This is a genomic window from Polyangium spumosum, from assembly GCF_009649845.1.
GTDB lineage: Bacteria > Myxococcota_A > Polyangia > Polyangiales > Polyangiaceae > Polyangium > Polyangium spumosum.
In genome coordinates this window covers 57,496-114,476 of record NZ_WJIE01000015.1, presented here as the reverse complement: position 1 = coordinate 114,476, position 56,981 = coordinate 57,496, and the positions used below count along the sequence as shown (strand labels likewise).

General features: G+C 71.0%; 48 protein-coding genes (2 of these 48 only partly in view). 23 read left to right on the top strand and 25 right to left on the bottom strand.

Translation table 11 applies throughout. From position 1 onward, the window contains the following. The 3 genes from GF068_RS35150 to GF068_RS35140 form a co-directional block, all read left to right on the top strand. On the top strand, nt 1-1,617 hold the 3' portion of the coding sequence (locus tag GF068_RS35150; RefSeq protein ID WP_153823904.1) for an ArnT family glycosyltransferase. 627 nt of this gene lie to the left of the window's left edge; the window shows 1,617 of its 2,244 coding nt (coding positions 628-2,244); its start codon lies off the left edge, out of view; it ends in the stop codon at nt 1,615-1,617. 60 nt (nt 1,618-1,677) lie between these two features. Continuing rightward, nucleotides 1,678-2,541, top strand: a complete 864-nt coding sequence (locus tag GF068_RS35145; RefSeq protein WP_153823903.1) for a LysR family transcriptional regulator — start codon at nt 1,678-1,680, stop codon at nt 2,539-2,541. Nucleotides 2,542-2,616: 75 nt separating this feature from the next. Further along, nucleotides 2,617-2,910: a hypothetical protein gene (locus tag GF068_RS35140; RefSeq protein ID WP_153823902.1), complete on the top strand. Its 294-nt coding sequence runs from the start codon at nt 2,617-2,619 to the stop codon at nt 2,908-2,910. 5 nt (nt 2,911-2,915) lie between these two features. Here the strand turns inward: GF068_RS35140 and GF068_RS35135 are convergent, their stop codons facing one another. Beyond that, entirely contained in the window at nt 2,916-3,770 is an 855-nt protein-coding gene (locus tag GF068_RS35135) for a class I SAM-dependent methyltransferase (protein WP_153823901.1), read from the bottom strand. Between the two features lie 71 nt (nt 3,771-3,841). Between GF068_RS35135 and GF068_RS35130 the strand changes: the two genes are divergently transcribed. The 3 genes from GF068_RS35130 (at nt 3,842) to GF068_RS35120 (ending at nt 10,393) form a co-directional block, all read left to right on the top strand. Then, on the top strand, nt 3,842-4,279 hold the full coding sequence (locus tag GF068_RS35130; protein WP_420814141.1) for a helix-turn-helix domain-containing protein: 438 nt from the start codon (nt 3,842-3,844) through the stop codon (nt 4,277-4,279). Nucleotides 4,280-4,362: 83 nt separating this feature from the next. Beyond that, nucleotides 4,363-5,667: a sigma 54-interacting transcriptional regulator gene (locus GF068_RS35125; RefSeq protein WP_240807902.1), complete on the top strand. Its 1,305-nt coding sequence runs from the start codon at nt 4,363-4,365 to the stop codon at nt 5,665-5,667. Between the two features lie 16 nt (nt 5,668-5,683). After that, on the top strand, nt 5,684-10,393 hold the full coding sequence (locus GF068_RS35120) for an nSTAND1 domain-containing NTPase (RefSeq protein WP_153823898.1): 4,710 nt from the start codon (nt 5,684-5,686) through the stop codon (nt 10,391-10,393). 31 nt (nt 10,394-10,424) lie between these two features. Here the strand turns inward: GF068_RS35120 and GF068_RS35115 are convergent, their stop codons facing one another. Continuing rightward, nucleotides 10,425-10,883, bottom strand: a complete 459-nt coding sequence (locus tag GF068_RS35115; protein WP_153823897.1) for a universal stress protein — start codon at nt 10,881-10,883, stop codon at nt 10,425-10,427. A gap of 208 nt (nt 10,884-11,091) precedes the next feature. On the opposite strand from GF068_RS35115, the gene GF068_RS35110 reads away from it, so the two are divergent. Together GF068_RS35110 and GF068_RS35105 are read left to right on the top strand one after the other, a co-directional pair. Continuing rightward, a complete protein-coding gene (locus GF068_RS35110; protein WP_170319861.1) occupies nt 11,092-13,215 on the top strand; it encodes an OmpA family protein in 2,124 nt (707 codons plus the stop codon). A gap of 91 nt (nt 13,216-13,306) precedes the next feature. Further along, nucleotides 13,307-13,657, top strand: a complete 351-nt coding sequence (locus GF068_RS35105) for a YidH family protein (RefSeq protein ID WP_170319860.1) — start codon at nt 13,307-13,309, stop codon at nt 13,655-13,657. Between the two features lie 54 nt (nt 13,658-13,711). Here the strand turns inward: GF068_RS35105 and GF068_RS35100 are convergent, their stop codons facing one another. The 4 genes from GF068_RS35100 to GF068_RS35085 form a co-directional block, all read right to left on the bottom strand. Then, a complete protein-coding gene (locus tag GF068_RS35100; protein ID WP_153823894.1) occupies nt 13,712-14,200 on the bottom strand; it encodes an AgmX/PglI C-terminal domain-containing protein in 489 nt (162 codons plus the stop codon). Between the two features lie 53 nt (nt 14,201-14,253). Beyond that, nucleotides 14,254-15,303, bottom strand: coding sequence for a glycosyltransferase family 4 protein (locus GF068_RS35095; protein ID WP_153823893.1), 1,050 nt, complete (start codon nt 15,301-15,303; stop codon nt 14,254-14,256). A gap of 81 nt (nt 15,304-15,384) precedes the next feature. Further along, nucleotides 15,385-16,218, bottom strand: coding sequence for an SDR family NAD(P)-dependent oxidoreductase (locus tag GF068_RS35090; RefSeq protein ID WP_153823892.1), 834 nt, complete (start codon nt 16,216-16,218; stop codon nt 15,385-15,387). A gap of 37 nt (nt 16,219-16,255) precedes the next feature. Further along, nucleotides 16,256-17,455, bottom strand: coding sequence for a tetratricopeptide repeat protein (locus tag GF068_RS35085; RefSeq protein WP_153823891.1), 1,200 nt, complete (start codon nt 17,453-17,455; stop codon nt 16,256-16,258). 121 nt (nt 17,456-17,576) lie between these two features. Between GF068_RS35085 and GF068_RS35080 the strand changes: the two genes are divergently transcribed. Then, nucleotides 17,577-19,130, top strand: coding sequence for a tetratricopeptide repeat protein (locus tag GF068_RS35080; protein ID WP_153823890.1), 1,554 nt, complete (start codon nt 17,577-17,579; stop codon nt 19,128-19,130). Here GF068_RS35080 and GF068_RS35075 read toward each other — a convergent pair. From GF068_RS35075 to prs, 5 genes are all read right to left on the bottom strand, one after another. Further along, complete coding sequence (locus tag GF068_RS35075) at nt 19,127-19,414, bottom strand: antibiotic biosynthesis monooxygenase family protein (protein ID WP_153823889.1); 288 nt, start codon at nt 19,412-19,414, stop codon at nt 19,127-19,129. The genes GF068_RS35080 and GF068_RS35075 overlap by 4 nt on opposite strands. Before the next feature lie 63 nt (nt 19,415-19,477). Beyond that, nucleotides 19,478-20,254 (bottom strand): ABC transporter permease, encoded by a 777-nt coding sequence (locus GF068_RS35070; protein WP_338046699.1) that lies wholly within the window; start codon nt 20,252-20,254, stop codon nt 19,478-19,480. Further along, on the bottom strand, nt 20,251-21,066 hold the full coding sequence (locus tag GF068_RS35065) for an ABC transporter ATP-binding protein (protein ID WP_153823888.1): 816 nt from the start codon (nt 21,064-21,066) through the stop codon (nt 20,251-20,253). The genes GF068_RS35070 and GF068_RS35065 overlap by 4 nt, the downstream gene beginning before the upstream one ends. After that, nucleotides 21,063-22,739 (bottom strand): ArnT family glycosyltransferase, encoded by a 1,677-nt coding sequence (locus tag GF068_RS35060; protein ID WP_338046698.1) that lies wholly within the window; start codon nt 22,737-22,739, stop codon nt 21,063-21,065. Before GF068_RS35060 ends, GF068_RS35065 begins: the two co-directional genes overlap by 4 nt. A gap of 49 nt (nt 22,740-22,788) precedes the next feature. Next, nucleotides 22,789-23,760 carry a ribose-phosphate diphosphokinase gene (gene prs / locus GF068_RS35055; protein WP_240807871.1) on the bottom strand — a complete coding sequence of 324 codons (972 nt, stop codon included), beginning with the start codon at nt 23,758-23,760 and terminating at the stop codon, nt 22,789-22,791. A gap of 97 nt (nt 23,761-23,857) precedes the next feature. Between prs and GF068_RS35050 the strand changes: the two genes are divergently transcribed. Then, nucleotides 23,858-24,853: a tetratricopeptide repeat protein gene (locus tag GF068_RS35050; RefSeq protein ID WP_153823887.1), complete on the top strand. Its 996-nt coding sequence runs from the start codon at nt 23,858-23,860 to the stop codon at nt 24,851-24,853. An 8-nt stretch (nt 24,854-24,861) separates the two neighbouring features. Further along, nucleotides 24,862-25,386 (top strand): hypothetical protein, encoded by a 525-nt coding sequence (locus GF068_RS35045; RefSeq protein WP_153823886.1) that lies wholly within the window; start codon nt 24,862-24,864, stop codon nt 25,384-25,386. Nucleotides 25,387-25,390: 4 nt separating this feature from the next. Here GF068_RS35045 and GF068_RS35040 read toward each other — a convergent pair whose 3' ends face one another. Next, nucleotides 25,391-25,762: a hypothetical protein gene (locus tag GF068_RS35040; protein ID WP_153823885.1), complete on the bottom strand. Its 372-nt coding sequence runs from the start codon at nt 25,760-25,762 to the stop codon at nt 25,391-25,393. 570 nt (nt 25,763-26,332) lie between these two features. After that, the gene (locus GF068_RS35035) at nt 26,333-26,995 is read right to left on the bottom strand and encodes a hypothetical protein (protein WP_153823884.1); all 663 of its coding nucleotides are present in this window, start codon (nt 26,993-26,995) and stop codon (nt 26,333-26,335) included. Nucleotides 26,996-27,107: 112 nt separating this feature from the next. Here GF068_RS35035 and GF068_RS35030 point away from each other — a divergent pair, with 112 nt between their 5' ends. Next, nucleotides 27,108-30,953 (top strand): NACHT domain-containing protein, encoded by a 3,846-nt coding sequence (locus GF068_RS35030; protein WP_153823883.1) that lies wholly within the window; start codon nt 27,108-27,110, stop codon nt 30,951-30,953. On the opposite strand, the gene GF068_RS35025 is transcribed toward GF068_RS35030, so the two are convergent. Further along, nucleotides 30,954-32,642: a class I SAM-dependent methyltransferase gene (locus GF068_RS35025; RefSeq protein WP_153823882.1), complete on the bottom strand. Its 1,689-nt coding sequence runs from the start codon at nt 32,640-32,642 to the stop codon at nt 30,954-30,956. A gap of 4 nt (nt 32,643-32,646) precedes the next feature. After that, nucleotides 32,647-33,594, bottom strand: coding sequence for a LolA family protein (locus GF068_RS44550; RefSeq protein ID WP_153823881.1), 948 nt, complete (start codon nt 33,592-33,594; stop codon nt 32,647-32,649). A gap of 240 nt (nt 33,595-33,834) precedes the next feature. Here GF068_RS44550 and GF068_RS35015 point away from each other — a divergent pair, with 240 nt between their 5' ends. Further along, complete coding sequence (locus tag GF068_RS35015) at nt 33,835-34,257, top strand: STAS/SEC14 domain-containing protein (RefSeq protein WP_153823880.1); 423 nt, start codon at nt 33,835-33,837, stop codon at nt 34,255-34,257. Between the two features lie 10 nt (nt 34,258-34,267). On the opposite strand, the gene GF068_RS35010 is transcribed toward GF068_RS35015, so the two are convergent. Beyond that, nucleotides 34,268-34,849 carry a PDZ domain-containing protein gene (locus GF068_RS35010; RefSeq protein ID WP_153823879.1) on the bottom strand — a complete coding sequence of 194 codons (582 nt, stop codon included), beginning with the start codon at nt 34,847-34,849 and terminating at the stop codon, nt 34,268-34,270. Between the two features lie 187 nt (nt 34,850-35,036). Between GF068_RS35010 and modB the strand changes: the two genes are divergently transcribed. The 5 genes from modB to GF068_RS34985 all read left to right on the top strand — a co-directional run bounded on the left by modB (nt 35,037) and on the right by GF068_RS34985 (nt 40,492). Next, nucleotides 35,037-35,720: a molybdate ABC transporter permease subunit gene (gene modB / locus GF068_RS35005; protein ID WP_206079618.1), complete on the top strand. Its 684-nt coding sequence runs from the start codon at nt 35,037-35,039 to the stop codon at nt 35,718-35,720. After that, nucleotides 35,717-36,439 (top strand): ATP-binding cassette domain-containing protein, encoded by a 723-nt coding sequence (locus GF068_RS35000; RefSeq protein ID WP_206079617.1) that lies wholly within the window; start codon nt 35,717-35,719, stop codon nt 36,437-36,439. Before modB ends, GF068_RS35000 begins: the two co-directional genes overlap by 4 nt. Then, nucleotides 36,415-36,825, top strand: coding sequence for an STAS/SEC14 domain-containing protein (locus GF068_RS34995; protein WP_153823877.1), 411 nt, complete (start codon nt 36,415-36,417; stop codon nt 36,823-36,825). The genes GF068_RS35000 and GF068_RS34995 overlap by 25 nt, the downstream gene beginning before the upstream one ends. A 124-nt stretch (nt 36,826-36,949) precedes the next feature. After that, a complete protein-coding gene (locus tag GF068_RS34990) occupies nt 36,950-39,319 on the top strand; it encodes a 3-hydroxyacyl-CoA dehydrogenase/enoyl-CoA hydratase family protein (RefSeq protein ID WP_153823876.1) in 2,370 nt (789 codons plus the stop codon). A 9-nt stretch (nt 39,320-39,328) separates the two neighbouring features. After that, nucleotides 39,329-40,492 (top strand): thiolase family protein, encoded by a 1,164-nt coding sequence (locus GF068_RS34985; protein ID WP_153823875.1) that lies wholly within the window; start codon nt 39,329-39,331, stop codon nt 40,490-40,492. Between the two features lie 256 nt (nt 40,493-40,748). Here the strand turns inward: GF068_RS34985 and GF068_RS34980 are convergent, their stop codons facing one another. Next, the gene (locus GF068_RS34980) at nt 40,749-41,399 is read right to left on the bottom strand and encodes a DUF4276 family protein (protein WP_153823874.1); all 651 of its coding nucleotides are present in this window, start codon (nt 41,397-41,399) and stop codon (nt 40,749-40,751) included. Then, nucleotides 41,396-42,631, bottom strand: a complete 1,236-nt coding sequence (locus tag GF068_RS34975; RefSeq protein WP_170319858.1) for an AAA family ATPase — start codon at nt 42,629-42,631, stop codon at nt 41,396-41,398. Before GF068_RS34975 ends, GF068_RS34980 begins: the two co-directional genes overlap by 4 nt. Nucleotides 42,632-42,781: 150 nt before the next feature. On the opposite strand from GF068_RS34975, the gene GF068_RS34970 reads away from it, so the two are divergent. Then, nucleotides 42,782-43,738, top strand: coding sequence for a patatin-like phospholipase family protein (locus tag GF068_RS34970; RefSeq protein WP_153823872.1), 957 nt, complete (start codon nt 42,782-42,784; stop codon nt 43,736-43,738). Nucleotides 43,739-43,745: 7 nt separating this feature from the next. On the opposite strand, the gene GF068_RS34965 is transcribed toward GF068_RS34970, so the two are convergent. Genes GF068_RS34965 through GF068_RS34955 form a run of 3 tightly spaced genes read right to left on the bottom strand, consistent with a single transcriptional unit; the run spans nt 43,746 to nt 47,167 of the window. Beyond that, entirely contained in the window at nt 43,746-45,539 is a 1,794-nt protein-coding gene (locus GF068_RS34965) for a hypothetical protein (protein ID WP_153823871.1), read from the bottom strand. Further along, entirely contained in the window at nt 45,536-46,327 is a 792-nt protein-coding gene (gene hisF, locus GF068_RS34960; protein WP_338046697.1) for an imidazole glycerol phosphate synthase subunit HisF, read from the bottom strand. The genes GF068_RS34965 and hisF overlap by 4 nt, the downstream gene beginning before the upstream one ends. A gap of 42 nt (nt 46,328-46,369) precedes the next feature. Continuing rightward, nucleotides 46,370-47,167, bottom strand: coding sequence for a hypothetical protein (locus tag GF068_RS34955; protein ID WP_153823870.1), 798 nt, complete (start codon nt 47,165-47,167; stop codon nt 46,370-46,372). 381 nt (nt 47,168-47,548) lie between these two features. Here GF068_RS34955 and GF068_RS34950 point away from each other — a divergent pair, with 381 nt between their 5' ends. Continuing rightward, nucleotides 47,549-49,315, top strand: coding sequence for a zinc ribbon domain-containing protein (locus tag GF068_RS34950; protein ID WP_153823869.1), 1,767 nt, complete (start codon nt 47,549-47,551; stop codon nt 49,313-49,315). Nucleotides 49,316-49,320: 5 nt separating this feature from the next. Next, nucleotides 49,321-50,586 carry a PQQ-binding-like beta-propeller repeat protein gene (locus GF068_RS34945; RefSeq protein WP_153823868.1) on the top strand — a complete coding sequence of 422 codons (1,266 nt, stop codon included), beginning with the start codon at nt 49,321-49,323 and terminating at the stop codon, nt 50,584-50,586. A gap of 23 nt (nt 50,587-50,609) precedes the next feature. Here the strand turns inward: GF068_RS34945 and GF068_RS34940 are convergent, their stop codons facing one another. Together GF068_RS34940 and GF068_RS34935 are read right to left on the bottom strand one after the other, a co-directional pair. Further along, a complete protein-coding gene (locus GF068_RS34940; protein ID WP_338046696.1) occupies nt 50,610-51,374 on the bottom strand; it encodes a prohibitin family protein in 765 nt (254 codons plus the stop codon). 135 nt (nt 51,375-51,509) lie between these two features. Next, nucleotides 51,510-53,714 carry a sensor histidine kinase gene (locus tag GF068_RS34935; RefSeq protein WP_153823867.1) on the bottom strand — a complete coding sequence of 735 codons (2,205 nt, stop codon included), beginning with the start codon at nt 53,712-53,714 and terminating at the stop codon, nt 51,510-51,512. A 133-nt stretch (nt 53,715-53,847) separates the two neighbouring features. Here GF068_RS34935 and GF068_RS34930 point away from each other — a divergent pair, with 133 nt between their 5' ends. Together GF068_RS34930 and GF068_RS34925 are read left to right on the top strand one after the other, a co-directional pair. Next, complete coding sequence (locus GF068_RS34930) at nt 53,848-55,422, top strand: L,D-transpeptidase (protein WP_153823866.1); 1,575 nt, start codon at nt 53,848-53,850, stop codon at nt 55,420-55,422. Between the two features lie 54 nt (nt 55,423-55,476). After that, a complete protein-coding gene (locus tag GF068_RS34925) occupies nt 55,477-55,866 on the top strand; it encodes a PH domain-containing protein (RefSeq protein ID WP_153823865.1) in 390 nt (129 codons plus the stop codon). Here the strand turns inward: GF068_RS34925 and GF068_RS34920 are convergent, their stop codons facing one another. Both GF068_RS34920 and GF068_RS34915 read right to left on the bottom strand, forming a co-directional pair. Further along, the gene (locus tag GF068_RS34920; RefSeq protein ID WP_240807869.1) at nt 55,867-56,625 is read right to left on the bottom strand and encodes a 4'-phosphopantetheinyl transferase family protein; all 759 of its coding nucleotides are present in this window, start codon (nt 56,623-56,625) and stop codon (nt 55,867-55,869) included. It abuts the gene before it with no gap. After that, nucleotides 56,622-56,981 carry the end of a metallophosphoesterase family protein gene (locus GF068_RS34915; RefSeq protein ID WP_153823864.1) on the bottom strand. 474 nt of this gene lie beyond the right edge of the window, so the window shows 360 of its 834 coding nt (coding positions 475-834); its start codon lies beyond the right edge, outside the window; it ends in the stop codon at nt 56,622-56,624. The genes GF068_RS34920 and GF068_RS34915 overlap by 4 nt, the downstream gene beginning before the upstream one ends.

The window sequence follows — 56,981 nt, the reverse complement described above, 5'->3', positions numbered from 1 at the left end:
GCGTTCGTGCTCGCGGGGCAGTGGCTCGGCTTCGGGCTCTTGCGCGGCTACCTCGGCGGGCGCCGCTTCTTCGGGCCGCTCGACGAGCGCAGGTACGCCGAGACGTGGATCACGTGGGCCGTGCTCTCGGTGCTCACGGCCGTCGTGTACCTCGTGATCTTCCAGAAGGCCGGCAAGCTCGGGGATCTGCTCGCGGTGTACGGATCACGCTCGTCGGGCAACGCGGTGCCGCTCTCGGCGGTGCTCGCGAGCCGGCGGTACTGGATCGAGCTCTCGTTCACGCCGATCGCGATCCTGCTCGGGAAGGTCGCGGCCGTCGTGTGCGTGGCGCGGCTCTTCGTGACGCGCGCCGAGGTCGAGATCGCGCCGCTCTTCGTGCTGGGGATGGCGACGTTCCAGTACGTCGTGTTCAAGCAAGGCGCCGACATCCACGTCTTCTGGCCGCAGCCGTTCGGCGCGTTTTTCGCGCTCGGGATGGGCGCGCTCGTGGCGACGCTCGCGCCGGGGATCGAGCTCGCCTGGGCGCGACGGCGCCACGCGAGGGGTCAGCCCGCGGGGGGCGTGGTCGCGCTGGGGATCCTGCTCGTGCCGCTGCTGTTCGTGCTGCGCGACGGCGCGCCCGCGGCCTTGTACGCGCGTCAGACGGGCGGGCGGTTCAACGAGAAGGGCGTGCTCATCGACTCGGACGGCGACAAGACGGCGTTTTTGCGCTGGCTCTCGGGGCGCATCCCGCCGGACGCCGAGGTGCACCTGCACGAGAGCATGCACGCGACGTGGGCGCAGGTCTGGTCGCTCGGCGGGCGCGTGGTGAAGCCGAACCAAGCCGCGCCGACCGGGCCACTCGCGGGGCGTCACAGCGTGTACGTGCTCGACGTCCGGTTCGCGCCGGAGGCGCAGCTCGCGGCCGTGGCGAGGCGGTTCCACGTGACGGCGGTGGGCCCGTTCTGGGTCTTCGCGCCGCGCGAGGCGCACGCGCCGATCGACGCGTACGTGTTCGAGGAGCGCGAGCCTTCCGCGCTCGAATGGATGTTCGTGAGCGCGACGGAGCCCGCGCGCACGATCGTGCCCGACGCGTACGCGACGTGGGAGCAGCGGGCGCACTGGGATCAGCCGGCGACGCCACCCACGGAGCCGCCGCGCACGCCGGAGCAGCGGCGGATCGCGCACAACGTGGCCGTGCATCAGGGGGACCTGGGCCGGGCGGAGGTGCTCTTTTCGGAGATCACGCGCGAGCTCCGGCCTATCGGCGCGACGTACGAGGACGGGCCGGAGATCGTGGGTTCGTGGCTTCAGCCGGGCGTGCGCCCGCGGCTGCACCTGTTCGTGCGGGCCTCGGGGCCACTCGCGGCGGGGACGTCGCTCAGCGTGCGATCGAAGGTCCTCGCGCGCGCGACGCTCTCCACGACGATGCCGGATCCGACGACGCGGGAGGTGGCGATGCCGCTCGACGTGCCGGCGACGCGGATGCGGAAGGGGTTTCTTTACGTGGATCCGGTGACGATCGTGAAGCGGCCGGGCGTGGAGGTCTTCCACGCGGCGCTCGTGGCGCGGGGGAAGGTGATGAAGCTCGCGCAGCCGGTCGGGTCGAATGGGATCGAGGTGCTCCGGCTTCCGTAGGTGTTCGACGCAGCCCCAGGCATTGCCGCGGCGGCATCCTCGTGTTTCCGTCGTGAGGTCATGATCTCGTCGTGGGACGACCTCCGTCACCTCGAAGCCCTGGAGCGGCTCGGCTCCGCGGGCGCGGCGGGGCGCGAGCTCGGCGTGGCGGCGTCGACGGTCTACAGGCGCATCGCGGCGCTCGAGCAGTCCGTCGGCTTCACCTGCCTCGTGCGAGGCAAGGGCGTCACGCCCGCCGGACGTGAGCTGGCCGAGCTCGCCCGATGCACGGGCACGTCGCTGCGGGGCATCGCGCAACGAGCCAAGGAGCAACGCGAGGAGGCGCGTGGCTCCGTCACGCTCACGACCGTCGACGGCTTCGCGCCGCTCTTGATGGCCCCCCTCGCGGAGCTCTCGGCCTCGTACCCGTCGCTCCGCGTGCACGTGCACATCTCGGACGCGGGGCTCAGCCTGCGAAAGAACCAGGCCGAGCTCGGGCTCTCGCTCGTGCAGACGCCGCCTTCGACGCTGATCGGCCGCAAGCTCTTCCCCATCCGGTTCGGCGTGTACGGGACGGCCACGCACGTGGACGCGCCCGAGCGCGCGCGGTGGGTGGTGCTCGGGCCGCCGCTCGAGGGCTCGTGGCTCGGCCGCTGGGAGAACCAGCACGTGCCGAGCGGCAAGATCGCGGCGGCGACGGCGTCGCGGCGGCTCTTCGTGGACCTGGTCGCGGCGGGCGTCGGCATCGGCCTCGTGCCCGCGCCGCTCGCCGAGCTGCGCTCGGAGCTCGTCGAGCTGACCTCGTACAGGCCCCTCACGGCGGGGCTCGAGCGGCCCGCCTGGCTCCTGTTCCCGCCCGAGTTACGCCAGGACGTGCGCGTCTCGACCGTGGCGAAGGTCGTGGCCAAGCACCTCACGCGCTCGACGGCGGCGACGTCGCGTTAGCGCTCGCAGCGCCGCGATCGAGGTTCGCAATTCTGCGAGCGTGGTCCGGTCGAGGCGAGCCGTAGAGATCCGGGCATGAACCATCGAGCTTCCCCTTCGAAAGGCCTCGCCACGACGCTCGATCCGAAGCGCCTCGTGGTCGCGCTCCTCTTCACGTTCGCCGTCGCCGGGTGCAACCGCGAGGGCGTGTGCATCGAGGATGACGCCTGCAAGCCCAAGACGAAGCAGTCGGACTGCAAAGGGACGTGGCACGCCTACAACCCCGGCGATGGGGACCTCGGAATGGCGAACGGGACCAATACATGCGTCTCCAAGGGGTATTCGGAGAGCTTCGGCAGCGGCTTCCGCAAGAGGCGTGACCGCCGCTGAGCCGATCAGCGCGGGAGCAGGACGCGCGCGCCGATGCTCCAGCAGGCCGCGGTATAGCGCACTTCGTCTCCGTGCACGTAAGGGTCGAAAGCGGCGCGGACCGTCTCGACGACCTGCGCGCGCGTCCGCTCGTCCACCTTTTGAAGGATGAGCCCGAGGGGGCCGAGCCGGGTCATGTAACGATCGAGCTCCCTCTCGGGCAGGGTGCAGGTGATATCGATCGGCCGGATATCGATCTCGGCCCAGCCGCTCTCCTCCAGGATGGCCTGGACCCGGCTCCGATCCGCGAAGGCGAACTGTCCGGGCGCATCCGGCCGGCGGACGGGCATGTTCGGAAGGAGCGGCGCCGCGGCGCGCTCGGCCGTCGTCATGAACGGGTTCTCCGCGGCGCTGCGCCAGGCGACGAACCGGAGCGCGGCGCCGTCCCTCGCGGCGCGCCGCAGGTTCGTGAAGGCCTCGACGGGGTCGGCGAAGAACATGACGCCGAAGCGCGAGAGGATCACGTCGAAGCTCGCAGGCTCGAACGTGTGGGTCTGCGCGTCGGCGCGGAGGAAGGTGACCGGCGAGCCTTCACGTTCGGCGCGAGCGCGGGCGGCTTCGAGCATCGGCTCCGAGAGGTCGACGCCGACTCCGCGGCCCTTCGCGCCGAGCCGCCGCGCGACGGCCAGCGTCGTGCTGCCCGTGCCGCAACCGACGTCGAGCACGTGGCCTCCGGGGCCGGCGGCGGCCGCTTCGACGAGCAGGTCTTCGAACGGCCTGAACATCTCGTCGAGCAGCGCCTGCGCCTCGACCCAGGCGTGCCCGGCGGGGCCATTCCAGAGCGTCGTTTGTTCATCGTTGGTAGGTCGTGCCATGTTCATGTGTATCTCCTCCCTTGTCTTCGAGAAGCGGAGGCTGCACCATGCCCGTTCAAGTCGACTCGAGGTCAAGGGTGAAAGCGCTGGACATAGCCGAGGTGGCGAAGCGGTCCGGCGTCCCTGCCTCGACGCTGCGGTTCTACGAGGAAAAGGGGCTGATCCGCTCCATTGGCAGGCGGGGGCTGCGCCGCCTGTTCGATCCCGGCGTGCTCGAGCGGCTGGCGCTGATCGCCCTGGGGCGCGCCGCCGGCTTTTCGCTCGACGAGATCACGCGCATGTTCTCGCCGGACGGGCGCCCGCGTATCGACCGGCAGATGCTCGTGGCCAAGGCGGATGAGCTCGACGGGACGATCCGCAAGCTCCGCGCCATACGCGACGGCCTGCGGCACGCCGCGGCCTGCTCCGCGCCGAGCCACATGGAATGCCCCACCTTCCGCCGCCTCGTGCGGGCCGCCGCGTCCGGAGCCGTGGGAGCACGAAGGAAGAAGGCTCCGCAGCCACCGAGGCGCTAGTTGTGGTAGATCCGGGAGCCGTGTCGAGCCGGGGCCGCGCCGCAGGGCAAGGAGAGAGCGATCGGAGCACGCCCTCCGCGACCCTGACCCACGGCGACGGCCTCGGCGCCACGAGAGGCGCCGTCCGCCGCTTCCGCCTCACCGTCGTCGAGGGCCCCGCGCGCGGCGTCACCTGGCAGTCCACGGGCGATCGTTGCTCGATCGGGTCCCACCACCGCAACGACCTCATCCTCGACGACCCCACCGTCTCGCGTTTCCACTGCGAGATCCTCGTCGACGAGAGCAACGTCCGGGTCCGCGATCTCAAGAGCCGTAACGGCACCCTGCTCGACGGCGTCGCCATCCTCGAGGCCTTCCTTCGTGTCGGCAGCCTCCTCCGGCTCGGCAAGACCGTGATCCGCTTCGATCTCGCCGCCGAGACGAACCACCTCCCGCTCGCCGAGGAGACACGCTTCGGCTCGCTCACGGGCGTCTCGCCCGTCATGCGCGCCACCTTCGTGATGCTCGCCCGCGCGGCCGAGAGCGACGTGACGGTCCTGCTCGAGGGGGAGACGGGCACCGGCAAGAGCCAGGCGGCGCACTCGATTCACAAGAAGAGCACGCGCGGCGAGGGGCCGTTCGTGATCGTCGACTGCGGCGCGATCCACGGCAACCTGCTCGAGAGTGAGCTCTTCGGCCACGAAAGAGGCGCGTTCACCGGCGCGACCGAGCGGCGCGTCGGCGCGTTCGAGGAGGCCTCGGGCGGGACTTTGTTCCTCGACGAGGTCGGCGAGCTGCCCGTCGACCTTCAGCCGAAGCTGCTCCGCGCGCTCGAGGCGCGTGAGGTCCGCCGCGTCGGATCGAATGGCTACAAGCCCGTCGACGTGCGCGTGATCGCCGCGACGAACCGGGATCTCCGGACGGACGTCAACTCCGGGCGTTTTCGCGCCGATCTTTATTTTCGCCTCGCGGTCGTCACGATTGGAATGCCGCCGCTGCGGAGGCGCCCCGAGGACATCCCCGCGCTCGCCGAGGAGATCCTCGCGTCGCTGCGCGCGCCACGCGAGGCGGCCGAGCAGCTCCGCACGCCGGAGTTTTTCGCGCAGCTCCGCCATGGCGCCTGGCCCGGCAACGTGCGCGAGCTCCGGAATTACGTCGAGCGGTGCCTGATCCTGCGCACGATCGAGCCGACGTTCGAGGCCTCGGGGGCGGCGGAGGAGGGGTTCTCCGTGGATCCGACGGCGCCGTACGCGTCGGAGCGGGAGCGCGCGATCGCCGATTTCGAGCGCCGGTATTTCAAGGCGCTCCTGCGCCTGCACGACGGCAAGGTGGCGCGGGCCGCGGGCGCGGCGGGGATGGATCGCGCGTATCTTTATCGGCTCCTGCGTCGCCACGGTATCGAGCCCTAGGGGCGGAGTCGCGTCCATGGAGCGCCATCCGGAGAGCCAGCGAGACCCTTCGGGGGAGGCTTCGGTCAGGGAGATCGAGCCCGATCCCGCGTTCGCTCGGACCACGCGGGTCGTGGCCACGCCAAACCCGGAGTCGCCGGCGCGCTCCACGGTGTCGGTGTCCGCGTCGGCGTCGCCGCTCGCGTTCGGCGCGCCCGCGCGGCCGGCGGAGTCGCTCCCCCTCGAGCCCGGCCGCGTGATCAAGCATTACGAGATCATCCGCGAGCTCGGTCAGGGAGGAATGGGGCGCGTCTTTCTGGCGCGTGACACGAGGCTCGCGCGGCTCTGCGCGATCAAGCTGCTCGTCGGGTACACGGGCAAACGCGCCGGGCGCTTCCTGGCCGAGGCGCGGGCCACGGCGCGCTGCAAGCACGAGAGCATCGTGGTCGTCTACGAGGTCGACGAGCTCGAGGGGTACCCCTACATGGTGCTCGAATACCTCGAGGGGCGCACGCTCCGGGCCTGGATGACCGAGCGCGAGCGGCCCGCGGGCGTCTCGCCGAGCGTGGCGGCGGAGATCATGATCCCCGTCGCGCGGGCGCTCGTCTGCGCGCATGAAATGGGCATCGTGCACCGCGATCTCAAGCCGGAGAACATCCTCCTGACCGAGAGCGGGCAAGTGAAGGTGCTCGATTTCGGCATCGCCAAGCGATTCACGCTCGATGACACGGGCACGATGACGCTCGCGGCGCCACGAAAGGACGACGACGTCACGACGACCGAGGACGGGACGGTGGTCGGCACGCCGCCATACATGTCGCCCGAGCAATGGCTGGGGCTCGACGTCGATCCACAATGCGACCTCTGGGCCGCCGGGATCATCCTGCACGAGCTCGTCACGGGGGCGCACCCGCTCGCGCCCGTGAGCATGGCGCGGCTCGTCGGCGTCCAGGTGCTCGAGATCCCCATGCCGAGCGCGCTGGAGACGCGGCCGGATCTCGGGGCGATGGGCGCCCTCGTCGATCGATGCCTCAAGAAACACAAGGCCGAGCGGATCGGCTCGGCGCGGGAGCTCTGCGCCGCGCTCGAGTCGCTCTCGACCGGCCCGCGCGCGGCGGCGATCTCCGAGGACGATAACCCCTTCGCCGGCCTCTCGGCATTTCAGGAGTCGGACGCGGCGCGGTTCTTCGGGCGGGATCGGGACATCGCCGGCGTGCTCGGGCGGCTGCGCAACCAGCAGCTCGTGGTCGTGACCGGGCCCTCGGGCGCGGGCAAATCGTCGTTCGTCCGCGCGGGGATCTTGCCGGCCTTGAAGCGCTCGGGGGGGCACTGGGAGGCCTTCATCCTGCGGCCGGGGCGCAAGCCGCTCGCCGCGCTCGCCGACCTGCTCGCCCAGGTCTCCGAGTCACCCGAGGGCGCCGGGTCCGGGGCGAGTGTTCCCCCCGCCTCCGAGACCGACGATCTCGCGGCGACGCTGCGCAGCCGGCCCGGATACCTCGGCGCGCGCCTCCGCGCGTGGTGCCGTCGCGCGGGGCCGGACCACCACATCCTCCTGTTCGTCGATCAATTCGAGGAGCTTTATACCCTCGGCGCGAGCCCGGACGAGTGGAAGTCCTTCCTCGCCTGCCTCGAGGGCGTGGCCGACGACGCGTCCTCGCCGCTGCGCGTGGTGCTCGCCATGCGCTCGGATTTCCTGGATCGGCTCGTCGACAATCGCCATTTCATCACCGAGGTGACGCGCGGGCTCGTCTTCTTGCCGCCCCTCGGCCGCGAGGGGCTACGCGCCGCCTTGACGAAGCCCATCGAGGCGGCGGGATATCGATTCGAGGGGGACGAGCTCGTCGAGCAGATGCTCGATACCCTGGAGAACACGCGCAGCGCCTTGCCGCTCCTGCAATTCACGGCGACCAAGCTGTGGGAGGCGCGGGATCGCGAGCACAAGCTCCTCTCCCGGGAGAGTTATCGCGCGCTCGGCGGCGTCGCGGGGGCGCTCTCCACGCACGCGGACGCCGTGCTCGCGACGCTCTCGGGGCCGGAGCAGGCGCTCGCCCGGTCGATTCTGCTGAGGCTCGTGACGCCGGAGCGCACGCGCGCCCTCGTGAGCCTCTCGGAGCTGCGCGAGCTCGCCGAGGGCGGCGACGCGACGGAGCAGGTGGTGCAGCACCTCGCCGCCGCGCGGCTGCTCGTCATCGAGACGGACGGCGACAAGGAGGGCAAGGTGGTGGAGATCGTCCACGAGTCGCTCGTCGAGCGGTGGGCGAAGCTCCGGCACTGGCTCGACGAGAACGAAAAGGACGCGCAGTTCCTCGCCCGGCTGCGCGCCGCGGCCCAGCAATGGGACACGAGCGGGGAGTCCGAGGGGCTCGTATGGCGGGATCGCGCCGCCGAGGAGGCGCGGCAATGGCTCTCGCGCCGGAGAGCCGCGCAGGCGGCGGGCGCGCCTTTCCGGCTCGGGCGGCGCGAGGAGCGGTATCTGCTCGCCGTCGTGGCGCTGTCCGACCGCGAGCGGAGCCTGCGCCGCCGCGTGGCCATGGGGGTCATCGTGATGCTCGGCGCCATCACGGTGGTCGTGTCGTACCTGGCTTTGCGCGCCGGGGAGCACGCGCGGCGCGCCGATCAGCAGGCCTCCCACGCGGACGAGGAGGCGGCGCGCGCCCAGGCCGAGGCGAGGCAGGCGCGGAACGCGACGCGGATGGCCGCGGCGCGCGAGCTCTCGGGGGATCCGACGACCGTGCTCTCGCTCCTGCGCGAGGTGGAGGCGCCCGAGGTCCCGCGTGGTTTTGCGGAGCTCGCGCGCTGGGCATTCCAGAGCGGACCGGCCCTCGTGGTGCTCACGCATCCGGCCCTGGTGACGTCGGCGGCCTACAGCCCCGATGGTAGACGAATCGCCACTGCATCGGAGGACGGGATCGTCCGGGTATGGAACGCCGACGGCCGGGGCGAGCCTCTGCTCTTGCCCGGACAGGAGACCGTGCAATCGGTGGCGTGGAGCCCCGACGGCCGCCGGATCGCCGGCGCGTTGTGGGACAGGACGGTGCGTATCTGGAATGCCGACGGGGAGGGAGGCGCGCTCGTCCTCACGGGCCACGAGGACGCGGTCCGGGCCGTCGCGTGGAGCCCCGACGGCGCGCGAATCGTCTCCGCCTCGCGGGACGGGACGGCGCGTATCTGGCGGAGCGACGGCGCGGGCGAAAGCGTGATCCTCCGCGGGCACGAGCAGGGGCTCCGATCCGCGGCCTTCAGCCCCGACGGCGCCCGCGTCGTGACGGCCTCCGAGGACAAGACGGCGCGGGTATGGAATGCCGACGGCACGGGCGCGCCCTTGGTCTTTCGTGGTCACCTCGCGCCCGTCAATTCGGCGATGTTCCGGCCCGACGGAGAGCACATCGTCACGGCCTCGTGGGACAAGACGGTGCGCCTGTGGAGGGCGGACGGCTCGGGGGAGAGCGAGATCCTCACGGGTTACAAGGACGGGGTGTATTCGCTCGCGTTCATCTCCGAGGGCGGGCGGATCCTCACGACGAACCAGGGGGACGGGACGCGCCTCTTCACCGCGGAGAGCTCGGGAGATCCGCTGGTGTTTCGTGGCCACGAGGACGCCATTCAGAGGGCGTCGTACAGCCCGGATGGGAAGTTCGTCGTCACCGTCTCCTCGGACAAGACGGCGCGGGTCTGGAGCACGGGCGGCACGGGCAGGCCCTTGCTGCTCAAAGGGCACCAGCGAATGGTCTACCGGGCGTCCTTCAGCCCCGATGGCCGGCAGGTCGTCACGGCCGCATGGGACAACACGGCCCGGGTCTGGGACGTGGAGGGCGGGGGCAAACCCGTGGTGCTGCGCGGCCACGAGAATGTCGTCAACTGGGCGGAGTGGAGCCCCGACGGCCGGTCCATCGTCACGGCCTCCGAGGACAGGACGGCGCGGGTATGGAATGCCGACGGGCGCGGCGAGCCGCTCGTCCTTCGTGGCCACCTCGCCACCGTCAAATCGGCCTCGTGGAGCCCCGACGGAAAGCAGATCGTCACGGCCTCCGAGGACAAGACGGCGCGGGTATGGAATGCCGACGGGAGCGGCGAGCCGCTCGTCCTCGAGGGCCATCAAGCCGCGGTCAATGCGGCCTCGTGGAGCCCCGACGGGAGGCGGATCGTCACGGCGTCCCGCGACAAGGTGGTCCGGATCTGGAATGCCGACGGGAGCGGCGAGCCCCGGCTCTTGCTCGATCACCAGGGCAACGTCCGGAGCGCGGTCTTCAGCCCCGACGGCAAGCAAATCGTCACGGCGTCGCACGACCGGACGGCGCGGGTCTGGAGCGCCGACGGGAGCGGCGATCCGGTCGTGCTCGTGGGGCACCAGCATTGGGTCAATTCGGCGGAGTGGAGCCCGGACGGCAAGCGAATCGTCACGGCGTCCCAGGACAAGACCGTGCGGATATGGAACGCGGACGGGAGCGGCGAGCCCCTCGTGCTGCGCGGCTCCGATTTCGTGCTCAATTCGGCGGTCTACAGCCCCGACGGCGAGCGGATCGTGACGGCGTCGGACGACAAGGCCGCGTGGGTCTGGACCGACCTCGAGCCGCTCACCGGCGCGGAGGATCCGAAGTTGTGGTCGGCGACGACCTATTGTATGCCCGTCGAGCGCCGGATCGCCCTCCTGAACGTCCCCGAAGCCGCCGCGCGGGCGGCGCACGAGGCCTGCGTGCGCCGCGTCGAGGCGACGACCGCGGCCCGGGTCGACGCCGCCCAGCGATGACGACGCTTCCGCGCATCGCGCGCGCATGACCTCACTCGTCGGCGTCGCTCGGGTCACGCACGGCGACGACGGAGGTGCGCGCCGCCTCGAGCAGCCGCGCGGCGGTCGTGCCGAGCACGCGGCGCCAGGCGCTGTGTCCGTGCGCGCCGATGACGACGAAGCGCGCGCGCGTCTCGGTCGCGAGGTCGCAGAGCACGTCGACCGGCTCGCCCGCGCGCACCTCGCGACGCGCGCCGAGCCCGGCAGGGAGCCGCGCGAGCTCTGCGTCGAGCTCGCGACGCGCGGCGGCGAGCAGGGCCTCGGCGCGCCCGTCCTCGGTCGCGAGTGGCTCCTGCGTGGGCACGTCGCGGGGCATTTCCACGGCGCGGACCGCCACGAGCGTCGCGCCATAACGCTGCGCGAGGTCCGCTGCGGCCGCCAGCACGGCAGGGGCCCGCGGCGAGCTGTCCAGCCCAACGAGGATGGTCGGCGGCGGCGTCGTCATCGTCATGCCCTGCGGTCCTCCCTCGACGGGGGCCGGTAGCAAGCTCGGTGCCGCGGCGCGACCTCCGGCCTGTCGCCTGGCAGTCCACGGCTTTGTCGCCTGGCAGTCGACAGCGGCGAGCTCGGCGCGGCGGACGGCCCGTTTTCACGAGCAAAAACGACGTGGCACGATCGCTGCTGAGGGAGCTCGTGAAGGTCTTTTACGAGGTGCCCCGATGCGCAAGGTTCTCGCCCCCCTCTCGCTCTTCTTCCTCCTCGGCTGTAGCAATGCCACGAGCTTCGTCCGCAGCGACACCACGCTCGGGCGCGTCGTCGTGTATCGGAATGGCGTGGCGTATTTCGAGCGATACGCCGAGATCGACGGGGACTCGCTCCGCCTGAGCGTGCCCGACGACAAGGTCGATGATTTCCTGAAATCGCTCACCGTGATCGACACGACGACGGGCAAACCCGCGCCCATCGCGTATCCGACCGTGGGATCGGCGCTCGCGGGGGAGGAGCCGCCGGCGGGGAACCTCGTCAACATGGACATCCAGCTCAAGGGGCCGCGGCCGCACAAGCTCCTGGTCTCGTACGTGACCGAGGCGCCCTCGTGGAAGCCGAGTTATCGCGTGTCCATCGGCAAGAGCGGGAAAACGAAGGTCGACGCCTGGGCCGTCGTGGACAACACCTCGGGGGAGGACTGGAACCAGGTCAAGCTCGGCGTCGGGTCGAGCTCGGCGCTCTCGTTCCGCTTCGATCTGCGGTCGATTCGCGTGGTCGAGCGAGAGACGTTGCAATCGGACGGCCTCTTCGCGCAGGCGCCGCCGATGGGCGGGGCGACACACGGGGGGACGCCGGGGCAGGGGGAGAAGCGGATCCTCGCGAACCTCGACGATACGAAGCTCGCGTATGTCGTGTCGCGTTCGGCGGCGGAGAGTATGGTCCGCGAAAAGGCGCCGGTGATCGACGTGGGCTCGTCCGAAGTTCTGATCAGCACCGCATCCAGGGCGCGCGGCGACGCGCCTTGGCAGCCGCCGCCGCCGCCGCCGCCCCCTCCGCCGCCGCCGAAGAGCCAGGAGCAGATCCAGATCGAGCAGCTCGCGAACAAGTATCGGAAGAGCCGCAAGCAGATCGTCGTGGAGGGGTATGCCGACGTGAAGGACGGGGACAAACAAGCCGCCTCGCTCGACCGGGCGAACCGCGCGCGGACGCAGCTCATCCGCGCCGGGCTGCCGGCCTCGCAGATCGTCGCCGTGGGCAATGGCATGCAGGAGGGGCGCAAGGGCGGGGTGAGCATCGTGGAGGCGCCGGAGACCGAGGCACGAATGCAGAACACGGCGAGCCTCGCGCCCGCGGAGGCGGCGAGCGCCGAGCCGATCGGCACGTCCCATTTCGAGTCGACGATCCCGATGACGGTGCCCCGCACGACGAGCGCGATGGTCTCGATCCTGAGCACGGAGACCGAGGGCGGCTTCGTGTATTTCTACGACCCGGAGAGCACGCGCGGCAACGCGACGTTCCCGTTCAAGGCGGTGCGCCTCAAGAACCCGACGGAATCGGTGCTGGAGAGCGGGCCGGTCACGGTGTTCGGGGACGGCCAATTCGTCGGCGAGGGGATGAGTGACCCGATCCCGGCGCGCTCGTTCGCGTTCATTCCATTCGCGCTCGACCGGCAGATCGTGGTGGAGCGCAAGGACGACGAGGCGGACGCCATCACGCGGATCCTGTCGGTGCAGCGGGGCGTCTTCCAGACGGAGGTGAAGCACACGCGCCGGAAGACGCTCGTCATGACGAATCGGTCGCAGGGCGAGGCGACGGTGTACGTGCGGCACACGGTGGCGAAGGGGTACACGCTGGCGAAGGCCCCGACGTCGAGGGAGCGGATGGGCGAGGCGTATCTGTTCCGCGTGGAGATCGGGGCCGGGGAGAAGGTGGAGGTCGAGATCGCCGAGGAGACGCCGGTCTTCCAGACGACGGATCTGCGCAATGACGTGGGGATGGAGATGGTGCGCGTGTACGTGTCGGGGAAGGGGGTGAGCGAGAGGCTGAAGGAGGCGGTGGGGGGGCTCCTCGACCTGCAAAAAGAAATGGGGAACCTGGAGCAGCGGATCTCGACGACCCGCGAGGAGCTCGCCGAGTATCGGCAGCGGATGGACGAGCTGCACGCGCAGATCGTGACGCTGAAAGTGGTGAAGAGCGCAGGGCCGCTGATGCAGAGCCTGGAGAAAAAAATGCAGGAGGTGAGCGACCGGACCTCGAAGGCGACGATCGCGCTGGTGGCGTTGCAGGAGAAGCTGATGCTCGCGCGGATCCGGTTCCAGGACGGGGTGTCGGAGCTGTCGCTCGAGAAAACGTGAGCGAGTAGCCGCGCCGCCGGGAGGGTGATACGCAGGGAGAGGTATGCCCGAGCCTCGACCCACCCGATCGGATTACGATCTGCGTATTCCCATGGCCGCCGAGCGGACGCTGCTCGCGTGGCTGCGCACGGGCCTGGCATTGATGGGTTTCGGGTTCGTCGTGGCCAAGTTCGGGATCTTCCTGCGCGAGCTCGCGGCGTCGCGTGGCCTCCTGCCGTCGCCGTCGCCGTCGGTGGTGACGTCGCAGTGGCTCGGCACCACGCTCGTGCTCCTCGGGGTCCTCGTCAACGTGATCGCTGCATTGCAGCACGCGCGCTTCATCGAGCGTTACAACAGCGGCGAGACGCCGCGCGCGCATCCCGCCTCGATGGGCGTGGTGCTGTCGGTTGGCCTCGCCTTGCTCGGGGTGGGGGTGGCGGTTTATCTGCTGCGGCTGCAATGACGCGGCGGCCCTGGCGCCTGCCCGCCTCGCCCGCGCTGCGCGGCGCGGACGTGCTCACTTCTTGAGCACGACCTCGCCGCCGAACGTCATCGGGTAGGTGATCATCACCGTGCCCCCGCCCGCCGGCCTGGGGAACTTGATCGTCTTGAACGCGTCACGCACGCAGTCGTCGACCTTGCTGTTCTTCACGGTCGACTTCTTCACGCTCGCCTCGTTCACCGCGCCGAGCGGGCCGACGGTCGCCTGGATCGTCACCGTCCCGGCGAGCTTGCCCTCCTTGTCCGCGCCGATCGAGTAACAGGCGTCGAACGCCTTCACGTTCTCGTTCACCGCCGCCTGGATCTGCTCGTCCGAGAGCGTACCCGAGAGCGGCACCGTCTCCGGGTTCGTGGGTTTGTCCGCGGCCTCTGCCCCCGCCTGGGCGCCTTGTTCTGCCGCGCCTGCCGGACCGGAGGGCTCCGTCGCGCCCGAGCCGCCCGCAGGTTGCGTCGCCCCGCAGCCCGCGACGACGACGAAGAAGATTGGAGTGACGAACCAGCGCATGGCGTGCGAGTTCAGTCGAGATGCGGCGCGTTGTCCACCGGGAACGGCAGGCCTCACGCGACACGCGCGCGCGCCACTTTTCCGCCCGTGACGGCACGGCGGTAGACGGCCTCGTACGCGGTCGTCATGACCGAGGTGCTGAAGCGGTCCCGGGCGCGGCGCGCGCACGCGGCCCGGTCGAAGTGCGCGAGCGCCGGGGAGGTCGCGAGGCGGACGAGGGCATCGACGTCGTCGGGCGGCACGAGGAAGCCGGTCACGCCCTCGTCGACGATCTCCGGGAAGGAGCCGCGCGCGAAGCCGATCACCGGCGTGCCGCAGAGCATGGCCTCGACGGCGACGAGGCCGAAGGGCTCCTCCCAGAGGAGAGGACACACGATCGCCCGCGCGCCCGAGAGGAGCCGGACCTTCTGCTCGTGGTCGACCTCGCCGTGATCGATGACGCCCGGGAGATCGAGCCGCGGCGCGATGTGCTCGTCGAAGAACACGCGATCCTGCGGATGGACACGGCCGCCGAGGTGGATGGGTTTCTCCGCGAGCCGGGCGATGTCGAGCGCGAGGTGCGTGCCCTTCTCCTCGCAATAGCGTCCGATGTGCGCGAGGTAGCCCTCGTCGCGCTGGCTCGGCGGATACCGCCGCGGCGACAGCCCGTGGTGGATGACACGCGCGCGGGCGAGCGGGACCTCGAGCTCGAGCTGACGCCGGCTGATCGCCACGTGGTAGATCCCCTGGTGCGAGGCGAAGATCCGCGAGTACGACTCTTCGCGATGGTGGTGCATCGTGTGAACGATCGGCACACGCAAGAACCCCGCGAGCGCGACGCCGAGCGGGCTGTTCAAGTGGACGACGTCGAAGTCGCCCCGCGCGACCTCGGCGAGCGCCCAGGCGGCGTGGTTGAGCTCGTCGGCCGCGGCGGGTGGCCAGACGGGGCGGTGATAGAGCGCGCGTTTGCGGCAGCTCGTGACGGAGTCACCCGTCGTGAACACGGTGACGTCGTGGCCACGCGTGTCGAGCTCTTCCGCGAGCTCGTAGCAGAAGAGCTCGGTTCCCCCGTAGCCGATGGGCGGCATCCGGATGAACGGAGTCGCGATCATCGCGATACGCATGGGTGTCGCATCCCTCCTGCGCGCATCCGTCCCCCTGCGCGCGGAGGGCAAACGCTACATGGACCGTGCCATCGAAGCCGATCAGAGCTCGGGCGCTTGCCAGGCCTCGAGGCGGCGCCAGATCGCGCCGAGCAGGTTCGGCGACACCCGCTTGAGCGCGTAGGCGAGGTGCGCCTCTTTCGTCACGGGCACGAGGCCGAGGTTCTGCTCCACGGCGTCCATGATCCTGCCGGCCACGAGCTCCGGCGACGCGCCGCGCTCCATCAGCCGACGCGAGCGCTCGATCGCCGCGGGCTCGGCGAAGCGGCCGCGGCGGCGTCCGGCCTCGTTGATGTTCGTCCGGATGAACCCGGGGCAGATCGCGGAGACGCCGATGCGGTGGCGGCGCAGGTCCTCGCGCAGCGCCTCGGAGAAGCCCACGACGGCGAACTTGGTCGTTGCGTACGCGAGGAGCAAGCGGCTGCCCGCGAGGCCCGCCGCCGAGGCGATGTTGACCACGTGTCCGCCGCGCCCGCGCTCGATCATGCGCGGCACGAAGAAGTGACAGCCGTGGACCACGCCCATCACGTTGATGCCCATCACCCAGTTCCAGTCGTCGAGCGTCGTGTCTCGCAGGCCGCCCGCGACGGCGACGCCCGCGTTGTTGACGATCACGTCGACGCCGGAGAGCGCCGCGTGCACCTCGTCGGCGAAGCTCTGCATGGCCGCGGCGCTCGAGACGTCGACCTTGCGCGCGAGCGCGCGGCGCCCCTGCGCGCGCGTGGCGGCGGAGACCTCCTCGAGCGACGCCTCGTTGACGTCGCAGAGCACGAGGTCCGCGCCCTCCCTGGCGAACGCGAGCGCCGTGGCTCGCCCGATCCCGCTGCCCGCCCCCGTCACGAGGACGACCTTGTCCGCAAAACGACCGCTGCTCATGGCCACGACGGAAGCGCCCCGGCGCGCGGGCGTCAAGTCATGTGCCGAGCGTCGTGAGCATCGCCTCGACGGCCGGCGGCCAGATCGCCTGCGCCTCCGTCAAGAGGCTCCGCTCCTCGAGGACGCGGTAGATCGCGAGCGCTCGTCGCAAGAGCGATCGCGCCTCCAGCCGCTCGGCCGACGTGCCCTCCGCGAGCACCGTGGCCGCGCGGAAGCAAAAGAGCGCGTGATCCCCCTGGACCGTGGCCATGTCCGGCTGCTCCGCCGCGAGCGCCGCGGCGAGCCCGAGCCCCGTACGGAACGCTTCGAGCGCGCCGCGATGATCCCCCATCGCGCGGAGGACGTGGCCGATGCGGCCGTACGTGGCGTAGAGATCGCGCCGCGCGTCGTCGTCGAACGTGGCGTCGGCGAGCTCCTGGCGCAGGACGAGGCAAGCGCGGTACGCCGCGAGCGCGTCGGGTTTTTCACCCATCGCGCGCAGCACCTCGCCGATGCTCTCGTGACAACGCGCGAGCGCGCGGCGACGCGTGATGTTCTCCGGCGCGTCGTTCGCGAGCCGCTCACGTACGACGAGCGCCTCCTTGTACGCCACGAGCGCGCCCTGCCCGTCGCCGGCGGCGAGCAACGCGTCGGCGTAACGATCCCGCGTGAGCGCGACGAGCGAGTGATGATCCTGATCGTCGGGTGTGTCCCCAGCGAGGCGCTCGGCGATCGCCAGCCCGCGCTGGAACGAAGCCGCGGCGGCGGCCTCGCGCTCGTCCTCGAGCAAGTAGTCGCCCACCATCACGTGGCAGAGCGTGACGCCCGTGAGCACGCCGGCGATGGCCTCGCGGAAGATCCCCTCGTGGTCCTCGGCGGCGTCGAGGGCGCGGCCGTCGCGCGGGTAGATCGTGCGATCCGAGAGCAGTCCGGCTTGCTCTTCGGCGCCGCTGCGGGCCCGCAGGGGGATCACCACCGCCCGCTTGTCGCGCTCCATGACGAGCCCCTCGCGCAGCGTCGACTCCACGATCGCGCCGGGCTTGAGGCCCTCGGGGCTCACGAGCACGACGATCACGTCGGCCGTGCGCAGCCGCGATCGCATGTCCGGCGGAGGGGCCGCCGGCACGGCTTCCCGGACGATCCCGGCGTCGACGAAGGCCGCGAGGCGCGCGCAGAGCTCCTCGCGGATCGCCTGATCCCCGGGGGCGGAGGACACGAAGAGCTCGACGGCGTGGTGCATGACCAAACTCCATCCCATCTTACCAGCCTCCCGCCGCCGGCGGCCGACGTTCCCGTGCTCTCTTTGAATTCGAGAGATCCGGGTCGATCCCTGGTAAATTCGCCCCCCCAAAGCGACCAACCCCGAGGACACGGGCCCGATGCGACTCTCGATCACCGCGATTTCTGCGCAGGAAGGCGCCACGAGCGCGTCCCTTGCGACGCCGGGGCAACTGAAGGGCCGCCTCGGTCGCGAGGACGCCGCGTTCGAGGTCGTGGACGCCGATCCGGGCCGCGACCTGGCCGAGCAGATCGAGTCTCTGCTCGCCGGGCGCGGGCCGACCTCCCGCGACCCCGTGATGCTCTACGTGGCGTGCCCCGCGCTCCTCTCCATCGACGGCGAGCTCTTCCTGTCCCTCGATCCGTCGAGCCCCACCGTTGGCGACGCCCTCGCGGACGTCGCGGCCGTGTTACGTGATGGCGCGCCGGGGCCGAAGCTCATCGTGCTCGAGCTCGTGGACACGAAGCTCGGCCTCGACCCCACGCGCGCCGAGGTGCTCGTGCGCGCGGCCGAGGCCGCGACGGAGCCGGCCACGAACGACATCGAGCTCTTGCTCGGCGTGCGACCGCGCTCGGCGGAGGCCTCGAGCTTGCCGCTCGCGCAGGCGATCATCGCCGAGCTCGACGCCCTGCCGAGCGGCCGGACCTTGACCACGCGTGGCCTCTACGATCGGCTCGCGAGCAAGCTGCGCGAGTCCGTGCCTTGCCTCCATCACGCGCGGGCGAAGGTGAGCTTCGAGCTCGTCCCTGGCAGACCGGGGCGGCGCGACTCGACCTCGACCATGCCGGCGCCGCGCCTCGACGTGCTCCCGCGGAGCGCGCCTCCGCCTGCGCCGTCGCCTGCGCCGCCGCGGGTCGAAGAGTCGCCGCGACCGGTGGCGACCTTCCGCGAGGTCGAGCCTCTGCTCGCGCCGCCGAAGGCCCCGCGCACGTTTCATCCGCCGCCGCCGCAGGACGAAGTCGATCTCACCTGGACCGACACGGGCGAGGACTGGGGCAGCATGCCGCGCGTCATCCCTCTCGCGCGCCCGCTCGCCGCGCCGCCCGGCGCCTCGCTCCCGCCGCCGCCGATGAGCACCGGCGCGACGAGCTCGCACCGCGGGACGGACGGGCCCATCTCGAGCCCCATCTCGGGCCGCGAGATCTCCCCGGTCGCGCGGTACACCATCGAGGGCGAGCTGCTCGCGTCGCAAGGCGACACCGACGGCGCGATCGCGTCGTTCCGCAAGGCGCTCTCGGTCCTCGGACCGGGCGGTGATCCTCACTCTCGCGCCGATCTCTACGCGCGTATCGGCGAGCTGCGCGCGCGGTATGGCCTGGCCGAGGACGCGATCTCGGACTTCGAGAAGGCCCTCGCGCTCCGGCCCGGTCACATCCCGGCGCTCGAGTCGCTCCTCTTGCTCTGCGCGTCCGAGCGGGACTGGCGGGGCGTGATGAGCGCCGAGGAGCGGCTGCTCGCGGCGCTGCCGAGCGACACGCTCCGGTTCGAGCGGCTCATCGAGTTCGCCTCGCGCTGGGAGGGCGAGGCGGACAAACCTGCGCGCGCGCGCCTGCTCTTCGAGCGCGCGCGCGAGATGCGCCCGCATGATCCGATCGTGCTCGAGCAGATCCGGCGGCTCACCTTGAAGTCGCTGCCGCCGGCGCCGCGCGGCTAGACCAGCGACTCTGCCTCGTACATCTTGATCTGCGCCCGGCCCATCGCCTCGTCGCCGTGCAGCCCTTTGTGGTGCTTGCGGAACACCTCGGAGCGCGGGTAGGCGAGGAACGACTCGCGGCTCGTCCAGCGGGAGACCGCGAGCAACGCGCCCTGGTCCTGCCAGAGCTCGAAGCCGAGGAAACCTTCGAACGGGTCGAGGTCGTGGATCGCGTCGCGGAAGGCCTGCCTGATCCGCTCGAGCTCGTGCTCGGGTGCCCGGATGGTGTTGACCACGACGAACATGCGGTGACTCCTTCGAGGCAGGGCGCGCGGCCCGAGCCACGGTCGATGGCAAGCCGTGTTCCTTCAGCCCTTCTCCGACGGATGCCACCGCCGCAGCAGGAACCACCCGCCCAGGTTCGTCAGCCCGAACAGGCCGAGCCCGAGGGCCGAGGCGCAGAGCACGGCCGCGAAGAGCAGGTCCGTGCGGAGCTGCCTCGGCGCGCTCATGATGACGATGCCGAGCCCGGGTGTCCCCTCGGCGAAGCCCGCCACGAATTCGCCCACGATGGCCCCGATCACCGCGAGCCCGCCCGCGATTCGTAGGCCCGTCACGATGCTCGGCAAGGACGAAGGCAAGCTCAGCAGCAAGAGCGTGCGCAGCTTGCCCGCCCCATACAGCCGGAAGAGATCCCGCAGCGCTGGCTCGACGGACCTGAGCCCCGTCAGCGCATTCGCCACGACCGGGAACACGCTCACGATGAACGCCGACACGCTCACCGCGCGCTCGCCCGGCCCGAACCAGAGCACGAGCAGCGGCGCTATCGCCACGATCGGCACGGTCTGCAGGAAGACGGCGTACGGGTAAAACGCGCGCTCGAGCAGCCGCGACGCCGAGAGCAGCACGGCCACGAGCACGCCGATCACCCCCGAGAGCACGAACCCGAAGAGCGCGCTCCTCGCCGTGGTCAAGGTCGCGAGCCCGAGCGTGGCGGCGTCCGCGGCGAAGGCGGCGGCGATCTGGCTCGGCGGAGGCAACAGATACGCCGGCACCTCGAGCACCCGCACGAGGACCTCCCAGGCGCCGAGCAACAAGACGAGCGAGAGGATCGGCGGCGCCGCGGCCAGGAGGGATTTCTTCACGATTGCGCCTCTCCGGCCTGCAGCGCCTCCTGGAGCGGGCCGAGCGCGCGGGCGAAGCGTGGATCGCTGCGCAAGGAGGCGGCGCGCTCGCGGGGCAGGTCGATCGGCGTATCGAGCAGGATCCGCGCCGGGCGTCGGGAGAGCACGAGGCAACGCTCGGCGAGGTACGCGGCCTCTGCATTCGAATGCGTGACGAAGAGGACGGTCATGCCGAGGTCGAGCCACAAGGCGCGGAGCTGATCGTCGAGCCTCTGGCGCGTGAGCTCGTCGAGGGCGGCGAAGGGCTCGTCGAGCAGGAGGATGTTCGGGCGCGTGACGAGGGCGCGGGCCAGCGAGACGCGCATCTTCATGCCGCCCGAGAGCTCCGCCGGATACCGCGCCGCCGCGTCGCCGAGCCCCACCTGCCCGAGGGCGGCGCGGGCCGCGTTGCGCCGCTCGTCTTTCGGCACGCCCGCGAGCTCGAGCGGCAACGCCGCATTGTCGAGCACGTCGCGCCAGGGCAAGAGGTGCGCGTCCTGGAAAACGTACGCAATGCGGGGGCGCTCGGCGCCGTCCTCCGGGACGAGGCGGACCGCGCCGCCGTCCGCCTGATCGAGGCCGGCGACGAGCCGCAGCAGGGTGGACTTGCCGCAGCCCGAGGGGCCGAGCAGGGCGACGAAGGCGCCGGCGGCGACGTCGAGGTCCACGCCGTCGAGCACGACGCCGCTGCCTGGAAAGACGCGCCGCGCGCGCTCGACGAGCACACGCACGCCGCCGCGTGGCGTGGCCTCCGCCTCGACGTCCTCGACGAGCGGGGGGGCGAGGGCGGTCATAACGCTCCTCCCTTCGCCTCGAGATACACGTCCATCTGCCCGATCGTGGCGTGCAGCGTGTATTTCTCGTCGAGCAGCTTCTGCATCTCGGGGAAATCGGGGAGCGAATCCGCCGAATCGAGCGAGTCGCCCGTGACGTGGGGGAAGACGTCCCAGTGCTCGATCACGATCGCGGCGGGCGGCGTCTTCGCGAGATCCGCGAGCAGGACCTGACGGTGCTCCTCTTTCGCCCAGGAGACGCGCTGCGGGACGTTGTAGATGTAGCGGCTCGCCGCGGCGCGCTCGGCCATGTCGTAAATCGAGGGCTCGAAGCCCCAGACGAAGACGGCTCGATCCGCGGGGACCACCTCCCGGAGCAGCTCGGCCACGGCGCGGTTCGTCACGGTATTCACGTCGGCCACGCTGGCGAGCCGATCGAGGCCCGTCTGATCACGGAAACCGCCGAGCGCGAGGTCGATACGTTGCCCCGTGCGCACGAGGAACGACCCGGGCACGTCTTTCGTGGCGGAGCGGCCGAACGGCACGAGCAGGACGAGCAGGCAGAAACCCGCCAGGCCAAGCGCGCCACGCGCCCGCGCCCGCTGAAAGAGCGCGTGATACCCGAGCGCGGCGACGAGCCCCGTCAGCGGCCAGGTCGCGCCGTAATGGTACGGGAAGAACTTGCCCTGCATGGCCACGCCGACGAGGTGAATCCCCACGACGCCGAGCGCGAGCAAGGCGAGCGGCTTCTGCCGCGCGTGAACGCCGAGCCCGAGCGCGAGCAGCAATCCCGTGGTGGGGACACTCCCGTACGTCTGGAGCCATTCGGTGAACGAGTAATACGCCATCCCCGGCACGGTCGCGCCCTTCCAGCCGAGCGCCGTGTAATGGGGCGTGAACACGAAGAGCACGCGGTGCAGATCCCCGAGCGCGCCCCGCGCGGCGAACCAGGCGGCGCAAAGCGCAATGGGGATCGCCCCACCCGCCGCGAGCAGGAGCGAGGGGCGGACGACGGCGCGCGCGGCGGCCTTCAGCCGGTCGAGCGTGGGGCGCGTGGGCTCGGTGTCCCACCACGCGGGCAGGAGCGCGACGATCGCGGCGCCGCCGACGAGCGGCGGCTTGAGCAGGCCGGCGAAGCCAAAGAGGAAACCCGCGAGCAGCCAGTCCCGCGTCTTCGTGGGGCGGATCGAGGGCAAGCCCGAAGCGCTCGGACGTGGGGCGCAGAGCAGGGCGGCGATCGTCAACATGCCGCCGAAGGACTCGGGCTGGGACGTGTGCCAGAAGTCGAGCTGCGCGTGGATGAGCACGGTGATCGTCGCGGCGACGAGCCCGAGCGTGCCGCTGCCCCCGTACCGCCGCCCGAGCCGCACCAGACCAAGCGACATCAGCACGAGCCCGAGCACCTCGAGGACCCGGATGCCCCACTGCGCGGACCCGAAGAGGAGCCGGGCGAGCGCGTAAATCAGGAAGATGCCGGGCGGCTTGAAGTCGAAGGCGTCGCGGTAGGGCATCCCGCCTTCGAGCACGCTGCGCGCGACGACCGTGTAGATGCCCTGATCGCGGCCATGGCCAAACGTGAGGATCTCGAGGAGCAGGAACGCGATCGCGGCGATACACGCGCCGATCAGCGTGCGCTCGGCGAGGGATGCGACGGTGCTCGGGGCTCGGGTCGGTTCGTCGGCAGCGAGGGTCACCGGGGCGACGTTCTAGTCGGAACCCGCGGCGACTCCAACCATCTGGGCGTCAAATCCGGTACGTCCGCTCGATCGCGCTGACGAAGAGCGGCGCGGTGGACTCGATGGCGCCGGGGGGGAGCTTCTGGCTGCCCGGGTGTGAGTCGGTGCCGAGGATGTGCTCGAACATGCCACTCGCGTGGAGCTTTTCGAGGGCGCCGGGGGGCAGGACGAGGTGGCTCGCGATCGCGTGGCAACGCGTGGCGCCAGCGGCCATGTACGCCTGGGCGGCCTGGATGAGCGAGGATCCCGTGCGGATCATGTCGTCATAGATGACGACCTCGCGGCCACGCACGTCGGCGTTGACGCCCGTGACGGCGAGTTTCCCCGTGTCGGGATCGCGGCGTTTGTAGACGAACGCGGGCTCGACGTCGAGGTCGCGGGCGAGGCTCTGGACCCACTTGGCGCGGCCGGCGTCGGTGGCGCCGAGCAGGTAGGAGCGGCCGTCCATCGTACGCTGGATGAGCTTGGTGACGAGCGGCGCGCCGTAGAGGTGGTGGGTGACGTGGCTATCGCCGAAGTAGTAGGGGATGCCGTCGGTGTGGAGGTCGAAGAGGTAAACACGCGTGCCGCCCTCGCAGGGCGGGATGGCCGAGATCAGGCGGGCGCGGGTCTTGGCGGTGACGACCTCGCCGGGCAGGACAGCGCGCTCCATGGTGGCGTAGCCGAAATAAGGCATGACGATGGAGAGCGAGCGCGCGCCGCCCGTGCTGATGGCGCAGCCGAGGTCGTAGAGCTCGAGCCAGTCGAGGTCGGTCGGCGTGCCGCCGAGCAGGACGACGTCGCGGCCCCAGGGGTCCTCGGCGACGCGGAGGTAACGCTCGCCGTCGGGGAAGGTCTTGTGCACGATCTCGCCGCGATCGAGGTCGCCCGCCGCGAGGAAGCGGGGCTCGAGGTAGGCGTACGAGGAGATCGTGAAGAGGAGCTTCCGGGCCATCGTGGGCACCTTCTGGTCCATCTGCGCGCCGGTGTCACGCGCCAAGGTGGGTCCGGGCTTTGTGCTGGGCGATGGTCGGTGTAGACGGGAGGTGATGGAAGAGACGTCGGCTCGCAAACGCCGTAGCGCTTTGCTCGTCGGGGTGGGGTGGCTCCTCGTCGTGGGGCTCGTCGCGTCCTCGGCGGGGGCCCTGCCTGCGCAGGAGAACGAGGAGCTGAAGCGGAACATCGCGCGGGGTTATGTCGTCTCGGGGGATGAGGCCTTCGAGAAGGGGGACATGGCGCGCGCGCTCGATCGTTACGAGCGGGCCGAGCGGCTGATCCCTGCGCCCACGGTGCGCCTGCGTATCGCGCGCACGCTCGTCGAGCAGGGCAAGCTCGTCGAGGCGCGGGTGAAGTACAAGGAGGCGTCGGCGACGGACATCGCCGAGGACGCGCCGGACGTGTTCTTCAAGGCGGTGGTCGAGGCGCAGAAGGAGCTCGCGGCGCTCGAGCCGAAGATCCCGTCGGTGCAGATCGAGGCGCCGGTCGGCGCGAGTGGGGCCACGATCGACGGAGCGCCCGTCGCGGAGAGCGCCTTGCGCGCGCCGATCCCGTTGAACCCGGGGGCGCACACGATCGAGCTGCCCTGCTGCGGCAAGCAGACGGCGTCGCTCCGGGAGGGAGAACGATTGCGCCTCACGTTCGCGCCGCGGCCGGTCGAGGCTCCCGCGCCGCCCTCCGACGGCCCGAACATCCGTCGCATCGCGGGGATCTCGAGCATTGGCCTGGGCGTGGTGTCGCTCGGCGTGGGGCTCGGCGGGGTGGTGATGGTCTCCTCGACGAACAACGATCCCGAATACCAGAAGAGCCAGACGTTATTCCGCTCCGACGAGGATATGTGTGCGCTGGCGAGGGGCCCGGGTCTGCTTCCCCCGGAAGTGGACCGTAACTACCTCGTGGAGGCGTGCGAGCGAGGGGAGACCGGCAACCTCCTGCAGCTCGTGTTTTTCCCGGTCGCCCTGGTGACGACGGGCCTCGGGATCTACCTCCTCGCGACGAGCGGGTATGACGACAAGAAGCCCGCGGCGAGCCGGGTCGAGGTGCTTCCGACGATGGGGAAGGGATACAGCGGGCTGCTCGTGCGAGGCGCTTTTTGAGGGCGGCGATGGGGCGCGTACCACGTCGCGGCGCTCGTGCCGCCAGCCTCGTCGCGCTCGTGGTGCTCTCCGCGGTGGCGGCGCCGGGCCAAACACGCGCCGCCGAGCCCGCGCCGCCGTCCGCGGAGGAGAGGGGCGGCTGGGATGGCCGGTTCGTCGTGGGGATGAGCGCGCTCGGGGTGTCGGCGTTATCGCTGGGATTCGGGATCCTGTCGACGTATCACGTGCGCCGGGTGAGCCAGGAGATGCGGTCGAGCGCGTTCACGGCGCTGTTCCCGAATGACGACGACGTCTGCGCCGCGTCCGATTTCCTCACGGGGCCGGGCGCCTCCCACATGCGGGAGACGTGCGCGCGGGGCAATCGGTACAATGTGCTGCAATACGCGATGTACGGGCTACACGTGGGGTCGGCGATCGCGGGGATCGTTTTGCTCGCGAAGAGCGGGGGGGCGGGGGAGAAGAAGGGGGCCGCGTGGGTGACGCCGGTGGTCTCGGCGGGGTATGGAGGGGTGGTGGTGGCGGGGAGGTTTTGAGGGGTCAGCGGAGGGGGCGGAGGTGGTCGTAGCTGCTGTCGATGGGCTTGTAGGTCGCCACGAGCGTGACCGACATGTCCTCCGGGTTGATGTCCTTCACGCAGTAATACGTCTGGTCGATGCGAACGCAGTCACCCTCCAGGAGCGTGGAGGCCGGGGGCTCGAAGCCCTCGCCCCACCAGTTCGGGGCGGATTCGGGTACGCCGCAGGCCCATTTGAACCATGCGGCGTCGGGCTTGATATAGACCTGGGTTACCAAGGCATTGCAGCCGTTCACGCGTGCGACCTTGTTGCGCTCGAGCGTGACCTCCGTGGGCTCGGTGCGACTGCACGAGGTCAGGGTGAGGACGGCAATCATGAGGAACGTGAATCGCATGGTCAATTCCTGGGATCGATGCGTTTGTCACATGTACCGAAGCTTATTTCATCTTGAGCCACGCAATCGATGCACTTCCGGCGCATCTCATCGCAACAAGCGCGGCAAGCCGAGCGGTGAGTCAGGTGGTCGCAACTGTTGTGACAAAGACGGTGCTCTCGGTTGCAGTCGAGGGGGTCGGCACACACGACCGCAGTCACCGTGCCCCCAGACCCCCCACAGGCCGTAAGCCACCCCGCCAGCACCAACAACACCGCAGCCCCGCGCATCCCTCGACCTCCCTCCACCCTGCCGGCACTCCCCAGGCGCGTCAACCGCCTTCCCCGTCGGGATCCCCCCGCGCGCCTCGCGCACCCGGCGCGCTCCCGACCTGGATCACACGCCGCGCCTCGCGCACCCGGCGCGCTACCGACCTGGATCGCACGCCGCGCCTCGCGTACCCGGCGCGCTCCCGACCTGGATCGCACCCCGCGCCTCGCGCACCCGGCGCGCTCCCCCCCGGGAGTGACCTCCGCGCGTCACGCACCGATGCCGATCCAGACCTGGATCGACATCGGTGCGCGGTCCACCTCACGAATTCTGACCGCCGGTGCCCTCGTCGTCCTCATCCGTCGCACGCTTCCGCTTCGGTCGCGTCGCTTCCAGGAAGGCCGCGACGCGCTTCGGCTGGCCCGGGAAGAGCTTCTTCAGGTCACCCTCGAGCCGGTCGAGCTCCAGGTTGATATCCTCCACGTAAAGCTCCTCCGAGGTGCCTTGCAAGGCGAGCGCCCGCAGGCCGTCGACGCGCGCCTTGGAGCACGCGTCGAGGGTCCCCGTCACGGCCCCGAGGCGCGGCGTCCACTTGATCGCGATCGGCTCGTCCGGGTTGCGGCCGAGCTCGTCGAGCCACGCTTGCCCCTGCTTGATCTCGCGATCGATCCCGAAATCCTGCGCCGCCGAGGGCGACACGTCCTTGAAGAACCTCGTATACGGCGGCACGTCCCGGCGCCCGCCCGCCTGGTCGACGATGTCCCTGCCAAACGCCGCGACCTCGGGATCCCAGCGCGAATCCGCGACCGCGAGCCGCGCCCGCGCCCGGCCGAGCGTCCGCTCGCGCTTGCGGCGATCGGCGGCGAGCGCGTCACCCTTCGCCGCCATCATCTCCCAGACGGGCGCGAGGTGCGCCGTGATGTCGTCGCTGACGAGGCCGTCCGCAATCGCGGAGCAGATGTCGGCGGCAGGCTGAGGGTTCATCGTGGAACGTAAATGGGTTGCCATGTGCGGAGGGTAACGGAGACCGCGGGGGAGGTGTCAAGGGATACGATGGCTTCTCGCCGCGTCCCTTCTCCGCTACGCTCGCCCCACGGTGTCCTTCCCGCTCCTCGTCCTCCACCTCTCGGACCTGCATTTTGGCCCGCACGGCCGCTTCGGGGGCCAGGATGGGGAGCGGCTCGCTTCGCGTTTCGCCGCGGCGATCGACGCCGCGCGTGAGGAACAAGGCATTCGCGAGGGCGTGGGGCTCGTCGTGGTGACGGGCGACATCGCCGAGGCGGCGCGCAAGAACGAATTCGAGGCGGCGCTCGCTTTTTTCGACCACCTCGATACACGGCTCGGCCTGCCCCGGGACCGGTTCGTGTTCGTGCCCGGGAACCACGACGTCTCCTGGGCCGAGACACGAAAGGTGCAGATCGAGCAGGAAGACGAGGGGTTTGACGACGCCGAGCTCGAGCGCCGGCTCGAACGGGTGCGCCTCGCGCGCTTCGAGGCGTTCGTCGCGGCGTTTCACGGCCGCCCGCGCGGAGAGCTCCCGGACGTCACCTCGATCGGCCACGGCGCCGTGGTCCACCATTTCGCGCTGCCGGGCGGCGGGATCGCCGTCGCCGCCCTGAACTCGTGCGAGCGCGAGTCCCACGCCCGGCAGGGGGGCGCGTTCGGCGAGGCGCAGGCGCAGGCGCTGCTCGATCATTTGCGGGCTTTGCCGCCGTCGTGGATGTCGATCGTCGCCGTGCATCACAATCCGATCACGCCCGTGCCCGAGGCCGTGCAGAGCTGGGTCGAATGGCTGCGGGGCCAGGCCGGGCCGCTCAAGCCCGAGACGATCGAGCATTTCGCCGCCGACGCGGCCGGCTTCGAGGGAAAGGAGCGATTACGCGCCGTGACCGAGGACGCGCGGGTCTCCGTCGTCTTGCACGGCCACCACCACGGCGCCGACGCCCACGCCTTCCCGTTCCGGCGCGGAGAAAAAGGCCACACGCTCGTGCTCTCGTCCGGGAGCTGGGGGCTCTCGCCCGGCAAATTGCCCGAGAGCCAGCCCGCCATGGTGCATCTGCTCGAGCTCGATCCGGCGCGACGGCAAGCCCGGTCGATCCTGCGGATCTACGCGCCCCACGCGCGGGCCGAGGGGCAGGTCGAGCCAGGGACGTTCGCCGTGGATCCGGCGAGCCCACGCGGCGCGATTCTCGATCTGTACGTGCCCGGCGGGTTCGGGGAGGAAAAGAGGGCCGCGGCCTCGCCCGGCGGGGCCGAGGCGCGGGCGTTCGTGGAGGCATATCGACGGCGCTTCGGCGCGCGGTACGTGCGATGGGACCTCGGCGGCGTGGGCGTGGCGCAGCCGGCCGGAGGAGGGCCACCCGTGGAGGCGCGGCTCGACGAGATGTTCGTGCCGCCGCGGCTCGGGACGAATACGGATCCCGGGCAGTTCGAGGACGGCGCGCCGCTCGATCCGCTTTGGCTCGTGACGCGGGCGGCGCCGCTCGTCGTTCGAGGGCCGGCCGGGTGCGGGAAGACGACGATCCTGCGCCATTGCTTCCGGAAATTGCTCGCGGAGGGCGGGCCGGCGGCGGTGCCCTTTTTGATCGAGCTACGCGAGCTCGGGCGGGCCTGGGAGGCGGCGGCGCCGAGCGAGCGGACGCTCGAAGCCTACCTCGCCGCGCGCCTCGCCGAGGTGCGGGGGCAGGACGAACGAGAGGCGCTCGCCGCGCTCTTCGACGACCCCACGGGGCCGCGGCCGATCCTGCTCGTCGACGGCTGGGACGAGCTCGGGGATCTCGGCGATGAGGTGCGCGAGAAGCTCATGGGGTTGCTCTCCGCCTCGCCGCGGGTGCTCGCGGTCGTGACGAGCCGGCCTTATGGCGAGAGCCGGCCCTCCGGCGCCGAGGGGTTCGAGGTGCTCGACGTGCAGCCGCTCTCGGACGAGGAGATCGCGGCCTTCGCGGCGCGGTTCCACCGGCGCGTGCACGGCGAGGACGAGGCGTCCGCGCGGGCGGCGAGCGAGCGGTTCTTGCAGGCGCTCGCGGCGAGCGCCGAGGCGAAGGCGCTCGCGCGGACGGCGCTCTTGCTCGTGATGATGCTCTTCGTGCACCGGTCGAGGCCATTGCCGGACAAGCGGCACGAGCTCTATCGGGTGTGCCTCGACAACCTGCTCTCGGCGCGGCCGCGTTCGAAGGAGGCGGAGGGGGCGCGGGCGCCGTCGGTGATGTTCCGGCCGGACGACGCGGCGGAGCGGATGCGCGTGGTGGCGGAGCTCGCCCACGCGATGCAGACGCGTGGGTATCAGGAGCAGGGCCGGAGCTCGATCGTGCGGACGGAGGAGGAGCTCTGCGAGATGTTGCCCCGGCGGTACGCCGAGGCGCAGCGGCGCGGGTTCGTCGCGTGGCTGGTCTCGGCGGCGGGCGTGCTCGTGGATCGGGCGGACGGGACGTTTTCGTTCGCGCACCTCTCCTTCCAGGAATACCTCGTCGCGCACCACTGGGCCGCGGTGGTGGAGGGGCACGCGGCGCGGCTGAAGGTCTGTCAGCTTCACCTGCGGCAGCTCGCGTTCTGGGAGACGTTGCGGTTATGGGCGGCGATCGTGGAAGACCGGAACCCCGAGCACCTCGAGGCGTTGCTCGCGGAGCTCATGAATGGCTGGGACGCCGACGGGTTCTGGCTCGCGGGCGTGATGTTCGCGGACGGGCTCGGGGAGGTGCAATTCGAGGCGTGGTGCGCGCGGCTGCCCGAGCGTTTTCACGTGCACGAGCAGGTGCGCGCCTCCGCGGCGGCGCGGGCGTGGGCGACGAGCCAGCAGGAGGCGAGGCGGGAGAGGCTCGCCCTGGCGTGGCCCGAGGTCGCGGCGCGGACGCGGTGGCTTCCGGGCGTGATCGCGGCGGCGTGGTGGCAGGAGGCGCGGCTCGGGCGGGAGGAGGCGGAGCCGCCGGCGATGTCGCGGCTGCTCTCGGGGGCGGGCGAGGGGCAAGGCGTGGCGCGTGGCCGGGCGCTGGGTGGTTCGAGCCCGGTCTGGCCGGGGGATCCCCCGGAGCTGTCATTGCTGCATTTATGGCCGGGTCCTCGCGGGCCCGCGGCGGCGCGATTGCAGACGTTGATCTCGCTCGGGGGCGGGCGCGAGCACCTCGGGCGCGCGGCGCGCAAGATCCTGGTGCCGGAGCGGGAGGAGCGGGACCTGGCGCGGCAGATGGCGCGATCTTTGGCCCGGTCGTGGGCGAAGGAGGCGGCGCACGACGATTGGGTGCGGACGTGGGCGCTCGATCTGGCGCGGGACTGGGCGATGGATCTGTCGCGCTCGTGGGCGCGAGAATGGACGCGGGATTTCGGGCTGGACCTGGCGCGGTACTGGGCGCGTTACCTGGCGCGGTACTGGACGCGGGATCTGGCGCGGGACTGGGCGATGGATCTGTCGCGTTACTGGGCCCGGGACTGGGCGCAGGACTGGGTGTTCGACATGGCCATGGCGTGGGCGGACGAGCTCGCGTTGCCCGAGGAGCCGTGGACGCTCGATTTCGCGGCGGTGGAGCTCGCAGGGACCGGCCGGGCCGGGACACGCGCGGTGCTGGCGTTCTCGGAGCCGAAGGAGCCACTCTTGCGGCTCTTTCACGAGGCCTGCCGCCTCTCGCTCCGCCCGCGCTCGGACGGAGGGCCGTTCCGCCGCGCGCTCGTGGAGATGCCCGCGGGGATCGATCCGCTCTGGCCGGCGCTCGCGCGGCACGTGGCGCGGCTGTCCACGCCCGAGGACCGGGGCCTTTTGTGCGAGCTCGCCGAGCACCCGGAGCGGCGCGAGAAGCCGATCGCCTGGGGGCTGCGGTATTACGTGCGGGGAGATCTCGTGCTCGACGACGGGACGGAGGTGCGGCTCGACGAGCTCTGCGACGAGGCGGGGCTCGCGCGATTGCCGTGGCTCGTGGACATGCCGGACGAGCTCGAGGTGGATTTTGATTGATCAGCGCTCGAGCGTCACGAGCACCGTCTTCAAATGCGCCTCGCTGCCGGGCTCGGGCGGGAAATCCTCCGGCTCGGGCCACTCCTTCACCTGCGCCGCGCCGCGCCCCGCGCCCCGCGCCGCGTCCGCGAGCACGCGCTTGAACTTGGCGCGCGGGATGCCCTTGTGGTTCGTACACGCGAGGAGGCGCCCGCCCGGCGCGAGGACGCGGATCGCGCTCGCGGCGAGCTTCTTGTAATCACTCTCCGCGGAGAAACGCGTCTGCTTCGTGGTCGCGAAGCTCGGCGGGTCGAGGATGACGAGATCGAAGGGCCCTTCCTTTGCAGCGCTCTTCTCCAGCCATTTGATCGCGTCCGCCTCGACGAGCACGTGCGCCGCCGCGTCCGCCCCGATCCGGTCGAGGTTCCGCCGCGCCCATTCGAGCGCCCCGCGCGACACGTCCACGCTCACCGTCCGCCGCGCCCCTCCCGCGGCCGCCGCCACCGTGAAGGGGCACGTGTAAGCAAAGAGGTTCGCGACCGACAACCCCGCGGACATCTCCCGCACGCGCCGCCGGTTCTCGCGCTGGTCGAGGAAGATCCCCGTGGACAGGCCGTCCCCGAGGCGCACCTCATAAGGCAATCCGAGCTCGTGCACGACCATCGGCTCGGGCGCAGGCGCGCCGCGGACCGGGTCCTTCGGGGCGAACTGGGGCTCGCGCGCGTCGACGATGCGGCTCGCGTGTTTCGGGCGGATCTTGAGGTAAATGCCCGTCGGACCCAGCCGGAAGGCCGCGTCGAGGAGACGCTCCCGCGCGGCCTCCGCGTCCTCGTCGTAGAGCGAGACCACGAGGAAGTCGCCATAACGATCCACGGTCACGCCCGGCAATCCGTCACCCGCGGCGTTCACGAGCCGGAAGGCGTCCGTGTCCGGGAGGCGCGCGATCCCGGCGCGGCGCTCGGCGGCTTCGCGAAGGCGGCGCTCGATGGCGTCGACGTCGGAGAGGCCTCCTTTCCCCTCGAGAAAATCCGAAAAGAAGACGGGCAGGGGGGCGCGGAGCGTGAGCGGGCGGCCGCCTCCCGGGGGGTCGAGGACGAGCTCTTCGAGGTGCAAGGCGAGCCGAGGGGCCGGCTCGCCGCCGCGCGCCACGTCACCCACGATCGGGGCCTGCTCGGCGCCGAGCTGGGCCGGGAGATCCACGGGACAACCAGGCTCGGGCATGAGCGCGAGGAGCGTGCGATCGCCGTGCCTGTCGAGGACGCGGAAGAGCACGGTGGAGAGCTGGCCCTCATCCGCCGAGGGCGGCAACACGCGATGGCCGCCGTCGCCCGGCGCGAGGCGATGTCGCAACACGCCCCTGTCCGGCCCCTTGCCGCGGCCGGGCAAACCCGGCGTGCCGCGGACGAGCGCGACGTAGGTGCGGCGCGCCCGGCGACGCTCGATTTGCTCGGCGATGGATCGGTTCGCCTCGCGGCGGCGGGTGAAGACGAGCACGCCCGAGGCGTCACGCTCGAGGCGCTGGTGGACGCCGAGATAGACGGGGCCGCCCGGCGTTTTGGCCTCGTAATGGGCGACGAGGCGCCGGTGCGCGTCGTCGCTGCGCTCGGGCGCGTGGGTCGGGAGGAACGCGGGCTTGTTGATGGCGACGAGGTCTCGGTCCTCGTGGATCAGACGGCCCGGCGGGGAGAGCGGCCAGAGGTCGAGCGGCACGGCGTCAATTCTGGGTCACGTTGGTGCCCGGCGGAGGGGTGAAGGTGAACTCGGCGGGGTCGATCGTCTTCGGCTGGGTCGAGCCTTCGAAGTCGAAGCGGTTGCGGTTGCCCTGGGCGTCGACGAGCAGGACGCGGCGGATCACGCCGGGGTCCTTCTTCTCCAGGAGGGCCTTGTCGACGTAGAAATACACCGAGTCGTAATGCGGGGTCGGCTGCCGGGGTTTCCCGAGGAGGACGTGCCCCCCCTCGAACTTCGATTTGTCGTGGAACACGAAGCCAAACGAGGGCCCGAGGCCCTTGCCCATGAGGAAGGCGAGGGCGCCGGGGTACTCGGTCTTGTCGACGGGCTGCACGAACATCTGGTTGTCGTCCGCGATGTAGACCTTGAGCGTCGTGCCATCGGAGACGATCCGATTCTTGCTCGGCGGGTCGTACCGGAAGGAGATCTTGTTCGGGCGCTCGAAAAAGAAGACGCCGGTCGATTTCTTGGTCGTGCCCGCGACCTTTTGCGTGTGCTCCTGCTTGAACTTCGCGAAGTAGGTCTTCTTGTCGAGAAACACCTGGTCGATCGCCACGGCCACGGCGTCGGCCGAGCCGGGCGCGGCGGGAGGAGCGGCGGCGGAGGTGGTGGCGGTCGGGGTCGCGGCGGCAGAGGCGGTGGCAGTCGGGGTCGCGGTCGGGGTCGCGGTGGGCTTGGGCGCGGGCTTGGGTGCGGGCGCGGGAGCGGCGGCGGAAGCGGAGGCGGAGGCGGAAGCGGAGGCGGTCGGGGCTGCAGGCGCGGGCTCCGCGGTGGGGGCGGGGGCCGCGCTCCCGCTCGGTTCCGGGGCGGCGACGCTCGGCGGCGGCGGCGGCGCGGGCGCGGCCGAGGGGGCCGTCGGGGCCGGATCGTCCTGGCAGGCGGCGAGGGCGAGGAGCAGGGCGGAGGTGGCGAGGAGCGGGCGCTTGCGCATGTTCGGTCGTCTCGGCTTGTAGCAAAGGACGACGGGGTCGTCGTCGGGATCTTTCGACGTGGCAACGGCCTCCGCGGTGATTGCCACCCGCGGATCGTGCGCTCGCGGGAGCGGGTGTCCCCCGAGGCTCGCGCCGCAAGTCCCGATCCTGCTCTCTCGCGGGTGCGGCTTGCGGAGCGCCGTGGGCGCCGACATGATCGTCCCTCCGAAAACGGAAAACCCCCGTCCGACGGAGGGATCATGACCCGCGAGACACGTACCGCAGGCGAGCACGAGATCTGCCGCGAGGAGGCGGATCTTTTCGTCTATCGTTTCCCCCGAGGCACGGCCACCGGCGCCCACGTCGAGGCGCTCGCCAGGTTCGAGCAGCCCCGATGGGACGAGTGCACGGAGCACATCTACAACCTGGTCGTGCTCGGCGAGGATCTCACCATCTCCCCGGGCGCGCTCACGGAGACGGCGAAGATCTACCGGGAGTCGCCGCCGCGCACCGCGGCGTACGTCGTGCGCCGGTTCTTCCACCGCACGTCGATGGAGTTTCTGGCGCGTATGATCCGCGCCCTCGGGGTGAAGATGCACGCGAAGGTGTTCGACAACGAGGCGAGCGCCCGCGCATGGCTCGCGGAGCGGCGCACGTCGCGCCAGCGTAGCAGCGTGGTGTGATCCGCGAGCGTCAGGGATCGTCGCCGGCCGGGTCGCGGCTCTCGATGACGATCGTCCCGCGCTTCGTCCCGGGCTTGCGCGGGGGCGGAGAGGGGTTCGTGAGCGAGGCCAAGAGCTCGGGCGCGGGCGGACCGGCGATCGGCAGCACGATCTCCTTGGTCTCGGCGCCACGCTCGTAGGTCACGCGGAGCTCGGGCGCGACGGCGAGCGAGGTCCAGGCGTCCCAGAGCTGCTCGGGCGTCTCGACGGGCTTGCCATTGATTCGCGTGACCACGTCGTCGGGGCGGACGTCGAGCCCGGTCCACTCCTCCGGGATGGCCACGAGGCGCCAGCCGGCGAACTTGCCGTCGCGGAAGACCTCCTCGGGCCAGACGCGGCGGAGCAACCACGGCAGGCCCATCGGCAGGACGGTCTTCAAGGTCTCGCGCTCGAGCTTGTCCGGGGCCTTGGCCTGGGCTTTGTCCCCCACCCCCGCAGGCGCGCCGGGCGCCGGCTTCGGCGAGGCCGGCGGCGGTGTCGCCTCGGACGCGCCGCCACAACCGAGCAGGGCCAGGGAGAGCAAGCCGAAGCGATACGGGTCCCGCCGGAGCATGCCGGGACTATGGGTGAGGGGCGCGCCGCTTGCCAACAATTCAGGCCGCCTCTTCGAGCGGAGGACCACCCGTGCGGGCGATCTGCTCGGGCCGCACGCTCGTCTTCGGCGAGACGTTCGTCCCGGCAACTGGATCGTCGAAGATCCGGGCCCCGCTTCCGCGGCGGACGTCGTAGCATCGCCGCCGGTGGAGTCGTCCGCGTCGTTCCCGATCCTGCTCTCGTTACGCGTCGCCGGCATGGCGATGCTCGTCGTCGGGCCGATCGGGCTCATGCTCGCGCTCTTGCAGGCGCGGCTCCGGTACAGGCTCCGGGGGCTCGTCGACGCGCTCGTGCTCTTGCCGCTGGTGCTCCCGCCTTCGGTCGTGGGGTATTTCCTCGTGGTCGTGTTCGGCCGGCGGGGGCTCGTCGGGCGGGTGCTGGAGGAGGGGCTCGGCTTGCGGCTCGTCTTCTCGCCGGCCGGCGCGGCGCTCGCGTCGGCGGTGGTGGCGCTGCCGATCCTGGTGAAGACCGCGCAGCCGTCGATCGAGGCGGTGCCTTCGCAGCTCGAGGACGTGGCGCGGACGCTCGGGCTCCGGCCGTGGGAGGTCGTGCTGCGGGTGACCTTGCCGCTCGCGTGGCGCGGGGTGCTCGCGGCGTTCGTGCTCGGGTTCGCGCGGGCGATCGGCGAGTTCGGCGCGACGTTGATGCTCGCGGGCAACATCCCGGGGCGCACGAACACGATGCCGGTGGAGATCTTCTCGGCGTTCCAGGAGGGCGACGACGCGCGGGCGGGGCTCTACGTGGCGGTCCTGTCGGGGATCTCGGTCGTGGTGGTGCTCGTGGCGGGCCTGCTCGGGCCGAAGGAAGGACCGGCGCGGACGTGGGCGTGAGCGGCGCGCCGGCGCTCGACGTCGACGTGAAGATCACCGTGGGCCACGGCGCGAGCGTGTTCTCCGTCGAGGCGTGTTTTTCGCTCCCGTCGGGCGTGCTCGTGCTCTTCGGATCCTCGGGCGCGGGCAAGACCGTCACCTTGCGCGCGATCGCCGGCCTCCTCCGCCCTCGTGGCGCCGTGCACCTCCGCGGCGAGCTCGTCTACGACGGGCAGCGGGGCGTCGACGTGCCGGCCCATGCGCGGCGGATCGGCTACGTGCCCCAGGATCAGGCGCTTTTTCCGCACCTCGACGTGCTCGGCAACGTGGTCTTTGGTTTGCCCCGGAGCGAGCGCAAGGACCCGGGCCCGGCGACGCTCGCTTTGCTCGACGAGCTCGGGCTCGGGGCGCTTCGAGGGGCCCGCGTCGACGCGCTCTCCGGCGGCGAGCGGCAGCGGGTGGCGCTCGCGCGGGCGCTCGCCGCCGAGCCGAGGCTCCTCCTGCTCGACGAGCCGCTCTCGGCGCTCGATCGGCCCGCGCGGCTCGAGCTCGGCCGGACCTTGCGGCAGGTGCTCGCGCGGCGCGAGCTCTCGGCGGTGCTCGTGACGCACGACGCGGAGGAGGCGGCGGCGTTCGGGGACGTGTTCGTCCGGTTCGAGCGGGGGAAACCTGCTCGGGAGATGCCGCGCGAGGTCGTGCTCGGCGAGAAAGGGCCATGTCCGCACTGCGGCAAGCCGTGATTGGCCAGCATGTCGCGACGATCGAGCCGCCCGATCTGCTCGTCCTGACCTTCCGAGGCGTGATCCGCGCCCCCGACGTCGCCGACTACGTCGCGCTCCGCGCCGATCTGCTCGGCGGCCAGCCGTATCTCTTGACGCTCGCGGATCTGCGCTGCGTCGAGGGCATCGAGCCCGCGTGCCGCCGCAGCATCGCGGCCATCCGGGACGAGCGGGCGCAAGCGACCGCGTTCGTCGGCGGCAGCTTCCGGTTCCGGGTCATCGCGGAGCTCGTCGCCAAGGCCGCGCGTGCCTTCGCCAAGCGTAGGCTCGCCTTCCGCTTCTTCGCCGAAGAGGCCGCGGCCCGCGCCTGGCTCGCCGAGATGCGCCGGACGTTCGGCGGGGCGTGAGCGGGCCGGGCTGGACAGATCGCTTGTCTTCCCCTACCTGCCGCATCGCGGCATCTGTCCGTAGACACCGGCCGGCCTCCGCGGTACCCGTCTGCCGGCAACGATAACCAGGGAGCCTTCTCGGATGAAGCCAATCCACCGTGCAGCCGTCATCGGCGCCGGGGTCATGGGCAGCGGAATCGCCGCCCACCTCGCGAATGCCGGGATCCACGTGGTCCTGCTCGACATGGTCCCGCCGAACCTCGACGAGACCAAAAAAACCGACCGCGCCGCCCGCAACGCGTGGGCGCAGGGCGGGCTCGAAAAGGCCGTCAAGGCCCGGCCCGCCGCGTTTTTCCACCCGTCCTTCGCCCGCCTCGTCGAGGTCGGCAACGTGGAGGACGACCTCGAACGCGTGAAGGACTGCGACCTCGTGATCGAGGCGATCATCGAGAAGCTCGAGCCGAAGCAGAGCCTCTTCGCGCGGCTCGAGAAGCTCGTGAAGCCGAGCGCGATCGTCGCTTCGAACACCTCGGGCCTGCGCATCGCGGAGATGATGGCGGGCCGGAGCGAGGCGTTCCGGAAGAACTTCCTCGTCATGCATTTCTTCAACCCGGTTCGCTACATGAAGCTCCTCGAGCTCGTGGCCGGGCCCGACACGGATCCGGCCGTCTTCGAGCGCGTGGTCCGCTTCGGCGAGGACGTGCTCGGCAAGGGCATCGTCGTCGGCAAGGACACGCCGAACTTCGTGGGCAACCGCATCGGCGTGCACGCGATGCTGGCGACGCTCCAGGGCATGGTCGAGATGGGCCTCGAGCCCGAGGACGTCGACGCGATCACGGGCCCCGCGATGGGCCACCCGAAGAGCGCGACGTTCCGGACCGCGGACCTCGTCGGCGTCGACACGTTCGTGCACGTGGCCGACAACTGCTACGCGTCGCTCACCGAGGACGAGGATCGCGAGGTCTTCAAGGTCCCGGCGTTCGCGCGCGGGATGCTCGAGAAGAAGATCCTCGGCGACAAGACCAGGGGCGGCTTCTACAAGAAGGGCAAGGACGGGCAGATCCAGGCGCTCGACGTCAAGACGCTCGCGTACCGGCCGAAGGGCGGCGACGAGGCGATCCGCAAGGCGACGAAGGCGATCGAGAAGATCGGCTCGCCCGAGGAGCGCGTGCGCAAGCTCGTCGCGGACGAGGGCAAGGCCGGCGCGTTCGCGTGGAAGGTCCTCTCGAAGTCGCTCGCGTACGCGGCGCGGCGCATCGGCGAGATCACGGACGACGTGACCGCGGTCGATGACGCGATGAAGTGGGGCTACAACTGGGAGCTCGGGCCCTTCGAGACGTGGGACGCGCTCGGCTTCGTCAAGACGGCGGAGCGCATGAAGAAGGACGGCATCGCGCTGCCGGCCTCGATCGAGAAGATGATCGCGGCGGGCGCGACGAGCTTCTACCAGGGCGACGAGGTGTTCGACCTCGTGAAGGGCGCCTTCGTGAAGCGCGCCATCGATCCGCGGAGCGCGACGTTCTCGATCCTGAAGAAGGGCGAGGCGCCGGTGCTCAAGAACGACGGCGCCGAGGCGTGGGATCTCGGCGACGGCATCCTCGGGCTCACCTTCAAGACGAAGGCGAACTCCATCGATCCGGACGTGATCTCGATGCTCTCGCTCGCGGCCGCGAAGGCCGAGGAGGACTTCCGCGGGCTCGTGATCTCGAACGACGGGGATCACTTCTGCGTCGGCGCGAACCTGTTCCTCGTGGTGATGGCGTCCGGGCAGAAGGACTGGGAGTCGATCCGCACGATGGTGAAGAACTACCAGTACGCGACGCAGCGCCTGAAGTACGCGCGCGTGCCGGTGGTCGCGGCGCCCTGGGGCATGACGCTGGGCGGCGGGCTCGAGCTCTGCTTCGGCGCGGACGCGGTGCAGGCGGCGGCCGAGACGTACGCGGGCCTCGTCGAGGTCGGCGTGGGCCTGATCCCGGGCGGCGCGGGCACGCTGAACATGCTCTGGCGCGCGCTCGAGGGCATCCCCGAGGGCGCGAGCATCAACACGCAGGAGATCGTGACGCAGGTCTTCAAGAACATCGCGCTCGCGAAGGTCGCGACGAGCGCGGACGAGGCGAAGGCGCTCGGCTTCTTCCGCAAGACGGACGGCGTCTCGTTCGACAAGGCGCGCCTCCTGACCGAGGCGAAGGCGAAGGCGATCGGCCTTTCGGAGTCGGGGTATCACGCGCCGGCGCCGAAGGCGTACAAGCTGCCGGGCGAGAGCGGCATCGCGACGCTGAAGATGATGGTCGACACGCTCGTCGCCGGTGGTTACGCCACCGAGCACGACGCGAAGATCGCGAACAAGCTCGCGGTCGTGCTCTGCGGCGGCGCGGGCGGCGCGTCGCGCGAGGTGACCGAGGACGAGATCCTCGAGCTCGAGCGCGAGGCCTTCGTGAGCCTGTGCGGCGAAGAGAAGAGCCAGGCGCGTATGCAGTCCATCCTGATGACCAACAAACCTCTGCGGAACTAGGTGAGCACCATGGCTGACATCGTGATCGTGGAGGCCGTTCGTTCGGCCGTGGGCCGGGCCCACAAGGGAGCGCTCGCGTTGAAGCGCCCCGACGAGCTCGCCGGCGAGGTCATCGCGGGCCTGCTCGCGCGTGTGCCGCAGATCAAGCCGTCGGACGTCGACGACCTGATCCTCGGCTGCGCGATGCCGGAAGGCGAGCAGGGGCTCAACGTGGCGCGGCCGGTGGCGCTGCTCGGCGGCTTGCCCGAGGAGGTCTCGGCGATGACCATCAACCGGTTCTGCTCGAGCGGTCTGCAGGCGATCGCGCTCGCGGCGGGCAGCATCACGGCCGGGTACGCGGACATCGTCGTCGCGGGCGGCGTCGAGAGCATGTCGATGGTGCCCATGACGGGCAACAAGATCTCCGTCTCGCCCGAGGCGATGGAGCGGTGCCCGTCGGTCTACACGCCGATGGGCATCACGGCGGAGAACGTGGCCAAGCGCTTCAACGTGGCGCGCGCCGATCAGGACGCGTTCGCGCTGTCGAGCCAGAAGAAGGCCTCGGCGGCGATCGAGGCGGGCCGCTTCAAGGACGAGATCGTCGCGGTGAAGGGCGTGCGGTTCAAGGGGACCGAGCGCGTGACGTTCGACTTCACGCGTGACGAGCTGCCGCGCCCGGACACGACGCTGGAGGGCCTCTCGGCGCTGAAGCCTGCGTTCGCGACGGTGGGTTCGGTGACGCCGGGCAACAGCTCGCCGCTCTCGGACGGCGCGGCGGCGGCGATCGTGACGACGAAGGCGAAGGCGGACGCGCTCGGCGTGAAGCCGCTCGGCTACCTGCGCATGTTCGTCACGGCCGGCGTGGACCCGTCGATCATGGGCATCGGCCCGGTGCCGGCGGTGAAGAAGCTGCTGGCGAAGACGGGGCTGTCGATCAAGGACATCGACCTCGTCGAGATGAACGAGGCGTTCGCGAGCCAATCGGTCTACTGCCAGCGCGAGCTCGGCATCCCGGACGAGAAGCTCAACGTGAACGGCGGCGCGATCGCGCTCGGCCACCCGCTCGGCTGCACGGGCGCGAAGCTCACGGCGACGGCGCTCTACGAGCTGCGCCGGCGCGGCGGGCGGTACGCCATCGTGACGATGTGCATCGGCGGCGGGATGGGCGCGGCAGGGTTGTTCGAGCGGGCTTGATCGCCACGTTCCTCCGTTGAAGAGGCCCCCGCGCGGGATGCGCGGGGGCCTTTTTTCTTGGGGGAGCCTGCTCGACGAGGCTTCGACACGGAGGGGGACCGTGGCGGAGGGACGTCGGCGTGGCTTTGGTACGGAGAGGGACCGTGGCGGAGGGACGTCGAGGGGCCTTGTCACGGAGGGGGACCGTGGCGAAGGGACGTCGGCGTGGCTTTGGTACGGAGAGGGACCGTGGCGAAGGGCCGGCGATGGGTGGTGCTCAGTCTCCGCCGTCGGAGGCGCGCGCGATGGTTTGAATGGCCTCGCTCAGGTCGGTCTCGAAGCGTTGGAAGGCTGGCAACTTTCGGAGCGCCTCGAAGCGCACCTCCTCGCCGAACAGCCGATGGGCCCTCTCGCTCCCGCGGCGGAAGTCTCCTGCCTGCAGGATGCGCCGCAGCGTCTGCTTCGGATCAGCTTCACGCTCGGGATCGGCTGGAAGGGAAGGGCTCGCCCCGCGACCGAGGAGCGTGTGGAACGCCTCCATGTCCGCGAGCATCCACGCCTCGAGCTCGCGCACAGGGACGCACGGCACGCTGACGAGGGATGGATGGTCCTGCTGGGCCAGGGCGGTCCCCGGTGTCACGCAGGTCTGCCGCGCTTCGTCCGGGTCTCCTGCGCCATCGGCATGGATGACGAGCAGCGTGAAGGCGCCCCAGTGCTCGGCGACGGCGGCGGCGATGCGATCGTCTCGCTTGGCGGGATACGGCCTGGGAGCGTCGATGCCGATGGTCTCCGCGACGTCGACTCTGCTCGGAAACAGCTTGTTCCCCAGCAGATCGAGCACGCGACGGATGAGTGGAGAAAGGAACTCGTAATCGCTCGGTCCCTCGGCATAGAGGGCAGCGCAGAGATAAATACGGCTTCGTGTCATTCGGCCGCCTCGGCGTCCGCGGTGTGGAGCAGCATGTCGACCTCGCGCAGCGATGCGACGAAGGCGCTGTCGCTCGGCTTCTTGGGCTTGCCCACGGGGCGAGCGCGGGTCTCGCGCTTTCCGTCGCGAACCACGACATCGACGACACGGAGCAGCTCAGGCTGGTCACGAAATGCCGCGACGACCACCGGCGAGTGCGTGGTGAGGAGGATCTGCGTCTTGTGGTCCGAAACCGCCGTGTCGCGGAGGATGGATAGCAGCTTGCGCAGTCGCCCGGGGTAGATCCCATTTTCGAGCTCCTCGATTCCCAGGACGGACGGGTGCGGCTCGACCGTGAGGACCGTGAGGAGCGCGAGGGCGCGCAGCGTTCCATCCGAGGCGAGGCGCGCCGGGAGGTGCTCTCCGCCGGAGAGCTTGAAGTCGAGGCGTAATGTGTCTCCTTCGGGAACGATCTCGAAACCCGCGAGACCCGGCACGAGGGCCGCGAGATCGGCGCGAATCGCTCCAAGGACCGGCGCTGGAAGATCGGCGAGGATGGCCGCGAGGTTGGAGGCGTCGGGCGCGAGGATGCCGGAGCTGATTCGCTCGCTCGGCTCGCGGAGGCGGGCTGCGTCGAGGTGGAGGAGGCGGAAGGAGGCAAGATGCGTCGCAATAGAATTGATGACCTCGTGCCATCCGCGCATTATATCCCGATGCAGAGCCCAAAGAGCTGTGTAGTTCCGCGGAACGTACACGGCGTCGGGGGCTGGCGTAACGAACGCAGCACGGTAGTGGCGGTCGTGCATTGCCATCGTCTGCAGGATGAATCCACTTGGCGCGACGTCCTCGCCATCGGGGCTCAAACGCAAAGTTTCGTGCGCGATAGCGAGCTCCTCAATGCTCGAATCGCGTGCCCGGCGCTCGATGGTGAGCTCGTATCGATACTGTGTCGGCAGCGGCGGCGCCCCTTCCGTGGATACCGCAATCGGCGTACCCAGCGAAATCTCGACCGCAAACCGCATTGCCCGGCTCGTCTCTCCCCCGAACCGGCTGAACTGGTCGAGCACCCGCCCGCGTCCCTTTTTGAACGCCTCCTCCACGGGCATCGAGGCGAGCCGCCCGAGCAACGCCATCGCCTCCAGCAGGTTCGACTTCCCCGCGCCGTTCGGGCCGACGAACACGGTGAGCGGCTCCAGATCCACCACGAAATCCCGCAGCGACTTGAACCCGTCGACCTCGAACCGCGTGATCATGCCGCGAGCGTACCACGTCCCTGTACGCCAGCCATCCGAGCCCATGCGCTTTCCGAGCGAGACGGAGCCATCCCATCGCTCGCCCCGGTCGCTTCATGGCTGACGCCCGCCCTCCCCCCCGGATACCCTCCCCGACGGAGGGCTCGTTCCATGGAGATCCGCAATCTCGTGTTCGAGGGTGGTGGGATGAAGGGGATCGCGTATGCCGGCGCGATCACGGAGCTCGAGCGGCGCGGTTTGCTCGGGGGCGTCACGCAGGTCGCCGGCGCCTCGGCGGGGGCCATCACGGCGGCGTTCCTCGCCGTCGGCGTCGACGCCGCCGAGCTCGAGAGGATCCTGCGCGAGACCGATTTCAGCCAATTCATGGACGGCAAGGGCTGGGTCTTTCGCGACGCCTCCCGCCTCTTCGACGCCTACGGCGTGAACCCGGGCAAGACCGCCGAGGAGTGGCTGCGTAGCACCATTGCGCATCTCACCGAGCGCCTCACCGGGCGCGCCCGGCCCGACCTCACCTTCGCCGAGCTCGCGGCCCTCGTCGAGGCGTACCCCGGCCGCGCGCGCCACCTCCACGTCGTCGCGACGAACCTCTCGCGGCGCATGACCGAGGTCTTCTCGGCCGCCTCGCGCCCCGACGTCCCCATTTACAAAGCCGTCCGCATGTCGATGAGCATTCCGCTGTTCTTCGAGGCGTACCCCTTCGAGGGCGACCTCTACGTCGACGGCGGCGTCTCGTGGAATTACCCGATCGACCTCTTCGATGGCGTCCGTAAAATGCCGGCGATCGGGGCCGAGGAGGGCGGGCCGGCCGAGAATGCGCCCACGCTCGGGTTTTGCCTCGGCACGAAGGCCGAAAACGACGCCGCCCGCGAGGATTGGCGGCTGCCGCGCATGGATGTCACCGACTTCCAGAGCTACACGAAGGCCCTGGTCTCGTTCATCCTCTCGTCGTCGACGCTGCTCCACCTCGACGCGGCCGCGCTCTCGCGGACGGTCTTCATCGACGACGCGAATGTCGCGACGACCGAGTTCACGTTGCCGAAGGAGATGCAGGACAAGCTCATCACCAACGGCGCGGCGGCGACGCGTGCGTATTTAGAGCGCGTATAGGCGCGCTCTACTCGCCCTCGTCCGTCGCCGCCACCGACCTCTCCGCCGCTTCGCTCGGCGCGCTCTTCCAGAATCGCGGCACCTGCGCGAAAAGCCCCGGCTTGGCCCACGCCAGCGCGCCCGTCCCTGCCAGCACCACCAGAAGCAAGACGAGCGGCACGAGCAGCCGCGCCCCCGTCTTGCGCTGAACCGGCACCAGCGGCGCGGGCGTGAGCTCCGCGGGGTCGCGCTTCGCCTGCGGCAGCCATGCGGGGCTCTTGCCTTCGGCGCGCGGGGGGATGCGGATCGCCGGGAGCACCGACGGCGCGTAAGGCGTCGGCTCGAGCCCCGCGAGCTCCTTCAAGCTCGACGCCGTCGCTCGGAACAGCGCCTCCTCGCCGCCCTCCGGCTGCGCGAACCGATGCAGCAGCTCGTCCACGCGGTCCGGCCCCGTCGGCGCGGGCGGCGCGACCACGGCGGCCTCCGCCGGGGCCTCCACGTTCGCCGCCTCGGCGACCACGGGCGCCACCGACGCCGGCGGCATTAAAATCGACGGCGCGACCGAATGCGGCGGCTCCGTCGCGGGGGGCTCGAGCGCCTCCACCATGCCCGAGAATCCCGACGGCGACAGCGCCTCGACGCCTTTCGTCACGGCGGGTGAGGGCAAGGGCGTGAGCACCTCGAATTCGAAGCTCAGGAGCTCCTCGGCCGAAGGCGGCACCTCCGAGGGCACGGCGGCCACGGCGGGCGCCGCCTCCGCGGGCAGCGGCGTGCGCGGCCGCATGCCGAGCCCGACGGGCCAGGGCAACGTCTTCTCGTGGCTCGGTCGCAGCACGTCGTCGTGCGCGCGCACCTCCGCCGCCGCGGGTGACGCGGAGGGGGGGGTTTTCGGCTCGACGGCCGCTTCCCGCGCCGAGAGCAGCGTCGACTCGGTCGGCGCCGGCATCACCGGCGACGGCGCCGGCGCGGCGGCGGGCTCCGAGGCGGGCAAGACCGCGGCTGCGGGGCTCGATCGTTCACTCTCGGGAGGCGCCTCCAGCAAGGCGAGGTCCACGCTGCAGAGGGGCGTGGCCTCGAGGGACACCGGGTCCTCGAGCGTCGGCGTCGCCTCCCGCAGCGGGCCCGAGGGCGGCGCGGTGAAGAGCCATGCGGAGTCGAGAGAAGGAATGCCCCGGATCGAAATGCGCTCCACGGAAGCGGGATCGGGAACGGTCGCGGGAGCGGAAACGGGAGCGGAGACGGGAACGGGGTCGCGAACGGTCGCGGGAGCGGAAACGGGAGCCGCAGCGGCAGCGGGAGCGGCAGCGGCAGCGGGAGCCGCCGCCGGAGCCGCCACCGGGGCCACCACCACCGGCGCCTGCACCGGAGCCGGCTCCACCACGAACCCTGCCTCCACGGCGCGTGCCGTCTCCCTCGCCAGCCTCGCCAGCGTCCTCTTCGCGGCGCCTCGGTTCAGCGGCACCAGCGCGGCCTCGATCTCTGCCGCCACCTGGGCCGGCCCTCGCTCGGCGCCTGGAGAGCGCGGCCTCGCCACGGCGTGCAGGCGCGGCGCTCCGCTGGCCGTCACCGACAACAACCTCGCGAGCAGCTCCCGCAGCCCGCGCGCGGCCTCGGCGCCCGACAGCACCTCGCCTTGTCGGTCCACGCCCACCACGCCCTCGGCCGACAGCGTCACGGCGCGCGGGTCCACCCGGATGGGCAGGTTCCCGATCGCGGCGCAGAGCGACAGCACGAGGTAGCCCGCGCTCTCCGGCACCATGGCCGCCGCGCGCGCGCCAGCGGCGCCGAGGACCTCCGACAGCGTCACGTTCGCCCGATTCACGACCCACCTCTCCTCGGATCCGCCATCCGCACCGGCACCCCACGCCCTGCCAGGTACGCCTTCGCCTCTGCCACCGTGTGCGTCCCGTCGTGGAAGATCGACGCGCACAGCGCCGCGTCCGCCCCTCCTACGACGAGCCCCTCGTACACGTGCTCGAGCGTCCCCACGCCGCCCGACGCGATCACCGGCACGCTCACCGCGTCCGCCACGGCCCGCGTCAGCCCGAGGTCGTAGCCTGCCTTCGTCCCGTCCCGGTCCATGCTCGTCAGCAGGAGCTCTCCCGCGCCGAGCGACGTGATCCGCTTCGCCCATTCGACCACGTCGAGCCCCGTCTCCCGCCGCCCGCCGTGGGTCACCACGGTCCAGCGTGCCGGCTCTTCGGCGCCGACCCGCCTCGCGTCGATCGCCACCACGATCGCCTGCGCGCCCCACCGCGCCGCCGCGCGCTCCACGAGCGCGGGCTCCCGCACGGCGGCCGTGTTGATCGCGATCTTGTCGGCGCCCGCGTCGAGCAACGCCTCGATGTCGCGCTCGCTCCCCACGCCGCCGCCCACGGTGAGCGGCACGAAGAGCTGGTCCGCCGCCGCCCGCACCATGTCGAGCAGCGTCCCGCGTTTCTCGTGGGAGGCCGTGATGTCGAGGAAGGTGATCTCGTCGGCCCCCGCCTCGTCGTAACGCCGGGCGGCCTCCACGGGGTCGCCCGCGTCCCGCAGCCCGACGAACTGGACGCCCTTGACGACGCGTCCGTCCTTCACGTCCAGGCAGGGGATGATGCGCTTGGCCAGCACACAGCGCGCTTAGCGCCGAGCGCCTCGATGGGCCAACTTCCCTCAGCCGTCCGCGGGCAAGGTGTCGTCGTCCCTGGCGTCCGTGACCGCCTTGTCTCCCGCATATCGGCGTTCTGCGCGCTCCGACGCGCGCAGCACCGGCCTCCGGATCGCCTCGATGTACTCCACCGGCGCGTCCGACAGCTCCAGGTTCGAGAGCACCTGCGACACCACGCGCAGCCACTGGCTACGCGCGGCCTGGGGCGACAGCGCGCCCTCGGGCTTCGCCGCCTCCTTTGCCAGGAGCTCCGCGCGCTTGTTCTCCAGCTCGGCGAGGCGCGCGCCGGTCGCGACCCAGGCGTCCACCACGTCCTTCAGCGTGTGCGGCGGCGCGCCGGACGGGATCTCCGCGAGGAACTCGCTCATCCAGGGCTCCTCCTCCCGCACGAGCCGCGCGACGCGGGCCGTGTTGCCCGACTCGGCCAGGAGCGGCGCGTTCACGATCGCGAGCCCCGTCGGCAAGAGCTTGCGCGAGATGTCGCGCGCCTTGGCGGCCCGCCCGAAGTCGGGCGGGTGCCCCGCCAGGTAGAGCTCGGCCCGCGCGTCGAGCGAGTGCGAGATCGCCCGGGCCAGGTGGTCGTGCCGCGCGTCCACGAGCGTCTCCTCCTCCAGGATCGCCGAGAGCGCCGTCGACGACTGCTTCGCCTGCGGCAGCGTGCTCACCGCCTCGTGCGCCTTGACCACCCTGCCGTGCAGCGCCGCGATCTCCGGGATCGCAAGGAAGATATCCTTGCGCTTCGTCGGATCGATCCAGGGAGCGATGACCGCGACCATCTCGTCGATGTTGAGGTGCTCGAGCAACGGAAACCTCCCAAGGAAAGGACGGTCCAAGATGTCGCCCCTCACTGGGGCGGCTGTCAACCTTGGAGCGCCCTCGCGGAACGCGACCCGGCCCTCGCGGAACACGAGTCGGCCCTCGCGGAATACGAGTCGGCCCTCGCGGAATGCGACCCGGCCCTTGCGGAATGCGACCCGGCCCTCGCGGAACGAGACTCGGCCCTCGCGGAATGAGACCCGGCCCTCGCGGAATGAGACCCGGCCCTCGCGGAACGCGACCCGGCCCTCGCGGAACGCGACCCGGCCCTCGCGGAACACGACTCGGCCCTCGCGGAACACGAGCCGTTCCCGTCGGGATGCGCCCTGGGGCTTCCCCTGGCGACTGGCAGCGGTAGTATCCGCGCGATGCACTGCCCCGAGTGCGGGACCAAGGCCAGTCCCGGCGCCGTCACCTGCGTGACGTGTGGCTTCGCGCTGGCTTCGCTCGACCCTGCACACAAAGCCGGCGTCGGGCGCACGATGATGGGCGTCGCGCTCTCCGATCTCGCCAAGGGCCCAAACGCGGGCGTCGCGGTCGATCCGGACGCGCCCACGCAGGTCATGCCCGGCAAGGGTGCGCAGAAGCCGCTCGCCGTCCCGCCGCCCGAGAACCGCACCCTCGTCGGCATGCCCGCCCCGAAGGCAGCGGCGCCCGCCGTCAAGCCGCCGTCGCCTGCCGAGGGCACGTTGCTCGGCGTGGCGCGGCCCGGGATCGCGCCGCTCCACGCGAGGGAGCCGGGCGCCGCGTCGGACGGCCGAGGCCGCGAGCGCGAGATGCCGCACGAGCTCGGCGCGACGATGGTGCCCGAGGTGATGCAGCGCTACCGGGGCGACAACCCGCGCCCGAGCTCACGCGACAAGCTCGCCCGCAAGCGCGTGGTGCTGCCGCCCGTGCTGCCGCGCGGCGCCGAGGTCGTGCACGAGCGCGCGCGCAAGGACCGGAAGCGCGCGCTGCCGGTGATCGTCACGGCCGGGCTGCTCGTCGTCTTCGCCATCGGCTTCACGTTGTTCTACACGAGCCCACCCCCGCTGACGGCGCGCCCGCGCGCGACGCCCGAGGGGCGCGAGGCCGTGGAGATCGAGTGCCCGAGCTGCCCCGACGGCACGAAGGTGCAGATCGGCGCGGTGAGCGCGGAGGTCGAGAAGCACACGGCGCTCGTGGCCTTGCCCGCGCCGCTCGCGCTCGGCGAAAACAGGCTCAAGGTCTCGATCGACAGGCCCGGCGGCGGGCGCGACGAGGCCGTGGGCGTGACGGTGCACGTGAATTATCGGCTACGGCCCGATCTCACGGGGCTCGCCAACGAGAAACCCTCCGTGCACGTGGCGGTGGAGGCCGTGGGCGGGACGGAGGTCACGATCGACGGCAAACCCGCGGCCGTGAAGGACGGCCCCGCGGTGCACGTGATCGACGTGGCCACCGACTGCACGGGCCCCGCGGACGAACCGGCCACGCTGAAGCGGCGCGTGCCGTACGTGGTGAAGACCGAGGGCGGGATACGCGAGGACGGCGCGGTCGAGGTCGCGGTGGGCATCGTGCCGCTGCACATCGACGCGCCCGGTCCGCGCGTGATCGTCGAGGGCGAGACGTTCGTGCTCGCCGGTCGCACGATGAAGGGCGCCGAGGTGCTCGCGGCGGGCAAGCCCATCCAGGTGTCGGCGGACGGCTCGTTCGCGCAGCGGATGAGCGTGTCGTCGGTGGGCGCGACGAACATCGAGGTGCGCGCGAAGGCGCCGGGGATGGCGCCGAGGATCGTGCCGATCGCGGTGCGGCGCGTGGAGAAGCTCGCCGCGGCGGCGCAGGAGTTCATGAAGGAGAGCCCGCTCGGCTACGCGGCGTTTGCGCCCCTCGGGGCGGAGGGCGCGGGCAAACCCGCGGTGGTGTCGGGCCAGATCGTCGAGGCGCGCACGCAGAACCACCAGGCGATCTTCCTGCTCGACGTGCCGGCGAGGGAGGGTTGTCCACGAGGGCAGGGGCCCTGCCGGGTGCGGCTCGTGCACGGCTTCCCGAACCCGGCGAAGCTGGGCGAGGTGATCACCGCGTACGGGCAGCTCGGCAAGCCGCGGAGCGCGCCGGAGAACGCCGCGGTGCCGGAGATCCTGGTGGCGTTCACGATGCCCGGAGAGCGAAGGTAGATCGCATGAAGACATCGACGCGCCTCGTGACGACGCTCGCCGTGTTCGTCGGGCTCGTGGGGGCCTCCGCGGAGGAGAGAGCCAGGGCGGAGGGCATCGACACGACGAGGCCCCACACGGTCGTCGTGGGCGCGCCACGCGGGCACGCGCCGAGCGAACGCGTGGACGCGCGGCGCACGGGGCAAAGCAAGTCGCGGCTGCCGTCGCCGCCGGTCGACAAGTGGCGAAGGCACCTCGGCGGCACGATCGAGGTGCCGCCGGTCGTGGACGAGACGGGGCGGATCTACGTGGCGCTCACGGTGCCCGAGGTCGTCGCGCTGGGGCCGGACGGGAAAGAGGTCTTCCGGACGCGGCTCGGAGGCGCGCCGGCGATCGCGCCGCCCGTGCTGACGAGCGACGGGACGCTCGTGCTCGTGACGAGCACGGGGGCGGCCGTGGGGCTCGGTCGGGACGGGCGGGTGCGGTTCGTGACGCCGCTCGGGCAACGAGGGCGGGACCTCGACGCGGCGCCGCTCGCGCGCTCGGACGGGAGCGTGGTGATCGGAGGTCGAGCGCTCGTGGAGCTCGGCCCGAACGGAGCGGTGCGGGCGCGGGCGATCCTGCCGGAGCGCGCGGTGGGGGCGCTGATCGAGGGTCCCGAGGGGACGGTGGCGACGAGCGAGTCGGGCGCGGTGTACGTGTTCCGGCCGCCGAACCCGCCGCGGAAGGTGGGCTCGTTCGGAGGGCAGCTCCGGCGCGGAGCGGCGCTCGAGGGCAAGCGGACCCTGCTCGCGGTGGTGGGCGGCCGGAGCCTCGTGGGGCTCGACCTCAAGACCGGCTTGACGCACGTGCGCGCCGGGGACGTGGGGCTCGGGACGTACGACGAGCCGGTGACGATCCACCCGCGTGGCTTCGCGATGATGACGACGTCGACGGGGCTCTTGCTCGGGGTGGACGCCGCGGGCAACGAGCGGTTGCGGATGGTGGTGGACAAGGGACCGCAGCCGCCGGATCCGGCGGTACCGGGAGCGGTGGGGATGGGGTCCTCGGCGGGCGCGGCGTTCTTCAACCCGCCGGCCGATACGAGGCCGAGCCCGGCGCTGGTCGTGGACGCGGAGGGGAAGGTGGCGTTCGCGCGGCAAGGGGGGCGGGTCGGGGTGGCGAAGCCGGACGGGAACGTGGCCCTGGCGAGCGAGAGGCTCTGCACGGCGCCGGTGGCGCTGCAGCCGGCAGGGGACGACAAGATGGTGGTGGCCTGCCGGGACGGGACGATCTGGATGCTCGGGATCTGAGCCCGGCTCGCCGTCGAGGACGGCTACGGGCCCACGAGGAAGGGCGCCTTGCCGTCGGTGACGATGACCTTCGTGTTGGGGGAGTCGGCGAGGTGCTTGAACGCCTCGATCGAGCGTAGCTTGATGATCTCGGGCGTCAGGCCGTCGGCGAGGATCTTCTGCGCCTCCTTCACGCCTTCCGCCTCGATGCGCTTGCGGTCGGCCTCGAGCTTCTCGCGCTCGATGAGGAAGCGCATCCGCTCGGCCTCCTGCTCGGCCTGGAGCTTCTGCTCGATCGCCTGGGCCAGCCCCGCGGGCAGCGCGATGCTCTTCATGAGCACCGCCTCGATCACGAACCCGCGCTTGCCGAGCAGCTCCGACATCTTCGTGGCGATCTCCTTCTCGATGGTGGAGCGCTCGGCGCTGTACATGTCCTTGGCGAAGAAGCGCGCGCTCACGTCCGCCGCCGAGGAGCGGAACACCGAGGCGATGATCGACTCCTCGTAGTCCTCGCCGATCTTGCCGAGCACGTCCGCCGCGCGCTCGGGCAGGATCCGGTAGAGGATGGCCATGCGTGTATTGATGTTGAGCCCCTCCTTGGAGGGGAGGACGAAGTCCACCGTCACCGTCGTCGTGCGCACGGGGACCCGCACGATATCCGTCGAGACCGTCTCGTAGAACACGAGGCCCGGCCCGACGGGTGTTGGATCGAGCCTTCCCCAGACGCGGCGAACCCCCACCTCGCCCTGGGTGACGACCGTGCACGCCGACGTCTGGAGGAGAAAGAGAGCGAGACAGAGCTTGCGCACGACAGAGCCTCCTCGAAAGCGAGCCCGGGCCCCGTGCGGGCAGGGCAGGTCAAAGGGAATCCTCAACCCGTCATGTCGATCGTTTGGAGTCAACAGGATTCATGGCCGGCACGCCCGGTGCGCCGCGCGGCCCCTTCAGGCGAGCGGGATGCGGCAGACGAAACGCGCGCCGCCGCCCGCGGCGGGCTCGAGCGAGAGGGCGCCGCCATGGCGCCGCGCGATGTCGCCCGATATCGAGAGGCCGAGGCCCGTGCCCTGGCCGCGCGGCTTCGTGGTGAAGAAGGGCTCGAAGACGCGGGGCGCGAGGTCGTCGGGGACGCCGGGGCCATTGTCGCTGACGGCGACGAGCGCGGCGCCGCCGTCGCGCCGGGCCTCGATGAGGATACGAGGGGCGGGTTTGTCGGGGCGGGTGTCGCTCTCGAGGGCCTGGATGGCGTTGACCAGGAGGTTCATGCAGACCTGGCTCATCTCGCCCGAGCGGCAGAGGACCTCGGGGACGTCGCCATAACGTTTCTCGACCTCGATGCCGGCGTCCCGCAGGCGGCGGCCGAGCAGGACGAGGGTCTCCTCGATGCCGGCCACGAGGTCCGTGGGCACGGCCTCGCCGGAGGAGCGCGAAAAACTCTTGAGATTGCCGACGATCCGGACGGCGCGATCACTCGCGCGGCGGAGCAGGTGCGAGATGCCGACGAGGTCTTCGAGCGCGGCGTCGACGTCGAGGTCCCGCATGGTCTGCTCGAGCTCTCGCTGGCGCGCCGGGGAGAGCTCGGGCATGGCCGCGCGGAAGGCGGCGAGGGTCTGGCCGAGCTCGGCGGAGAGGCGCTCGAGCGGGGCGGCCGCGCCCGCGATGGCCGTGAGGGGGTTGTAGATCTCGTGCGCCACGCCGGCGAAGAGCTCGCCGATCGAGGCGAGGCGCTCGCCCTGGACGAGGGCGGCCTGCGCGCGCCGGAGCTCGTCGAGGGTGCGCGTGAGCTCGGCCGTACGCGCGGCGACGTTTTCTTCGAGGCCGGCGCGCTCGCGTTCGAGCTCGGCGATGGTGCCTGCGAGGCGGACGCGCATGCGCTCGATGCTCTCGCCGAGCCCGACGACCTCGACGGGGCCGGTGACGGGCGGCGCAGCGGCGTCGAGGGCGCCGCCGGCGACGAGATCGGCCGCGCCGGCGAGGACGGAGAGGGGCCGGCTGAGTTCACGCGCGGCGCGGGCCACGACGCCGAGGGCGGCGAACATCATGGTGGCGAACGCGGCGACGAGGGCGGCGATGGCGTCGACGTCCTGGCGGAGGTCGCTGCCGACGGAGAGGGCGCGGTAGAGGCCAATGGAGGAGAAGAGCGAGAGGGTGGTGGTGAAGAGCAAAGGGAGGCCAAAATCGCGGAGCATGCGGCGGCGCAGGGTGATCCGCTCGGCGAGCTGGGTGGCGCCGGAGCCGGTCCAGGCGCGCAGGCGCTCGAGCACGGGCGCGACGGTGTCGTTGTCCCAGGCGCGTTGATAAAAGGAGACGCCGAACGCGAAGAGAAGGCCGAGGCAAATCTGCATGAAGGCGTCGGCGAGGGACCAGGCGGCGCGGCCGGGCCGGGCATACAGGACGCCAATCGTGATGAAGGCCGACCAGACGGCGAAATTGAGGTAGGAGAGGGTGCTCGGCAGCGCCTCGGCCTGGGTGATGGCGCGCTCGTGGACGGCCCGAGCGCCGGTGGGGCCTGCGGCGAGGGCGCGGGCGACGTGGCGCGTGGCCGGGCGGATGGCGAGGGTGAAGCCGATGGTGCCGACGAGGGCGAGGGCGGGGACGAGCTCGAGCCAGGCCTTGAAGAGGACGGGGCTCTGCGTGCGGAGGAAGGCGACGCAGAAGAGCATGAGGGTATGGCCCCCGAAGATGCCGGCGACCATGGCGGACTCGGCGAGTTTGTCGCGGAGGTCGCCGATGTGGATGGGGGTGGCGGAGAGGGCCTCGCCGGGGGTCAGGCGGCGGTAGAGATAGCGGCGGATGCCGCCGGCCATGAGGCCAAAGCCGGCGGCGGCGAAGAGGACGCGGGAGCCGATGTGCGGGACGAGGGGGCTGACCGCGAGGGGCCAGGAGAGGGTGCGGACGAGGGCGGCGACGAAGAGGCCACGAGGCCCGCGGCGAACGAGGGCAGGGCCGGCGAGGGCAGAGAGGGAGAGGGAGACGACGCCGATGGTGAGGGCGAGGGGCAGGGCGGCGGAGAGGGCGTCGGGGACGACGGTCCAGATGAAGAGGACCGAGGAGAAGGCTTCCCAGGCGGCGGCGAGCAGCTCGGCCTGGAGGTGGCTCGGGGCCTTCGGCGTGTGCAGGGAGGACGGCGGGAGGGAGGACGGGGGAGCCATGGGGCGCAGCCCGATGGTACGAGTTTTTCGGCGCGGCGGAGTTGCGCTCGCAGGCGAATCCAGGGCATAGCTCTTTCAACGATGGGGGCTACGCTCGGACGAGCCGAGCTACGCCCCCAAACCCCCCAGCAGGATGCGCGGCTACCTTCTCGCCCCTGTCGTGCTCGCGCTCGGATGTGGTCCGGCGGAGCCCGCGCTCGCGCCCGCGCCGCCGCCGAAGGCGCCCCCGGTCGTCGCGGCGTCCGCTGCTGCTGCGCCCGCGCCCGCTGCTGCGTCCGTTGCTGCTGTCGCTCCCGCTGCCGCTCCCGATCCCATTGCGGAGCCCGCGCCGCCTCCCGGCCCGCGGCTTCATGCCGTCGAGGGCATTCCCTGGATCTACCCCACGCCCGAGAAGAAGGGCGAGCGATACCTCGGATACATCCGGGTCGGCGAGTCGGTCGCTTTGCGCAGCCCCGAGCCCGTCCGCGGCGCCGGCTGCGCGCGGGGGTTCTGGGCGATCGAGCCGCGCGGGTACGTCTGCAACGACACGCTCGTCGCGCGCGAGAACCCGCAAGACGCCCGGCCCGCGTTCGACGCGACGTTGCCCGTCCCCGGGCCATTCCCCTACAAATACGCCATCTCGAATGGCGCGCCCATGTACAACCGCGTGCCGACCCCGGGCGAGCAGGCGCGCGTCGAGCGGTTCCTCGGCCCCGCCGGCAAGTTCGAGCCGCTGTCGAAGTTCCTCGCCGCCCACGAGGACCTCGCCGTCCCCGAGCCCATCACGCCCACCGATCCATTACCCGCTTTCCTCGAAGGCGGCAAAATGGTGCGTCCCGGTCGGTTCGATCTCGTGCGGCAAAACATCCCGCGTGGATCCATGCTCTCGTACACGAAGGCGTTCGCCGCCGAGGGGCGCACGTGGCTGCTCTCGGTGGACCTCACGGTCGTGCCCGCCGATCGGGTGCGCCCGTTCCGCCCGAGCGCGTTCCAGGGCGTCCGCCTCGGCGAGGACGTCACGTTGCCCCTCGCCTGGTTCCGCAAGGCGCCGCGCGCGAAATGGCGCCGGCTCGAGAGCGGCGCGATGGAGCGCACCGGGACGTTTTTCCCGGCGCGCTCGCGGGCCATGTTGACGGGCAGCGCCGCCGAGGTCGCGGGGACCAGGTTCCTCGAGACGAAGGACCACGAGGGCGGGCAGGTGGTCTGGGTGGAGGAATCCGGCGCGACCGTCGTCGAGCCGCGGCAGAAGCGGCCGTTCGGCGTGCGGGAAGGGATGAAGTGGGTCCACGTGCGGATCACGCAGGGCACGCTCGTCGCATACGAGGACATGAAGCCCGTGTATACGACGCTGATCTCGCCGGGATCCGGCGGCGTGCCGGTGAAGGGCATCGACAACGTGAAGGCGAGCACGACGCCGACCGGGACGTATTACGTGACGTTCAAGGACAAGGCCGCGACGATGTCGCCCGAAAAAGGCGAGGACCGCTCGTTCTGGATCGCGGACGTCCCCCACACGCAGTATTTCCACCCGCCCTTCGCGCTGCACGCGGCCTACTGGCACGAGCGCTTCGGCGAGCCGACGAGCGCCGGCTGCGTGAACCTCTCGCCGATCGACGCCGAGGCCCTGTTCCATTGGAGTGATCCGCCCGTGCCTCCCGGCTGGCAGGGCGCCGCGGGCGCGGGCGCGCCGGAGAATGGGCCGACGACGGCGGTGGTGGTTTCGCGGTAGAATCGTCGCCGCGCGCCTTGCGTGCGCTTGCTCCGATGGCCATCGTGGAGCCCCATGCGAACCGAGATCCGACGCAGCACCTGGGTCAAGCCCCTCCTCTCCGTGTTCGGCGGGACGGCCGAGCGCTCGTACGTCGACATCGAAGGCGACGAGATCCACATCCGCTTCGGCTGGCTCTTCGACGAGCGGATCCCGCTCTCGCGGGTCACCTCGGTCGAGCGCGCGCGCTGGCCGCTGCTCGGCGGCCTCGGCTGGCGGACCAATTTCGTGGATACCGTCGCGGTGGTCGGGTCGTACGACGACGTCGTGAAGATCCGGCTCTCGCCGTCCCTGCCCCTGCGGGTGCTGCTCCGGGTCCCGGCCGAGACGGTGTACGTCTCGGTCCAGGATCCGGACGCGTTCGTGGCCGAGGTCCGGCGCAAGATCGCCTCGCGGGCGTCCTGATCAACGGCCGCGCGGCACGTCCTCGAACGGGACACACCGAAACATCTCGACGGCGACGGTCCCCTCGCCCGGCCTCCGTTCGATCGCCGTCGCCACGCGGTGCCGGCCGCCGAGCGAGGCGAGCGAAAATTGCCAGCGCGCGGGGTCGTCCCGGAGCTCGGGCTCGAAGGAGATTCGAATCGGGCCGTCCTCGTCGAGGTGATACGAGAAATGATCGAGCGGGATGGCGAGGCCCATGCCGCGGGCCTTGATGTAGGCCTCCTTCAGCGTCCAGTAATCGAAGAATCGATCCCGCTGCCGATGCGCGGGCCTCCGGCGAAGCGAGGCGGACTCGAAGGGGGAGAAGAAGCGGTCGGCGATGCTCACGGTCTCGCCGCGCCGATGCGTGTCCTCGACGTCGAGGCCGACCTCGCGGTCCTTCGCGACGAGGCACGCGACGAGGCCGCGCGTGTTCGAGAGGTTGAAGCGCAGCCTCGGCGCGCCCGCGGGGCCTGCGATCTCCGGGCGGCCGTGGCCGTTTCGCACGAAGACCCACTCGCGCGGGAGGACGGGCGCGTAGGCGCTGAGCACGCTGCGGACGAGCGCGCGCGTGACGAGATATTCGCGCCGGCCCTCGGCGAACCGAAAACGCGCCTGCTGCGTGGCCTCCTCGGGCGACATGACGGAATGGTAGGCCGCGAGCAGGTACCAGTCGTCGATCGCGTCGGGATCGACGTACCAGAGGTGCGCGGCGCCCGGCGGCAGGGAGAGCAGGCTCAAGGTACAGCCTCCGGCGCCGGGAGGATCTGCTTCACGTAGGCGTCGATTGGGCGGCCGTCCCGCCGCTCGCGTGGATAACCGAACGAGACCTCCTCGAAGCGGACGCCGTCGACGTGCACCGTCCTCCGGACGTGCAAATGCCCTTGCACGACCACGCGCGCGTCGAAGCGGAGGTGCCAATCCGTGGTTTTGCGCGTCCCGCACCAGGGGGAAAAACGCGGCACGCGCGGCAGGAAGACGAGGTCCTGGCGCAGCGGGAAATGATTGATGAGCACCTTCGGCAGGCCGGGCGCGGCTTCACGGAGGCGCGCCTCGGTCTCGGCGACCCGCGCGTGGCACCACGCCTCTCGGCTCGG

What these genes read in the sequence shown, in the direction of transcription:
- GF068_RS35095 (WP_153823893.1), bottom strand. Translation starts at nt 15,303, where the DNA reads ATGCGTATCGCGATGATCGCGACTCCGTTCATCCGGATGCCGCCCATC.
- GF068_RS34925 (WP_153823865.1), top strand. Translation starts at nt 55,477, where the DNA reads ATGCGAACCGAGATCCGACGCAGCACCTGGGTCAAGCCCCTCCTCTCC.
- GF068_RS34945 (WP_153823868.1), top strand. Translation starts at nt 49,321, where the DNA reads ATGAAGACATCGACGCGCCTCGTGACGACGCTCGCCGTGTTCGTCGGG.
- GF068_RS44550 (WP_153823881.1), bottom strand. Translation starts at nt 33,594, where the DNA reads ATGCGCAAGCGCCCGCTCCTCGCCACCTCCGCCCTGCTCCTCGCCCTC.
- GF068_RS35145 (WP_153823903.1), top strand. Translation starts at nt 1,678, where the DNA reads ATGATCTCGTCGTGGGACGACCTCCGTCACCTCGAAGCCCTGGAGCGG.
- GF068_RS34935 (WP_153823867.1), bottom strand. Translation starts at nt 53,714, where the DNA reads ATGGCTCCCCCGTCCTCCCTCCCGCCGTCCTCCCTGCACACGCCGAAG.
- GF068_RS35010 (WP_153823879.1), bottom strand. Translation starts at nt 34,849, where the DNA reads ATGCTCCGGCGGGACCCGTATCGCTTCGGCTTGCTCTCCCTGGCCCTG.
- GF068_RS35085 (WP_153823891.1), bottom strand. Translation starts at nt 17,455, where the DNA reads ATGGGATGGAGTTTGGTCATGCACCACGCCGTCGAGCTCTTCGTGTCC.
- GF068_RS35090 (WP_153823892.1), bottom strand. Translation starts at nt 16,218, where the DNA reads ATGAGCAGCGGTCGTTTTGCGGACAAGGTCGTCCTCGTGACGGGGGCG.
- GF068_RS35135 (WP_153823901.1), bottom strand. Translation starts at nt 3,770, where the DNA reads ATGAACATGGCACGACCTACCAACGATGAACAAACGACGCTCTGGAAT.
- GF068_RS35115 (WP_153823897.1), bottom strand. Translation starts at nt 10,883, where the DNA reads ATGACGATGACGACGCCGCCGCCGACCATCCTCGTTGGGCTGGACAGC.
- GF068_RS35120 (WP_153823898.1), top strand. Translation starts at nt 5,684, where the DNA reads ATGGAGCGCCATCCGGAGAGCCAGCGAGACCCTTCGGGGGAGGCTTCG.
- GF068_RS34950 (WP_153823869.1), top strand. Translation starts at nt 47,549, where the DNA reads ATGCACTGCCCCGAGTGCGGGACCAAGGCCAGTCCCGGCGCCGTCACC.
- GF068_RS35140 (WP_153823902.1), top strand. Translation starts at nt 2,617, where the DNA reads ATGAACCATCGAGCTTCCCCTTCGAAAGGCCTCGCCACGACGCTCGAT.
- GF068_RS34990 (WP_153823876.1), top strand. Translation starts at nt 36,950, where the DNA reads ATGAAGCCAATCCACCGTGCAGCCGTCATCGGCGCCGGGGTCATGGGC.
- GF068_RS35065 (WP_153823888.1), bottom strand. Translation starts at nt 21,066, where the DNA reads ATGACCGCCCTCGCCCCCCCGCTCGTCGAGGACGTCGAGGCGGAGGCC.
- GF068_RS35110 (WP_170319861.1), top strand. Translation starts at nt 11,092, where the DNA reads ATGCGCAAGGTTCTCGCCCCCCTCTCGCTCTTCTTCCTCCTCGGCTGT.
- GF068_RS35080 (WP_153823890.1), top strand. Translation starts at nt 17,577, where the DNA reads ATGCGACTCTCGATCACCGCGATTTCTGCGCAGGAAGGCGCCACGAGC.
- GF068_RS34985 (WP_153823875.1), top strand. Translation starts at nt 39,329, where the DNA reads ATGGCTGACATCGTGATCGTGGAGGCCGTTCGTTCGGCCGTGGGCCGG.
- GF068_RS34975 (WP_170319858.1), bottom strand. Translation starts at nt 42,631, where the DNA reads ATGATCACGCGGTTCGAGGTCGACGGGTTCAAGTCGCTGCGGGATTTC.
- GF068_RS35040 (WP_153823885.1), bottom strand. Translation starts at nt 25,762, where the DNA reads ATGCGATTCACGTTCCTCATGATTGCCGTCCTCACCCTGACCTCGTGC.
- GF068_RS34995 (WP_153823877.1), top strand. Translation starts at nt 36,415, where the DNA reads ATGTCCGCACTGCGGCAAGCCGTGATTGGCCAGCATGTCGCGACGATC.
- GF068_RS35015 (WP_153823880.1), top strand. Translation starts at nt 33,835, where the DNA reads ATGACCCGCGAGACACGTACCGCAGGCGAGCACGAGATCTGCCGCGAG.
- GF068_RS35105 (WP_170319860.1), top strand. Translation starts at nt 13,307, where the DNA reads ATGGCCGCCGAGCGGACGCTGCTCGCGTGGCTGCGCACGGGCCTGGCA.
- GF068_RS35035 (WP_153823884.1), bottom strand. Translation starts at nt 26,995, where the DNA reads ATGAACCCTCAGCCTGCCGCCGACATCTGCTCCGCGATTGCGGACGGC.
- GF068_RS34970 (WP_153823872.1), top strand. Translation starts at nt 42,782, where the DNA reads ATGGAGATCCGCAATCTCGTGTTCGAGGGTGGTGGGATGAAGGGGATC.
- GF068_RS35045 (WP_153823886.1), top strand. Translation starts at nt 24,862, where the DNA reads ATGGGGCGCGTACCACGTCGCGGCGCTCGTGCCGCCAGCCTCGTCGCG.
- GF068_RS34930 (WP_153823866.1), top strand. Translation starts at nt 53,848, where the DNA reads ATGCGCGGCTACCTTCTCGCCCCTGTCGTGCTCGCGCTCGGATGTGGT.
- GF068_RS34980 (WP_153823874.1), bottom strand. Translation starts at nt 41,399, where the DNA reads ATGACACGAAGCCGTATTTATCTCTGCGCTGCCCTCTATGCCGAGGGA.
- GF068_RS35100 (WP_153823894.1), bottom strand. Translation starts at nt 14,200, where the DNA reads ATGCGCTGGTTCGTCACTCCAATCTTCTTCGTCGTCGTCGCGGGCTGC.
- GF068_RS35075 (WP_153823889.1), bottom strand. Translation starts at nt 19,414, where the DNA reads ATGTTCGTCGTGGTCAACACCATCCGGGCACCCGAGCACGAGCTCGAG.